51 protein-coding genes and 1 tRNA gene are annotated in these 49749 nt (G+C 69.5%); 32 read left to right on the forward strand and 20 right to left on the reverse strand.

What is annotated here, in order from left to right:
- Nucleotides 1–538 (reverse strand): N-acetylmuramoyl-L-alanine amidase (locus FPZ12_RS32805; protein ID WP_166462987.1); only part of this gene is annotated, 538 nt, incomplete at its 3' end.
- A gap of 266 nt (nt 539–804) precedes the next feature.
- On the opposite strand from FPZ12_RS32805, the gene FPZ12_RS32810 reads away from it, so the two are divergent.
- The 9 genes from FPZ12_RS32810 (at nt 805) to FPZ12_RS32850 (ending at nt 8991) form a co-directional block, all read left to right on the forward strand.
- On the forward strand, nt 805–1176 hold the full coding sequence (locus FPZ12_RS32810) for a YbaB/EbfC family nucleoid-associated protein (protein ID WP_144752641.1): 372 nt from the start codon (nt 805–807) through the stop codon (nt 1174–1176).
- An 11-nt stretch (nt 1177–1187) separates the two neighbouring features.
- Nucleotides 1188–1784 carry a recombination mediator RecR gene (gene recR, locus FPZ12_RS32815; RefSeq protein ID WP_144752639.1) on the forward strand — a complete coding sequence of 199 codons (597 nt, stop codon included), beginning with the start codon at nt 1188–1190 and terminating at the stop codon, nt 1782–1784.
- On the forward strand, nt 1774–2298 hold the full coding sequence (locus FPZ12_RS32820; RefSeq protein WP_243770158.1) for a uridine kinase family protein: 525 nt from the start codon (nt 1774–1776) through the stop codon (nt 2296–2298). The genes recR and FPZ12_RS32820 overlap by 11 nt, the downstream gene beginning before the upstream one ends.
- A gap of 193 nt (nt 2299–2491) precedes the next feature.
- Nucleotides 2492–4159, forward strand: coding sequence for an ABC transporter substrate-binding protein (locus FPZ12_RS32825; protein WP_166462985.1), 1668 nt, complete (start codon nt 2492–2494; stop codon nt 4157–4159).
- A gap of 90 nt (nt 4160–4249) precedes the next feature.
- Nucleotides 4250–5254 carry an ABC transporter permease gene (locus FPZ12_RS32830; protein WP_144752656.1) on the forward strand — a complete coding sequence of 335 codons (1005 nt, stop codon included), beginning with the start codon at nt 4250–4252 and terminating at the stop codon, nt 5252–5254.
- Entirely contained in the window at nt 5254–6183 is a 930-nt protein-coding gene (locus FPZ12_RS32835) for an ABC transporter permease (RefSeq protein WP_144752636.1), read from the forward strand. Before FPZ12_RS32830 ends, FPZ12_RS32835 begins: the two co-directional genes overlap by 1 nt.
- Before the next feature lie 2 nt (nt 6184–6185).
- A complete protein-coding gene (locus FPZ12_RS32840; protein WP_144752633.1) occupies nt 6186–7181 on the forward strand; it encodes an ABC transporter ATP-binding protein in 996 nt (331 codons plus the stop codon).
- On the forward strand, nt 7178–8278 hold the full coding sequence (locus tag FPZ12_RS32845; RefSeq protein WP_144752630.1) for an ABC transporter ATP-binding protein: 1101 nt from the start codon (nt 7178–7180) through the stop codon (nt 8276–8278). The genes FPZ12_RS32840 and FPZ12_RS32845 overlap by 4 nt, the downstream gene beginning before the upstream one ends.
- Nucleotides 8279–8325: 47 nt before the next feature.
- Nucleotides 8326–8991: a DedA family protein gene (locus tag FPZ12_RS32850; protein ID WP_144752627.1), complete on the forward strand. Its 666-nt coding sequence runs from the start codon at nt 8326–8328 to the stop codon at nt 8989–8991.
- Here FPZ12_RS32850 and FPZ12_RS32855 read toward each other — a convergent pair.
- On the reverse strand, nt 8928–9854 hold the full coding sequence (locus FPZ12_RS32855) for an EamA family transporter (protein ID WP_144752624.1): 927 nt from the start codon (nt 9852–9854) through the stop codon (nt 8928–8930). The two genes, FPZ12_RS32850 and FPZ12_RS32855, sit on opposite strands and share 64 nt — an antisense overlap.
- Nucleotides 9855–9931: 77 nt before the next feature.
- Here FPZ12_RS32855 and FPZ12_RS32860 point away from each other — a divergent pair, with 77 nt between their 5' ends.
- Entirely contained in the window at nt 9932–10831 is a 900-nt protein-coding gene (locus FPZ12_RS32860) for a LysR family transcriptional regulator (RefSeq protein ID WP_144752621.1), read from the forward strand.
- A gap of 34 nt (nt 10832–10865) precedes the next feature.
- Here the strand turns inward: FPZ12_RS32860 and leuA are convergent, their stop codons facing one another.
- Nucleotides 10866–12644: a 2-isopropylmalate synthase gene (gene leuA, locus FPZ12_RS32865; protein ID WP_144752618.1), complete on the reverse strand. Its 1779-nt coding sequence runs from the start codon at nt 12642–12644 to the stop codon at nt 10866–10868.
- 216 nt (nt 12645–12860) lie between these two features.
- Here leuA and FPZ12_RS32870 point away from each other — a divergent pair, with 216 nt between their 5' ends.
- A complete protein-coding gene (locus FPZ12_RS32870) occupies nt 12861–13247 on the forward strand; it encodes a hypothetical protein (RefSeq protein WP_144752614.1) in 387 nt (128 codons plus the stop codon).
- On the opposite strand, the gene FPZ12_RS32875 is transcribed toward FPZ12_RS32870, so the two are convergent.
- Genes FPZ12_RS32875 through FPZ12_RS32890 form a run of 4 tightly spaced genes read right to left on the reverse strand, consistent with a single transcriptional unit; the run spans nt 13244 to nt 16167 of the window.
- Nucleotides 13244–14137: an NADP-dependent oxidoreductase gene (locus FPZ12_RS32875; protein ID WP_144752653.1), complete on the reverse strand. Its 894-nt coding sequence runs from the start codon at nt 14135–14137 to the stop codon at nt 13244–13246. The two genes, FPZ12_RS32870 and FPZ12_RS32875, sit on opposite strands and share 4 nt — an antisense overlap.
- A gap of 13 nt (nt 14138–14150) precedes the next feature.
- Complete coding sequence (locus FPZ12_RS32880) at nt 14151–14741, reverse strand: nitroreductase family protein (RefSeq protein ID WP_144752611.1); 591 nt, start codon at nt 14739–14741, stop codon at nt 14151–14153.
- Nucleotides 14725–14967, reverse strand: a complete 243-nt coding sequence (locus FPZ12_RS32885) for a hypothetical protein (RefSeq protein WP_144752608.1) — start codon at nt 14965–14967, stop codon at nt 14725–14727. Before FPZ12_RS32885 ends, FPZ12_RS32880 begins: the two co-directional genes overlap by 17 nt.
- A gap of 30 nt (nt 14968–14997) precedes the next feature.
- Complete coding sequence (locus tag FPZ12_RS32890; RefSeq protein WP_144752605.1) at nt 14998–16167, reverse strand: glycosyltransferase family protein; 1170 nt, start codon at nt 16165–16167, stop codon at nt 14998–15000.
- 128 nt (nt 16168–16295) lie between these two features.
- Here FPZ12_RS32890 and FPZ12_RS32895 point away from each other — a divergent pair, with 128 nt between their 5' ends.
- The 5 genes from FPZ12_RS32895 (at nt 16296) to FPZ12_RS32915 (ending at nt 22393) form a co-directional block, all read left to right on the forward strand.
- On the forward strand, nt 16296–17558 hold the full coding sequence (locus tag FPZ12_RS32895; RefSeq protein WP_144752602.1) for an aspartate kinase: 1263 nt from the start codon (nt 16296–16298) through the stop codon (nt 17556–17558).
- The gene (locus FPZ12_RS32900) at nt 17558–18601 is read left to right on the forward strand and encodes an aspartate-semialdehyde dehydrogenase (protein WP_144752599.1); all 1044 of its coding nucleotides are present in this window, start codon (nt 17558–17560) and stop codon (nt 18599–18601) included. Before FPZ12_RS32895 ends, FPZ12_RS32900 begins: the two co-directional genes overlap by 1 nt.
- Before the next feature lie 124 nt (nt 18602–18725).
- Nucleotides 18726–21077: an SdrD B-like domain-containing protein gene (locus tag FPZ12_RS32905; protein WP_243770159.1), complete on the forward strand. Its 2352-nt coding sequence runs from the start codon at nt 18726–18728 to the stop codon at nt 21075–21077.
- 82 nt (nt 21078–21159) lie between these two features.
- Entirely contained in the window at nt 21160–22029 is an 870-nt protein-coding gene (locus tag FPZ12_RS32910) for an SAM-dependent methyltransferase (RefSeq protein WP_144752596.1), read from the forward strand.
- Nucleotides 22030–22039: 10 nt separating this feature from the next.
- A complete protein-coding gene (locus FPZ12_RS32915; RefSeq protein ID WP_144752592.1) occupies nt 22040–22393 on the forward strand; it encodes a hypothetical protein in 354 nt (117 codons plus the stop codon).
- Here the strand turns inward: FPZ12_RS32915 and FPZ12_RS32920 are convergent.
- Complete coding sequence (locus tag FPZ12_RS32920) at nt 22332–22913, reverse strand: P-loop nucleotide/nucleoside kinase family protein (protein WP_243770160.1); 582 nt, start codon at nt 22911–22913, stop codon at nt 22332–22334. The two genes, FPZ12_RS32915 and FPZ12_RS32920, sit on opposite strands and share 62 nt — an antisense overlap.
- 68 nt (nt 22914–22981) lie before the next feature.
- Entirely contained in the window at nt 22982–24160 is a 1179-nt protein-coding gene (locus tag FPZ12_RS32925; RefSeq protein ID WP_208026100.1) for an MFS transporter, read from the reverse strand.
- A gap of 102 nt (nt 24161–24262) precedes the next feature.
- Here FPZ12_RS32925 and FPZ12_RS32930 point away from each other — a divergent pair, with 102 nt between their 5' ends.
- Both FPZ12_RS32930 and FPZ12_RS32935 read left to right on the forward strand, forming a co-directional pair.
- The gene (locus tag FPZ12_RS32930; protein ID WP_144752586.1) at nt 24263–25753 is read left to right on the forward strand and encodes a DHA2 family efflux MFS transporter permease subunit; all 1491 of its coding nucleotides are present in this window, start codon (nt 24263–24265) and stop codon (nt 25751–25753) included.
- On the forward strand, nt 25734–26327 hold the full coding sequence (locus FPZ12_RS32935; protein WP_144752583.1) for an acyl-CoA-like ligand-binding transcription factor: 594 nt from the start codon (nt 25734–25736) through the stop codon (nt 26325–26327). The genes FPZ12_RS32930 and FPZ12_RS32935 overlap by 20 nt, the downstream gene beginning before the upstream one ends.
- On the opposite strand, the gene FPZ12_RS32940 is transcribed toward FPZ12_RS32935, so the two are convergent.
- A complete protein-coding gene (locus FPZ12_RS32940; protein ID WP_144752580.1) occupies nt 26328–26906 on the reverse strand; it encodes a TetR/AcrR family transcriptional regulator in 579 nt (192 codons plus the stop codon).
- Between the two features lie 82 nt (nt 26907–26988).
- On the opposite strand from FPZ12_RS32940, the gene FPZ12_RS32945 reads away from it, so the two are divergent.
- Both FPZ12_RS32945 and FPZ12_RS32950 read left to right on the forward strand, forming a co-directional pair.
- Entirely contained in the window at nt 26989–28032 is a 1044-nt protein-coding gene (locus FPZ12_RS32945) for an NAD(P)-dependent alcohol dehydrogenase (RefSeq protein WP_144752577.1), read from the forward strand.
- Between the two features lie 326 nt (nt 28033–28358).
- Nucleotides 28359–28868 (forward strand): hypothetical protein, encoded by a 510-nt coding sequence (locus FPZ12_RS32950; protein ID WP_144752574.1) that lies wholly within the window; start codon nt 28359–28361, stop codon nt 28866–28868.
- Between the two features lie 64 nt (nt 28869–28932).
- Here the strand turns inward: FPZ12_RS32950 and FPZ12_RS32955 are convergent, their stop codons facing one another.
- The gene (locus FPZ12_RS32955; RefSeq protein WP_144752571.1) at nt 28933–29991 is read right to left on the reverse strand and encodes an alpha/beta hydrolase; all 1059 of its coding nucleotides are present in this window, start codon (nt 29989–29991) and stop codon (nt 28933–28935) included.
- A 164-nt stretch (nt 29992–30155) separates the two neighbouring features.
- Here FPZ12_RS32955 and FPZ12_RS32960 point away from each other — a divergent pair, with 164 nt between their 5' ends.
- The 4 genes from FPZ12_RS32960 to gad all read left to right on the forward strand — a co-directional run bounded on the left by FPZ12_RS32960 (nt 30156) and on the right by gad (nt 33234).
- Nucleotides 30156–30704, forward strand: a complete 549-nt coding sequence (locus FPZ12_RS32960) for an NADPH-dependent FMN reductase (RefSeq protein ID WP_144752644.1) — start codon at nt 30156–30158, stop codon at nt 30702–30704.
- A 123-nt stretch (nt 30705–30827) separates the two neighbouring features.
- Nucleotides 30828–31256: an organic hydroperoxide resistance protein gene (locus tag FPZ12_RS32965; protein WP_144752568.1), complete on the forward strand. Its 429-nt coding sequence runs from the start codon at nt 30828–30830 to the stop codon at nt 31254–31256.
- A gap of 24 nt (nt 31257–31280) precedes the next feature.
- Entirely contained in the window at nt 31281–31757 is a 477-nt protein-coding gene (gene dps, locus FPZ12_RS32970; RefSeq protein WP_144752565.1) for a DNA starvation/stationary phase protection protein Dps, read from the forward strand.
- Between the two features lie 85 nt (nt 31758–31842).
- Nucleotides 31843–33234 carry a glutamate decarboxylase gene (gene gad / locus FPZ12_RS32975; RefSeq protein ID WP_144752563.1) on the forward strand — a complete coding sequence of 464 codons (1392 nt, stop codon included), beginning with the start codon at nt 31843–31845 and terminating at the stop codon, nt 33232–33234.
- 42 nt (nt 33235–33276) lie between these two features.
- Here the strand turns inward: gad and FPZ12_RS32980 are convergent, their stop codons facing one another.
- Nucleotides 33277–35103 (reverse strand): prolyl oligopeptidase family serine peptidase, encoded by a 1827-nt coding sequence (locus tag FPZ12_RS32980; protein ID WP_144752560.1) that lies wholly within the window; start codon nt 35101–35103, stop codon nt 33277–33279.
- Between the two features lie 38 nt (nt 35104–35141).
- On the opposite strand from FPZ12_RS32980, the gene FPZ12_RS32985 reads away from it, so the two are divergent.
- A complete protein-coding gene (locus tag FPZ12_RS32985) occupies nt 35142–35888 on the forward strand; it encodes a class I SAM-dependent methyltransferase (protein ID WP_144752557.1) in 747 nt (248 codons plus the stop codon).
- 401 nt (nt 35889–36289) lie between these two features.
- Here FPZ12_RS32985 and FPZ12_RS32990 read toward each other — a convergent pair.
- The 3 genes from FPZ12_RS32990 to FPZ12_RS33000 form a co-directional block, all read right to left on the reverse strand.
- Nucleotides 36290–36363 (reverse strand) — tRNA-Pro (locus FPZ12_RS32990).
- Between the two features lie 30 nt (nt 36364–36393).
- Entirely contained in the window at nt 36394–37341 is a 948-nt protein-coding gene (locus FPZ12_RS32995) for a metallophosphoesterase (protein WP_144759701.1), read from the reverse strand.
- Nucleotides 37342–37380: 39 nt separating this feature from the next.
- Nucleotides 37381–39540, reverse strand: coding sequence for a transglycosylase domain-containing protein (locus FPZ12_RS33000; RefSeq protein ID WP_144759691.1), 2160 nt, complete (start codon nt 39538–39540; stop codon nt 37381–37383).
- A gap of 223 nt (nt 39541–39763) precedes the next feature.
- Here FPZ12_RS33000 and FPZ12_RS33005 point away from each other — a divergent pair, with 223 nt between their 5' ends.
- Entirely contained in the window at nt 39764–40054 is a 291-nt protein-coding gene (locus FPZ12_RS33005) for a WhiB family transcriptional regulator (RefSeq protein ID WP_144759688.1), read from the forward strand.
- On the opposite strand, the gene bagB is transcribed toward FPZ12_RS33005, so the two are convergent.
- The 3 genes from bagB to FPZ12_RS33020 are packed head-to-tail and all read right to left on the reverse strand — an operon-like array spanning nt 40051 to nt 43068.
- Nucleotides 40051–41166 carry an ATPase BagB gene (gene bagB, locus FPZ12_RS33010; protein WP_166462986.1) on the reverse strand — a complete coding sequence of 372 codons (1116 nt, stop codon included), beginning with the start codon at nt 41164–41166 and terminating at the stop codon, nt 40051–40053. The two genes, FPZ12_RS33005 and bagB, sit on opposite strands and share 4 nt — an antisense overlap.
- Nucleotides 41166–42170 carry an ATPase BagA gene (gene bagA, locus FPZ12_RS33015; protein ID WP_144759681.1) on the reverse strand — a complete coding sequence of 335 codons (1005 nt, stop codon included), beginning with the start codon at nt 42168–42170 and terminating at the stop codon, nt 41166–41168. Before bagA ends, bagB begins: the two co-directional genes overlap by 1 nt.
- Nucleotides 42171–42207: 37 nt before the next feature.
- Complete coding sequence (locus tag FPZ12_RS33020; RefSeq protein WP_144759678.1) at nt 42208–43068, reverse strand: esterase/lipase family protein; 861 nt, start codon at nt 43066–43068, stop codon at nt 42208–42210.
- 125 nt (nt 43069–43193) lie between these two features.
- Here FPZ12_RS33020 and sp36 point away from each other — a divergent pair, with 125 nt between their 5' ends.
- The 6 genes from sp36 to FPZ12_RS33050 are packed head-to-tail and all read left to right on the forward strand — an operon-like array spanning nt 43194 to nt 47269.
- Nucleotides 43194–43349 carry a Sp36 family protein gene (gene sp36, locus FPZ12_RS33025; RefSeq protein ID WP_144759675.1) on the forward strand — a complete coding sequence of 52 codons (156 nt, stop codon included), beginning with the start codon at nt 43194–43196 and terminating at the stop codon, nt 43347–43349.
- A complete protein-coding gene (locus tag FPZ12_RS33030; protein WP_144759672.1) occupies nt 43346–43801 on the forward strand; it encodes a RidA family protein in 456 nt (151 codons plus the stop codon). The genes sp36 and FPZ12_RS33030 overlap by 4 nt, the downstream gene beginning before the upstream one ends.
- The gene (locus FPZ12_RS33035) at nt 43801–44421 is read left to right on the forward strand and encodes a hypothetical protein (RefSeq protein WP_144759669.1); all 621 of its coding nucleotides are present in this window, start codon (nt 43801–43803) and stop codon (nt 44419–44421) included. The genes FPZ12_RS33030 and FPZ12_RS33035 overlap by 1 nt, the downstream gene beginning before the upstream one ends.
- Nucleotides 44422–44459: 38 nt before the next feature.
- Entirely contained in the window at nt 44460–45677 is a 1218-nt protein-coding gene (locus tag FPZ12_RS33040) for a hypothetical protein (protein ID WP_144759698.1), read from the forward strand.
- A 54-nt stretch (nt 45678–45731) separates the two neighbouring features.
- A complete protein-coding gene (locus FPZ12_RS33045; RefSeq protein ID WP_144759694.1) occupies nt 45732–46502 on the forward strand; it encodes an NUDIX hydrolase in 771 nt (256 codons plus the stop codon).
- Nucleotides 46499–47269, forward strand: a complete 771-nt coding sequence (locus FPZ12_RS33050) for an MBL fold metallo-hydrolase (protein WP_144759666.1) — start codon at nt 46499–46501, stop codon at nt 47267–47269. Before FPZ12_RS33045 ends, FPZ12_RS33050 begins: the two co-directional genes overlap by 4 nt.
- Here the strand turns inward: FPZ12_RS33050 and FPZ12_RS33055 are convergent.
- Together FPZ12_RS33055 and FPZ12_RS33060 are read right to left on the reverse strand one after the other, a co-directional pair.
- Complete coding sequence (locus FPZ12_RS33055; protein ID WP_144759662.1) at nt 47253–48158, reverse strand: LysR family transcriptional regulator; 906 nt, start codon at nt 48156–48158, stop codon at nt 47253–47255. The two genes, FPZ12_RS33050 and FPZ12_RS33055, sit on opposite strands and share 17 nt — an antisense overlap.
- A gap of 54 nt (nt 48159–48212) precedes the next feature.
- Entirely contained in the window at nt 48213–49469 is a 1257-nt protein-coding gene (locus FPZ12_RS33060) for an MFS transporter (protein ID WP_144759658.1), read from the reverse strand.
- Nucleotides 49470–49749: the final 280 nt, after the last annotated feature.

Here is a 49749-nt window from a genome sequence, read left to right on the forward strand (position 1 = left end):
GCGCCGCCGGCCGGGTCGACAGGTTCAGCCCCGCCAGGTCGTCGCGCGGGTAGATGCCGTTGGTGCCCAAGTACGTGGACGTCGCGAAGCCCTCGCCGCGGAGGCTGTCGCGCAGGTCGTCCGCGAGCGAGATCGATGGCTGTCCTTGCGCGCCGTTCAACGGCGGGTTCGAGTACGAGACGTGGAAGCCGTGCGCGCTCGCGGCGGTCGAGCCGTCCGCGTGGATGGAGACTACCGCGGCGGCGTTCGCGTCGTTGCCGATCGCGGCGCGCTGGTCGACGCACGGGCCGACGCCGGTGTCGTCATGCCGCGTGTATACAACGTGTATTCCCTTGGCGGACAACGCATTCCCGACCCGCTGCGCGACGTCCCAGTTGAACTCGTGCTCGGTGTAACCGTCGTTGGACGACGTCCCCGTCGTGTTGCACGGCTTGGTCTCGCCGCGTCCCGCGGGCACCTGCTTGTTGATCACGGACGGCGACTTCACGTTGCCGCCGTTGTGCCCGGGGTCGAGCACCACGACCTTCCCCGCCGCCAACGGTTCGGAGGTCGCCACCGGCGGTGAAACCGCGGGAGCCGGGGCCCGCGAAGAAGAAGCCTCCGGCGACGCCTGGACACTGGACGGCGCACTCGAAGACGGACCGCCGCTCACCCCCGCGCCGCCCTCCGAACATCCCGTGAGCAGCATCGAGCACCCCAGCAACACCGGAAACACACGCCTTCGCACGGCGAACACGGTGCCACAGCCCAGCGAGCTAGGCTGGCAGACACGTACACCCAATTCGATGGATCGGAACCGGAACCATGGTCCAACCCGGCGGTGGAATGCCCGACATGCAGGCGATCCTCCAGCAGGCCCAGCAAATGCAGCAGCAGCTCGTCGAGGCACAGGAGGAGCTGCAGCGCACGGAGGTCACCGGCACCTCCGGAGGCGGCCTGGTCAAGGCCACCGTCACCGGTGGCATGGAGCTCAAGGCACTGAGCATCGACCCGAAGGTGGTCGACCCCGAGGACACCGAGACCCTGGCCGACCTCGTCGTCGCCGCGGTCCGGGACGCGACGAAGAACGCCCAGAAGCTCACCGAGGAGAAGCTCGGCCCGGTGGCCGGCGCGCTCGGCGGCGGCGGTGGCGGCATGCCCGACCTCGGTGGTCTCGGCCTGCCCGGGCTCGGCTGAAGGCGCCCGGCTTGTACGAAGGTGTAGTCCAGGACCTCATCGACGAGCTCGGCCATCTGCCGGGGATCGGCCCGAAGAGCGCGCAGCGCATCGCGTTCCACCTCCTCGCCGCCGATCCGGCCGACATCTCGCGGCTGCAGGACGTGCTCGGCAAGGTCCGCGAAGGCGTGCAGTTCTGCGAAATCTGCGGCAACGTCTCCGAGCAGCAGCAGTGCCGGATCTGCCGCGACGTCCGCCGCGACACGTCGCTGATCTGCGTGGTCGAGGAGCCCAAGGACGTGCTGGCGGTGGAGCGCACCCGCGAGTTCAAGGGCCGCTACCACGTACTGGGCGGAGCGCTCGACCCGTTGTCCGGCATCGGCCCGGACCAGCTGCGCATGCGCGAGCTGCTCGCCAGGATCGGCAGCGACGAGCTCAAAGAGGTGATCATCGCTACCGACCCCAACACCGAGGGCGAGGCCACCGCCACCTACCTGGTGCGGATGCTGCGCGATTTCCCCGGTCTCACGGTCACCCGCCTCGCTTCGGGCCTGCCGATGGGTGGCGACCTCGAATTCGCCGACGAGCTGACCCTCGGCCGCGCGCTCTCCGGCAGGCGTGCGCTGTAGCGACGCCGCGGACGCGATCCTCGCCGCCGCACCGCGTCTCGGCGCGGTGCGGCTGGCCGCGATCGACGGCCCTTCCGGGGCGGGCAAATCCACTTTCGCCACCGCGCTGCTCGACGAGCTGCGCCGCCGTGGCCGCGATACCTTCCTCATCCCCACCGACCACTTCGCCACGTGGGACAACCCGGTGGCGTGGTGGCCGCTGCTGCGCGACGGTGTGCTGGAACCGTTGGCGCGCGGGGAAACCGGCCACTACCGCAAGCTGGACTGGACCACCGGCGTGCCACGCCCGGGTGCGCTGATCACCGTGCCGCCGCCGGAAGTGCTCGTCCTCGAAGGGGTTTCCTCGGCGCGCGCTTCCGTTCGTCCCCGGCTTTCCTTCCGCCACGTCATGAACGGGCCCGATGCGGGCGCCCGGCTGGAGCGTGCCGTTCAGCGAGACGGGGAATCCGACAGGCAGAATCTCGTTCGGTGGCAGGCCTTCGAACGCGGTTGGTTCGCCGCTGACCGTACCTGACCGCACCTCACCCATACGGGTGAGATCCAACCGGACAAATGGGCTGTCGATAACACTCTTCGTGGCGTGATCATCCCAGCGTGTCATCGCAGCACGGTTTACGTAGCGCGATCGTAACCTCGAGTGCTTAAGCCGAAGCCCAGTTCCGGCTAGGGTCGTCGATCACTAACCGCATCTTCTACAAGGAGTTCACATGCTCCCTCAGCGGGTGGCTCGCCTGCGCCGCTTCGCCCTGATCGGGCTCGTCGGTGCTTTGGCTGTGGCCATGTCGGCCTGCGCTTCCGAACGTGGTTCGGGTGGTGGTGGCGCCAACGACACGTTCGTCTTCGGCGCCGCGGGCGCGCCGAAGAACTTCGATCCCATCTTCAACGACGACGGTGAGAGTTTCCGCCCCGCGCGGCAGATGTTCGACACGCTGGTCACCTACAAGCCGGGCACGACCGAGCTGGTCGGCGACCTCGCCACGGCATGGACTCCGAGCGCCGACGCGAAGACGTGGACCTTCACCCTGCGCCAGGGCGTGAAGTTCCACGACGGCACGCCTTTCAACGCCGCGGCGGTTTGCTTCAACTTCGACCGCTGGTACAACATGAAGGGCGCCGCCGCGCAGTCGCAGATGATCTACTACGGCGACGTCTTCGAAGGTTTCGCGCACAACGAGGGTGACGCCACCGGCGACCCGGTCTACAAGTCGTGCGAGGCCAAGGACGACCACACCGCGGTGCTGAACCTGAACAAGGCCAAGGGCGCCTTCCCCGACGCGTTCGGCCTGACCTCGCTGTCGATCTCCAGCCCCGACGCGCTGAAGAAGTACGACGCGGACAACGTGACCCAGAGCGGCGAGTCGTTCACCTACCCCTCGTACGCCGAAGAGCACCCGACGGGCACCGGGCCGTACAAGTTCGAGAGCTACGACAAGACGAACAAGACGATCACCCTCGTCCGCAACGACGACTACTGGGGTGAGAAGGCCAAGACCTCGAAGCTCATCTTCAAGATCATCGAGGACGAGAACGCGCGGAAGCAGGAGCTGGCCGCCGGCACCATCGACGGCTACGACTTCCCGAGCCCGGCGGACTACAAATCCTTGCAGGACGCCGGGAACCAGGTGCTGATCCGGCCCGCGTTCAACATCCTGTACCTGGGCATCAACCAGAAGAACAACCCGAAGCTGGGCGACGTCCGGGTGCGTCAGGCGCTCGAATACGCGATCAACAAGGACCAGCTCGCGAAGAACAAACTTCCGAGCGGGGCCTACGCGCAGACGCAGTTCCTGCCGAACAACGTGCCCGGTTACACCGACGCCGTCGAGAAACACAGCTACGACCCGAACAAGGCCAAGGATCTGCTCGCGCAGGCCGGCGCCACGGGGCTGACGCTGAACTTCTACGTGCCCACCGAGGTCACCCGGCCCTACATGCCGAACCCGGTCGAGATCGGCGCCGCGATCGCCGACGACCTCAAGGCCGTCGGGATCAACGTCAACATCGTCCAGGAGCCGTGGAACGGCGGCTACAAGGACGACGTGCAGAAGGCGGGCAAGCAGGACATCCACCTGCTGGGCTGGACCGGTGACTACGCCGATGCCGGCAACTTCGTCGGCACCTTCTTCGGCAGGCAGAAGGCGGAGTTCGGGTTCAACAACCCGCAGATCTTCAACGCCCTGGGCAACGCCGACTCGCAGACCACGCCCGAGGCGAAGAAGACCGCCTACGAGCAGGCCAGCGTGCTGATTTCGCAGTACGTGCCCGCGGTGCCGCTGACCTCGTCGCCGCCGGCGATCGTGGTGAAGGGCAACGTCCACAACCTGGTGCCGACGCCGCTCACCGACGAGCGCTTCTACACGGTGACCAAGGGCTGACGGGACTTCTTCGGCGGGGAAGTACCCCTCACGGTTTCGGCCGTGGGCGGGTACTTTCCCGTGAAGGTCCCGCGTGAGGGCACGAACCACATGTTGCGATTTCTTGTTCGTCGTCTGTTGCAGGCGATTCCGACGTTGCTGGTGCTGTCGATCCTGGTGTTCGCCTGGCTGCGGTTGCTGCCGGGCGGCCCGGCCGGCGCACTGCTGGGCGAGAAGGCCACCCCGGCCAAACTCGCCGACCTGAACCGGATCATGGGTCTGGACCAGCCGATTCCCGTGCAGTACTTCAAGTTCCTCGGCCGCGTGACGACCGGGGACTTCGGGAGTTCGCTGATCAGCGGGGATTCCGTGCTGGCCGAACTCGGCCGGGCGCTCCCGGCCACCATCGAGCTCGCCATCTGCGCGCTGCTGCTCGCGATCGTGTTCGGTATCCCGCTCGGCTACCTCGCCGCGCGGTACCACGGCCGCCTGCTCGACAGCGCGACCGTGCTCACGACGCTGGTCGGTGTCGCGGTGCCGGTGTTCTTCCTCGGTGTGCTGCTGAAGTACGTCTTCGCGCAGAAGCTGGGGATCCTGCCGCCATCGGGCAGACAGGACGTGACCATCGACGCCACGCATCCCACCGGGTTCTTCGTCCTCGACGGGATACTCACCGGCGAGTTCGACGCGGCGTGGGACGCGATCAAACACCTGATCCTGCCCGCTATCGCGCTGGCGAGCATTCCGTTCGCGGTGATCGTGCGGATCACCCGCGCCTCGGTGCTCGACGTGCAGCAGGAGGATTTCGTGCGCACGGCCGAATCGAAGGGCCTGACGGCGCCGGTGATCCGGCGTCGGCACGTCTTGCGCAACGCACTGCTGCCGGTCAGTACGACGATCGGTTTGCAGACCGGGTTGTTGCTGGCCGGCGCGGTACTGACGGAGAAGGTGTTCAACATCCCCGGGCTCGGTTATCTGCTGGCACAAGGCATCGAACGCCGTGACTACCCACGCCTGCAGGCGTTGCTGTTGCTGGCCGCGTTGGTCTACGTGCTGGTGAACCTGCTCGTGGACATCTCGTACGCGATCATCGATCCGAGGGTGCGGGTGCGCTGATGGCGACGAAGATGTTGCGGCGCAAGGCCGAACGGATCGACGAACTCGCCGCCTCCGGCGGTACCAGTCTCGCCGCGGACGCGGTGAGGCGGATGGCCCGCAGCCCGATCGCGATCACCGGTGCGGTGATCACCCTCCTGTTCGTGCTGCTGGCCATCTTCGCTCCGCTGCTCGCGCCGAAGGATCCCTCGATCCCGTACGACGAGCTGAAGGAGAACCTCACCCCGAGCTCGATTCCCGGTCCCATGCCGGGTTTCCTGCTCGGCTCCGACCAGAACGGCTACGACTTCTTCTCGCGGCTGCTCGTCGGCGCGCAGCAGACGTTGATCGTGGGCGTGGTCGCGACGCTCATCGGCGTGGTGTTCGGGATGATCATCGGCGGGCTGGCCGGCGCTTTCGGCGGCTGGGTGGACACGCTGCTGATGCGGTTCACCGACATCCTGCTGGCGATTCCCTCGCTGCTGCTGGCGATTTCGATCGCCGCGCTGTTCTCGCACGGTTCACAGTGGACAGTCATCATCGCGGTCGCGGTGGTGAGCGTGCCGATCTTCGCGCGGCTGCTGCGCGGCGCGATGCTCGCGCAACGCAGCAGCGACCACGTGCTCGCGGCCACCGCGCTGGGCGTGCGGCGGGGCACCATCGTGTTCCGGCACATGCTGCCGAACTCGGTGGGGCCGGTGATCGTGCAGGCGACGCTGACGCTCGCCACGTCGATCATCGACGCGGCCGCGCTGTCGTTCCTCGGCCTCGGCGACCCGGACCCCAGCCGCGCGGAATGGGGCCTGATGCTGGGCAACTCACAGGGCTATCTGGACGTGAAGCCCGAGCTGGCGTTCTACCCCGCCATCGCGATCATCGTGGTGGCGCTGGGGTTCACCCTGCTCGGCGAGTCGCTGCGCGAAGCGCTCGACCCGAAGAACAGGCGGTAACAGTGGCACTACTCGAGGTACGAGATCTTTCGGTCACGTTCCGCCGCAAGGGAACGCCGCCGTTCACCGCGGTGGACGGGGTCAGCTTCGACGTCGAGCCGGGGCAGACGGTCGGGCTCGTCGGCGAGTCGGGCAGCGGCAAGTCGGTGACCGCGCTGGCGATCATGGGCCTGCTGCCGAAACGCGGCGCGGAGGTCGGCGGTTCGGTGTCGTTCGAGGACACCGACCTGCTCACGTTGCCGGACAAGCAGATGCGCGACCGGCGCGGCCGGGACCTCGGCATGGTCTTCCAGGACCCGTTGTCCTCGCTGAACCCGGTCATCCCGATCGGGCTGCAGATCACCGAGGTGCTGGAGCGGCACCGCGGGATGTCGCGCAAGGAGGCTTCGGCCGAGGCCACCGACCTGCTCGGCCGGGTCGGCATCCCGGACCCGAAGCGGCGGCTGACGGAGTACCCGCACCAGCTCTCCGGCGGGATGCGGCAGCGCGCGCTGATCGCGATCGCGCTCGCGTGCCGGCCGCGGCTGCTGATCGCGGACGAGCCGACCACGGCGCTGGACGTGACGATCCAGGCGCAGATCCTGGCGCTGCTCTCGGAGCTGGTGCGGGACACCGGAACCGCGCTGATCATGATCACGCACGACCTCGGCGTGGTGGCGGGGCTGTGCGACGAGGTCAACGTGATGTACGGCGGCCGCGTGGTGGAGCGTGCTGAACGGCACGACCTGTTTTCCCAGGCACGGCACCCTTACACGCATGGGCTGCTCCAATCGATCCCGCGGCTCGACGCGCCGCGCGGGGAGAAACTGATGCCCATCAAGGGATCCGTGGCCGACAACATTCCGTGGGAGCACGCGTGCGCGTTCGCGCCGCGCTGCCCCAACGCGCTCGACCACTGCCGGGAGGTGGCCCCGGAGCTCGTGCCCGACAACGGCGGGATGCTGCGCTGCCACAACCCCGTCGGCCCGGTCAGCGCTACGCAGGGGGTGGGGGCATGACCGAACCGCTGGTGACGGTGGAGGGCATCCAGGTGCACTTCCCGATCAAGCGCGGGCTGGTGTTCGACCGGACGGTCGGGTACGTCTACGCGGTCGACGGGGTCGACCTGACGATCCAGCGCGGCGAGACCTACGGGCTCGTCGGCGAGTCGGGCTGCGGCAAGACCACGCTCGGACGCGGCATCCTGCGGCTCGTGGAGCCGACCGGCGGGCGGGTCGTGTTCGAAGGCACGGATGTGTCCACGCTCAAGGGCGAAGCGCTGCGGAAGATGCGGCGGCGGATGCAGATGGTGTTCCAGGACCCGCTGTCCAGTCTCGATCCGCGGCAGTCGGTGGAGTCGATCCTCGTCGAGGGCATGCGCGCGCACGGACTCGACAAAGGCAAGGAGGCCACCGGCAACCGCTTGCGGGAGCTGCTTTCCGCGGTCGGCCTGCCGGTCACGTCGCTGCGTAAGTACCCGCACGAGTTCTCCGGCGGCCAGCGCCAGCGGATCGGCATCGCCAGGGCGCTGGCCGTCGAGCCGGACCTGATCGTGGCCGACGAACCGGTGTCCGCGCTCGACGTCTCGGTGCAGGCGCAGGTGCTGAACCTGCTCGAGGAGCTGCAGGACACCCTCGGCCTGACGTACCTGGTGATCGCGCACGACCTCGCCGTGGTGCGGCACATTTCGGACCGGATCGGCGTGATGTACCTGGGTTCGCTGGTCGAGGAGACCGACTCGGAGACGCTCTACTCCGATCCGCTGCACCCGTACACGCGGGCGCTGCTGTCGGCGATCCCGGTGCCCGACCCGGTGGTGGAGGACCGGCGGGAGCAGATCCTGCTCGCCGGTGACCTGCCTTCGCCTGCCGCGCCGCCGACGGGCTGCCGCTTCCACACCCGCTGCCCGTGGCGGCAGGAGACGAGGTGCGACACCGAGCGGCCCGAGCTGCGGCAGATCGGCGCGGGGCACCGGGTCGCCTGCCACTACGCGGAGGACATCCGGTCCGGCGCGATCACCCCGCACGAGGTGACCGCGGAGCTGGTCGAAGTGGACTCCGGCGGCGGCCCGGCGGTCACCCACGCGGCTTCCGTCGCCGAGATGCTCGAGCCCTGAGACGGGTAGCCTGGCGTCGGCAATGTCCGTTGAAGGGGGCTGCATCCATGCACATCGACCAGTGGCTGGACACGATTCCGCCGCTTCTCGTCTATGTGGCCGTGGGTGCGGTCATCGGGTTCGAAAGCCTGGGCATCCCACTTCCCGGTGAAATCGTCCTGGTCAGCGCGGCCCTGCTCGCGTCGCAGCATTCGTCGCTGAACCCGTGGGTCGTGGGCATCGTCGCGAGCGCGGGCGCGATCATCGGCGACAGCATCGGTTACCTGATCGGGCGCAAGGGCGGGCAGCGGCTGTTCGACTGGGCCGGCCGGAAGTTCCCCAAGCACTTCGGGCCCGACCATGTCGCGAGCGCCGAACGGATGTTCCGCAAACGCGGGATGTGGGCGGTGTTCTTCGGCCGGTTCGTGGCGATCCTGCGGATCCTGTGCGGGCCGCTGGCCGGCTCGCTGCGCATGCACTATCCGCGGTTCCTCATCGCGAACGCCCTCGGCGGCATCGCGTGGGCAGGCGGCACCACGGCGCTGGTGTACTCGCTGGGCGTCGTCGCGGAGAAGTGGCTTTCCCGGTTCTCCTACGCCGCGCTCGGTGTGGCCGTGGTCGCGGGCATCGTCATCAGCCTGATCATCAAGAAGCGGATGGGCCGCCGCCATCACGACGAGACGGCCAGCTCCTCGCCGGACTCGTCCGAGGAGCGGGCCACCGTCGAGCGCTGACGGCGTTTCAGCGAACCCAGCAGCACCCCGCCGACGATCACCACGCCGGCCAGGATTTCCACCAGCGCGGGCCGTTCGTCCAGCAGCAGGAACGAAGCGGACATCCCGACGATGGGCACGAGCAGCGAGAACGGCGCGACGACGTTCGCCGGGTTGCGCCGCATGAGCGTGGACCAGATACCCGAGCCGACGATCGTGCCCAGCAGCACCACGTAGGCGAAGCCGCCGAGCCCGACCCAGCCGCTGGGCGTGGCGATGGTGGCCAGTGAGTGCAGCGCCTCGCCGGGGCCCTCGAACACGGCGGACAGCGCGAACATCGGGATCGGCGGCACCAAGGACATCCACAGCGTCAGGTGCAGTGGGTTGTCGGCTTTCGCCTGGCGCATCGAGATGTTGCCCGTGGCCCAGCTCAACGCCGCGAGCAGGGTGAGGATCACCGGCAGCAGCACGGCGTTTTCGGCCTGGTGCAAGGCGATCACGATCATGCCGCCGACGGCCGCGGCGATCCCGATCAGCTGGCGGGCGGACAGCTTTTCGCGGAGGAAGGCGCTGCCGAGCAACACCGTGAACGGGGCCGACGCCTGCAGCACGAGCGACGCCAGCCCGGTCGGCATCCCGTGGTCCATCGCGATGAACAGGAACGCGAACTGCCCGGTGCCGAAGCCGAGGCCGTAGCCGAGCAGCCAGCGCAGTTTGACCTTCGGGCGCGGGACGAACAGCAGCGTCGGGATGGCGATCACGAGGAAGCGCAGGCCACCCGCGAACAACGGCGGGAAATGGCCGAGCATGGCGTGGACGGCCAGGAAGTTCAGGCCCCACAAGAGGACGACGAACAGGGCGAGCAGGCGGTCGCGCGTGGGCACCTGTCCAGCTTGCGGGCCCTAACTTTGAAGAACAATCGAGATTATTTTCAAGGACTCTTCAGCTACGCTTCATTGTCGTGGATATCGGCAGGCTGCGGGTGCTGCGGGAGTTCGCGGACAGGGGCAGCGTGACGTCCGCCGCACGAGCCCTGCACTGCACGCCTTCGGCCGTCTCGCAGCAACTGCGGGCGCTGCAGGCCGAGGTCGGGCTGGCCCTCACCGAGCCGGCAGGCCGGGGCCTCCGGCTCACTGACGCGGGGCAGGCACTGGTGGCCAGCGCTGACGACGTACTGGCCGCGCTCGACCGCGCCGAGGCGGAGCTCGACACGTACCGGAGCTCCCCGCGCGGCCGGGTCCGGGTGGCGATTTTTCCTTCGGCAGGGCTGATGTTGCTGCCCGGTCTGCTCCACCGGTTCGCCGCCGTGGACGGGCTCGACGTGGAGGTGCGGGACGTCGACATGACCCCGCCCGAAGTGCCCGCGCTGGCCGCCGACTTCGACATCGTGGTGACCCATCGAGACGAGAGCGCCGAGCCGTTCACCGCCAGCAGACTGCACACGGTGCACCTGCTGCGGGAGCCGCTCGACGTCGCGCTGCCGCCCGGCCACCGGCTCGCGTCGCGGGAGCGGGTGGAGCTGGGCGAGCTGGCGGAGGAGCCCTGGATCGGGGTGGACGTCGGGTTCCCGGTGGACGACGTGCTGCGCTCGATCGCCGCCAGGACGGGGATCCGGCCGCGGGTGGTCTACCGGATCAACGATTTCCAGATCATCGGCGCGCTGGTCGCCGCCGGGCACGGGATCGCGCTGCTGCCGCGATACACCTTGTGGCGCAACGATTTGCTGCGCCGTCCCCTCTCCGGCATCCGCGCGGCGCGGCACATCGAAGCGGTGTTCCGGGCCGGCGCCGACTCCCGGCCCGCCGTCGCCACCGTGCTGGCGAACATGGTCGCCGAATCGAACGTGATCGCCACCGGTTGAGCGGGGCGCCACGCGGGCGCCCCGCCCCCGGGGCTCAGCGGTTGGCGCGGTTGACGGCCGAGACGACCGCGCGCAGCGAAGCGGTGACGATGGACGAGTCGATGCCCACGCCCCAGTAGACCTTGTCGTCGATGGCGCATTCGATGTACGAAGCCGCCTTCGAGTCGTCGCCAGGGGTCATCGTGTGCTCGCTGTAGTCCATGAGCCGGATGTCGTAGCCGATCGTGGCCAGCGCGTCGAAGAAGGCCGCGATCGGGCCGTTCCCGCGGCCGGTGATCTCCTGCTCCTCGCCGTCCACCCGCACCGTCGCGGTCAGGTCGTACTGCCCGTTCGCGGTGACGTGCTGGCTGATCAGCCGCAGCGGGGTCTCGCGCTCCAGGTACTCGGTCGCGAACGCGTGCCACATCGTGGCCGGGTCGACCTCGCCGCCCTCGCTGTCGGTGTGCCGCTGGACCACCTGCGAGAACTCGATCTGCAGCCGGCGCGGCAGGTCGAGCTGGTGCTCGGTCTTCATGATGTAGGCGACGCCGCCCTTGCCCGACTGCGAGTTCACCCGGATCACGGCCTCGTACGTGCGGCCGACGTCCTTCGGGTCGATCGGCAGGTACGGCACCTCCCACGGGTACTCGTCGACCGGCACGCCCTCCTTCTCGGCGGCCTTGTTCAGCGCGTCGAAGCCCTTGTTGATGGCGTCCTGGTGTGAGCCGGAGAACGCGGTGAACACCAGGTCGCCGCCCCACGGGCTGCGCTCGGGCACCGGCAGCTGGTTGCAGTACTCGACGGTGCGCTTGATCTCGTCGATGTCGGAGAAGTCGATCTGCGGGTCGATGCCCTGGCTGAACAGGTTCATCCCCAGCGCCACCAGGTCCACGTTGCCGGTGCGCTCGCCGTTGCCGAACAGGCAGCCTTCGATCCTGTCCGCGCCCGCCTGGTAGCCCAGCTCGGCGGCGGCGACGCCGGTGCCGCGGTCGTTGTGCGGGTGCAGCGACAGGATCACCGAGTCGCGGCGGTCCAGGTTGCGGCCCATCCACTCGATCGAGTCGGCGTAGACGTTCGGCGTGGCCATCTCCACCGTCGCGGGCAGGTTCAGGATCACCGGCCGGGACGGGGTGGGCTGCCAGATGTCGGTGACCGCGTTGCACACCTCGGCGGCGTACGACAGCTCGGTGCCGGTGTAGGACTCCGGCGAGTACTGGAAGCGGAAGTCGGTGTCGGAGTACTTCGTCGCGTACTCGGTGACCAGTTCGGCCGCCTGCAGCGCGATCTTCTTGATGCCCTCGCGCTCCTCGCGGAACACCACGCGGCGCTGCAGGATCGAGGTGGAGTTGTAGATGTGGACGATCGCGCGCGGCGCGCCCTCCAGCGACGCGAACGTGCGCTCGATCAGCTCGGGGCGGCACTGCGTCAGCACCTGGATGCGGACGTCCTCGGGGATCGCGTCCTCTTCGATGATCTCGCGGACGAAGTCGAAGTCGGTCTGGCTCGCCGCCGGGAAACCGACCTCGATCTCCTTGTAGCCCATGCGGACCAGCAGGTCGAAGAACTTGCGCTTGCGTGCCGGGGACATCGGGTCGATCAGCGCCTGGTTGCCGTCACGCAGGTCGACCGCGCACCACAGCGGCGCGTGTTCGATGCGCTTGGACGGCCAGGTGCGGTCCGGTACGACGATGTCCTCGACCAGCTGGTGCCACGGCTTGTAGCGGTGCACCGGCATCGACGTGTTGCGCTGCGTGTTCCAGGACGGCTGGCCCTCGGGCGCCGGACGCGACGGCTTCCGGATGCGGCTCGACTGGGAAGGTTCGGGCGTGGTCATGTGACTGGTTCTCCTGCCGGGTGTCGTGAAGGCGACCGGCGGCGTGACGAAGCCCCGCGACGGGGGGCCGGTCGGATCAGGCCCCGTCGCGGCAGCGAAGCAGGAGAGCACGTGCCACGTCCTTCACTGTAGCCGCGAGAAGTTGATGATGGAAATGAGGCCTGTTCATTACTGACTAGTAGTCAACGAGGCCGTGGGCGTGCCACACTTTCCGACATGGCCGAGCACGCCGAGGGCAGCGAGAACGAACTCGCCGAGACCAAGACCCACGCCAAGCAGGGTTCGGATGTGGACTGGCGCCGGATCAAGGACACCGGCGTGGGGCTGCTCGCCGGAATCGTCCGGTGGGTGGGCCTGATCTTCGCGGTGATCCTGGTGCTGCACGTGATCTTCACCGTGGGCGGGGCGAACCCGGAGAACGGCATCGTCTCGTGGGTCCGCGGCTGGGCCGACAGCCTCGCGATCGGCTTCAAGGACCTGTTCGAGCCGGACGACGCGAAGCTGCGCGTGCTCGTGAACTACGGCATCGCCGCGCTGTTCTGGCTGATCGTGTCCAGCATCGTCACGCGGATCATCCGCCGCGTCGGCGGCGCGACCAGCTAGGGAACAAGCACCAACTTCCCGCGCCCGTTTTCGCTCGCGCGGTGTGCCTCCGCGACCTCGGCGAGTGGGAAGGCCCGCACGGCTGGGACCGCAAACCGCCCGGACTCGATGAGCCCGCCGATTTCGCCCAGCACGTGGAGCGCGCGCCCGGAGTCTCCGCGGCTGAACCGCACCCCGTGCTCCCGCGCCCCGGCGAAGTCGGCGATGGTCACCACGTGCGCGGCGCCGCCCGCCAGCGCGATGAGCTCGGGCAGGACGCCGCTGCCCGCGACGTCGAGCGCTGTCCCGACGCCGTCCGGCGCGAGCGCACGAACCCGCTCGACCAGGCCCTCGCCGTACGCGACGGGCTCGGCGCCGAGCGAGCGGAGGTACTCGTGGTTCGCCGGGCCTGCCGTGCCGATCACCCGCGCTCCGCGCGCCGAGGCCAGCTGGACCGCGGCGCTGCCGACGCTCCCGGAAGCGCCGTTGATCAGCACGGAACCGCCGCTCCCGACGCCGAGCTGGTCGAGCGCGCGCGTGGCCGTCTCGACAGCGGCCGGAAGTGCCGCGGCACCGGCGAAATCGAGCGACGGCGGGATCGGCGCGTAGTAGGCGAGCACGGCCAGCTCGGCCTGGGCGCCCTCCTCCGCGGAGAAGCCGAAGACGCGATCGCCGAGCGCCACGTCCGTCACGCCCTCGCCGAGTTCGTCGACGACGCCCGCAGCCTCGTGGCCCAGCGTCTGCGGGAGCTCCTCGTCCATCAGGCCCTGGCGCTTCTTCCAGTCGCTCGGGTTGACGCCGGCCGCCCGCACCGCGATCCGGACCTCGCCGTGGCCGGGGTGCGGGTCGGGAACATCCACGATCTCGAGGACCTCCGGGCCGCCGAACCGCTCGAACCGCACTGCCTTCATCACTCGCCCCGATCTAGAACGCGGGTTTGCCCCAGCCGTCCGTGAAGGCCATTTCGTTCAGCGACAAGCGTTTGCGCTCCGCGCGCTCCCGGTCAACCGCGCGCTCTTCGCCGAGCACCTCGGCTTCGCCCTGCACGCCGACGGCGATCGCCACCCGGGGCACGGCCTCGTCGGGCACGTCGAAGGCGGCGCGCACGGCTTCGGCGTCGAAGCCCGCCATTTGGTGTGTGACGAGCCCTTCGTGGACCGCCTGCAGCGCGAGGTTCTGCCCCGCGAGCCCGAGCCCGTACTCGGCGTACGGCACTTCGCCTTTTTCGTTGCGCGTCACCATGATCGCGACCAGGAGCGCGCCGGCGCGGTGCGCCCACGCCTGGTTCCGCTCGGTCAGCGTGCCGAGGATCTTGCGAAACGTCTCGTCACCGCGCCTGCCCACCAGGAACCGCGCGGGCTGCGTGTTGCCGAACGACGGCGCCCATCGCGCGGCTTCGAGCAGCGCGCGTAGCTGCTCCCAGGTGACTTCACCGGTCTCGTCGAGCGCGCGCGGGCTCCACCGTTCTCCGATCAGGTCGGCCAGGGGCGCGCTGCTGTCAGCTGGTTTCCGCATCGGGGCGAATACTTCCACAGGCGCGGCGGCACCGATCGCACAGCGCGTCCGGCTGCCAGGCTTTCGCCTGATCGCGCAGTTCGCGCCGGATCCGCACCCTGCTCTTCGGGACCCCGCGCTCGTCGGCCCGTGGTGTGCCGAAAACGCGCATCTCCGTCCGGCGCTCGCCGCAACGCGCGCAGACGACTCGCCGGAACACCCGGCGGGACGCGGTTTCCGGATCCATACCGCCCCTTCCCCCCGGGGGCATTGTCGGTCAGATCGCGTAGGACCACACGTCGAGCGCGTATCCGCCGAACCAGGCGCTCAGTATCGCGGCGCCGCCCACTGTAAGCACGGCTGTGCCGCGCCGCCGGTTCGCCAGCCCGATCGCCACCGGCACCAGCACCGTGAACGCGGGCACCAGGAACCGGGCCTTGGCGTGCATGAGCCCGCTCGTGCCGAGGCACATCACGAGCACTATCGCCGCGTACGCCAGCAACGGCCATTCGACCTTGCGCCACAAGGAAATCCCGAACAGCACGAGTGTGCTGGCGATGACCGCGACGGTCAGCAGGCTCATCACCGTGTTCGTGCTCAGCGTGGCCCCGATGAACCGCAGCGTCGCCAGGCCGCCGTCGAACTTCGTCGACCAGCCCTGCCATTCCAGCTCCGACCAGGTGCGCAGCTGGTCGGCGAAACCCGCATCCGGCCGCACTCGCAGCCCGGTCCACCACAGATAACCCAGCAGCCCGGAAGGCGCCAGCACCAAGGCGAAGCCCGCGCGCCAGCGGTCGGTGCGCAGCGCGAGCAGCGCGGCGAGCACCACCGTCACCACGAGCGCCAGCGCCGTAGAGCGGACGAGCCCGGCCATCGCGCAGCACACCGCGGCCAGTTCCCAGCGGCGCTCCAGCACGCCGATCAGCGTCCACACCGCGAGCGCGCAGAACAGGGCTTCGGTGTAGGTCATCGAAAGCACGATGCCCATCGGCGCCGCCGCGAACAGCCCGACGAGCAGATAGCCGGCGCGCGGGGAGCCGCCGCGGACGATCCGGCCGAGCCGGGCCAGTCCGTAGGCGGCGAACAACCCGCCGCCGGCCGAGACGGTGAGCGCCGCCGCGACGAGGCCGAGGCCCGTCGCGCGCGAGAGGGCGTCGATGAGGAACGGGTAGCCGGGAAAGAAGGCGCGCGTGGTGAACGGGTTCGGGTGTCCCTGCGCGTCGACGATCGCGCCGAGGTCGTAACCGTTCGCCGCGATCCGGAGGTACCAGACCCCGTCCCACGCGGTCAGCCGGTCGGCCAGTCCGGCAGGGCCCATGACTGCGAGAACCGCCACACCCAGTGCCCGGATCCCGACAAAGATCACGGCCGGGACGAAGGGGCGCCATCTGTCCGCCGACCCGATTCCGGGCGAGGTGAACGCGGACTTTCCGACGGCTTCGAGCACGTTGGTGATTTTCTCACGAACTCGGTCACTGCCCGTGACGGGAGTGGTCGGCGCCACACAGTCGGGTGGCCTCGGAAGCTTCCCCCGGTAGGCTCTTTCGAAAAGCGCACCTAGGAGGTCCGATAAAAGTGGCGCTGGTGGTCCAGAAGTACGGCGGTTCGTCGCTGGAGAGTGCCGATCGGATCAAGCGGGTGGCCGAGCGCATCGTCGCCACCAAGAAGGCGGGCAACGACGTCGTGGTGGTCTGCTCCGCGATGGGCGACACGACGGACGAACTGCTCGATCTCGCCCAGCAGGTCAATCCGGTCCCGCCGGAGCGCGAGATGGACATGCTGCTCACCGCCGGTGAACGCATCTCCAACGCGCTGGTGGCGATGGCGATTTCCGCGCACGGCGCGGAAGCGTGGTCGTTCACCGGTTCGCAGGCCGGTGTGGTGACCACCGCGGTGCACGGCAACGCGCGGATCATCGACGTGACGCCGAGCCGCGTGACCGAGGCGCTCGAGCAGGGCTACATCGCGCTGGTGGCGGGATTCCAGGGTGTTTCCCAGGACACCAAGGACATCACCACGCTGGGCCGCGGCGGGTCCGACACCACCGCGGTCGCGCTCGCCGCCGCGCTGAGCGCGGACGCCTGCGAGATCTATTCCGATGTGGACGGTGTGTACACCGCCGACCCGCGGATCGTGCCGGACGCGAAGAAGCTCGACACCGTGCCGTACGAGGAAATGCTCGAACTCGCGGCCAGTGGCTCGAAGATCCTGCACCTGCGGTCCGTGGAGTACGCGCGCCGATATGGAGTACCCATTCGCGTCCGTTCTTCCTACAGTGACAAGCCGGGCACGACGGTGGCCGGCTCGATTGAGGAGATCCCCGTGGAACAAGCGTTGATCACCGGTGTGGCGCACGACCGGTCCGAGGCCAAGATCACGGTGACCGGAGTGCCGGACCACGCCGGCGCCGCGGCGCGGATCTTCCGGACCATCGCCGCCGCCGAGATCGACATCGACATGGTGCTGCAGAACGTGTCCAACACCGCGGGCCGCACCGACATCACCTTCACGCTGTCGAAGGCCAACGGCCCCAAGGCGGTCGGCGAGCTGGAGAAGCTCAAGCCGGAGCTCGGCTTCACCACGGTGCTCTACGACGACCAGGTCGGCAAGGTTTCGCTGGTGGGCGCGGGCATGCGCTCGCACCCCGGCGTCACGGCCACCTTCTGCGAGGCGCTCGCGAAGGTCGGCGTGAACATCGAGATCATCAACACCTCGGAGATCCGGATCTCGGTGCTGATCCGCGACGCGCAGCTGGACGAAGCGGTGCGCGCGATCCACGACGCATTCGAACTCGGCGGCGACGAGGAAGCCGTCGTCTACGCGGGGAGTGGTCGCTGATGGCAGGCAACGGTTTGCGGGTCGGCGTGGTCGGCGCGACCGGCCAGGTCGGCGGGGTGATGCGGAAGCTGCTGGCGGAGCGGGACTTCCCGGTCGCGCAGCTGCGCTACTTCGCCTCCTCGCGCTCCGCGGGGACGAAACTTCCTTGGCGTGACGGGGAAATCGAGGTGGAGGACGCCGCGACGGCGGATCCGTCCGGTTTGGACGTCGCGCTGTTTTCCGCCGGTGGCGCCACTTCCCGCGCGCAGGCGGAGCGGTTCGCCGCCGCGGGCGCGAAGGTGATCGACAACTCTTCGGCCTGGCGGCTGGATCCCGACGTGCCGCTCGTGGTGAGCGAGGTGAACCCGCAGGCGATCAAGGACGCCCGCAAGGGCATCATCGCCAACCCGAACTGCACCACGATGGCCGCGATGCCGGTGCTCAAGCCGCTGCACGACGAGGCGGGCTTGGTGCGGCTGATCGCCAGCACGTACCAGGCGGTGTCCGGCAGCGGGCTCGCCGGCGTGGAGGAGCTGGCCGCGCAGGCGAGCGCGACGGCTTCCCGTGCCGCGGAGCTGACGCACGACGGTTCTTCGCTGACCTTCCCGGAGCCGGCCAAGTACGTGGCGCCCATCGCGTTCAACGTGCTGCCGATGGCCGGGTCCATTGTGGACGACGGCTCGTTCGAGACGGACGAGGAGCAGAAGCTCCGCAACGAAAGCCGGAAGATCCTCGACATCCCGGCGCTGCACGTGTCCGGGACCTGTGTGCGGGTTCCGGTGTTCACCGGGCATTCGTTGTCGATCAACGCGGAGTTCGCCGCGCCGCTTTCGCCGGAGCGGGCGAAGGAACTGCTCGCTGGCGCGCCGGGCGTGCGGCTGGTCGAGGTGCCGACGCCGCTCGAGGCCGCGGGCAAGGACCCGAGCTACGTCGGCCGGATCCGCACCGACCCCGGTGTTCCGGACGGCCGCGGGCTCGCGTTGTTCATTTCCAATGACAACCTCCGCAAGGGCGCGGCTTTGAACGCGGTTCAGATCGCCGAGCTGATCGCGGAAAGCGCGTAACCACAGCGCGTAAGGCGAAACTGACCCACTTTCACTCTTTAGCACAGCGGCTCCTCCACTCGATCCGGGAAGCGCGCTCTTACTGTGAGCGCAGTCTTTCACCAGGCCGAGTCGGGGAGCCGCGTTGCTGAGGCAGGTCGTCGTCACCGTGGTGGCACTGCTGGCACTGGGCACGACGGTGCCCACGCTGGCCGCCACGGAGAACACGGACGGGCCACTCAAGGTGCACGTCGTGCGGGTGGACGGTGAGCACGCCGGTGTCGCCGGGATCCTCGTGGTGGCCACGGATCCGTCCGGTGCCAGTGCCAGTGCCACGACCGGTCCTGACGGCGCCGTGGTGCTGTCCACCGCGTCGTTGACCGGCGGCAAGTACCGGGTGGAGGCGCAGATCCCGGCGTCCATGCCCGACGTGAAACCCGCGCCCGCGGGCCCGGGATTCGCCGCGCTGACCCAGTTCGTGGACGTGTCCGGTGGCCGCCCCGCCGAGCTGACGATGGGCGTCGGCAACGGAACCGGGGACGTCCAGCTCGGCGACCGCGTGTGGTTCGACACCGATGGCGACGGCGTGCAGGACGGGGACGAGCCGAGCCTGCCCGGGGTGCGCGTGCAGTTGCTGGGCTGTGACGGCACGGGCGCGCCGCTGGCGGAGAAGACCACCGACGCTTCCGGCGGCTACACCTTCGGCCCGGCCGACAAACTCCAGCCGAACTCCTGCTACACGGTCAAGTTCGACTTCTCCGGCGTCGACACCACGGGGCTGCCCGGCTCGCCGCGCGTCGACGGTCTCAAGTGGACAACGCCGATGGCGAGTGTCACGGCGGCCGCGGATTCCAGTGTGGACCCCACGACCGGCACCGTGCGCGTGACGGTGGGCCCGCCGGGTTCGGTGGACGACACCGTGGACGGTGGAGTGGTCGGCGGCCTGAACAAGATCGGCGACCTGGTCTGGGCCGACGTGAACCGGAACGGGCTGCAGGACCCCGGTGAGCAGGGCATCGCGGGTGTGCCGGTGAGTCTGCAGACGCCTGACGGCAAGGTCGTCGTCACGACCACCACCGGCCCGTACGGGCAGTACGCGTTCTCGCATTTGCCCGATGGCAGTTACAAGGTCTGTTTCGACACCACGAAACTGCCCGCGCAGTACGGCGATTACCAGCTGGTCAAACCCCGCGCCGGGACGGCGGGCCAGGATTCCGCGCCGGACCCCGGCACCGGGTGCACCGCACTGACCGAGCTCCGGGCCGATCGCATCAGCGACACGAGCATGGACGCGGGACTGGCCCCGCCGGTGAACCGGATCGCCGCGCGGGTCTGGCACGACGTGAACGAGGACGGCGCGCAGACCCCGGAGGAGCCCGGAATCCCCGGTGTGCCGGTGAAACTGCGCACCGACGACGGCACGCAGGTCGCGCTGACCACCACGGGCGCCGACGGCGGTTACGCCTTCGACAGCATCCCCGACGGCTCCTACCAGGTGTGCTTCGATCTCGCGAACCTGCCGGCGGACGTGGCCGACTACACGCCGGCCAAATACGCCGGTGACTCGGCCGCGAACCCGGCGACCGGCTGTACCCGTCCGGTGACCATCGGGCTGGACAAGCGGATCGACACCTCGCTCAACACCGGATTGTCCGGGCCGGACAACGAAATCGGCGATCGCGTGTGGTTCGACAGCAACCGCAACGGACTGCAGGACCCGGTGGAGCCAGGGGTTTCCGGGCTGCCGGTGAAACTGCTCAAGAGCGACGGCGGGGACGCGGGCGCCACCACCACGGGCGCGGACGGCAGGTATTCGTTCCACGGGATTCCCGATGGCACGTACCAGGTTTGCTTCGACCCCAAGGCTTTTCCCGCCGGCTACGCCGGTGACCAGTGGGCCCGGCCGAACTCCGGTGACGACGCGCTCGACTCGGACGTGGACCTGGCGAGCTCCTGCCTCCCGGCGGTGGCCGTGGGCGTCGCGCATCGCGAAGTGTCCACTATGGACGCCGGTCTGGTCTCCCCGCGCAACCGCCTCGGCGATCTGCTCTGGTTCGACCGCAACGCCAACGGCGCGCCGGACCCGGACGAGCCCGGTGTTGCCGGGGTGACGATCAGCCTGAAGGACTCGGCCGGGAAGCTCGTCGCGTCGACGCGCACCGGGCCGGACGGGCGCTACCTGCTCGACGACCTGCCCGACGGCAGCTACCAGGTGTGCGCGGATCTGACGCAGCTGCCCACGGAGGCCGCGAACTACCAGGTGCCCGGCAAGCCGGACGGCTGCCTCGGGCCGGTCACGGTCGGCCCGAAACCGCGGGAGGACCTGTCGGTGCGGATCGGTCTCGTCGCGCCGAGCCCGGCGGTCGCGCCGGCCGCGGAGCGCACGGAAACCGGTGGTGGCGGCGGGTTCCCGTTCGGCTGGGTGGCGTTCACCGCGATCGTCGTCGTGGCCGGGCTGGCGTTCACCGTGCGCTGGTGGAAAACGGTTGACCACTAAGCCGCCCGTTTTGTGAACGTTGCCCGGCGCGTCCGCGCACTGGTACACCTGGGCTCGGAGGCAAGATCGGGAAGGAACGTCGATGGCGGACGAGGCACGTGACTGGGACATCGTTTCGAGCGTCGGGCTGACCGCGCTCGCGGTCACCGCGGCGCGTGCGGTGGAGACCAGCCGCGAAGACGGCCTGGTCGAGGACCCGTACGCGGCGGCCTTCGTGCGGGCCACCCGGCCGCCGATCCCGATGCCGACGTCCACGGCCGACCTGCCCAACGAGCTGTGGGACCGGATGGCCCTGTTCATGGGCCTGCGCTCGCGCTTTTTCGACGAGTACTTCGCCGAGGCGTGGACGGCAGGGGTGCGCCAGACGGTGCTGCTCGCGGCGGGCCTGGACTCCCGCGCCTACCGGCTCGAGTGGCCGGAGGACAGCACGGTCTTCGAGGTGGACCAGCCGCGGGTGCTGGAGTTCAAGGATGAGGCGCTCGCCGAACAGGGGGCGAAACCGGCCTGCGATCGCCGCGTGGTGGCGGTGGATCTGCGCGACGACTGGGAAAAGGCGTTGCTGGCCAAGGGTTTCGACCCGGAGCAGCCCACGGCCTGGCTTGCCGAGGGCCTGCTGCCGTACCTCCCGGACGACGCCGTCGAACGGCTGCTGGACACCGTGCATCGTCTGTCCACTCCGGACAGTACGGTCGCCGTGGAGTACATGCTCGCGGAAGCGGTGATCGAGAACGACCCGGAGATCGACCGGATGATGGAGGAGTTCGGCTTCGACGTCCGGCCGTTGCTGGCCGGTGGCTACGAGCGCGCGGGCGAGTTCCTGACTCATCTCGGCTGGGCCGTCGGCGAGGTGAGCGGCAACGACCTGGCGGAACGCTACGGCCGTGAGATGAACGACTCCCTTTCCCAGCGTTTCGGCACCAACAGCCGCTACCTCACCGGCCGGCTTGGGTAGTTTGGGCCGCATGAAACTCGCTTGGGGGTCCGGAATGGCCGTGCTGGCGCTGGTGCTGGCCGGCTGCGACCAGGTCGACGCGGCCACCAGCAAGACCAGCGCGTGCGCCGAGGCGCTCGGGCTGAGCAACATCGACGTGCACCTGGACCCGGAAGCGCTGGCCCAGCAGGCGCAGCAGAAGGCGGACCGACTGCGTCAGCTCGCGAGCGAGGTGTCCGACCAGGACCTGAAACAGCAGCTCGGCACCATGGCCGACTCCTACCTCGCGCTCGAACAGCGAAAGCTCGACAACCTGAGCAACCTCAACGATTGGCTGCAGCGAAACGCGGCGAACCTGTCCGCGCTGCGCGAGGCCTGTCTGTAGCGGGCTCGCCCACGCGGAGCTCCAGCCCGGGCACGGACCTGACCACCACTGTTGTCCGCCAGCCGTCCAAGCCGGTGCGCAACAGCGCCCACATCCCCGGCAGTCGGCGGACGTGCCGCCGGAACGAACGCCGGGTCAGCACGCGCCCGCGCGCTCGCTGACCGGCCGCCGCGGCGTCGGGCGCGCACTCCACCCACAGGAAATGCTTGGGGCGCCGGGAAATCCGGGCGAGCGTCGCCAGCCAGGTGCGAGTGGCCGAGCCGGTGGCCGGGTCGTGCGCGACCACCGGGCCCTGCGCGGTCAGCACCGCCAGCGTCACGCGGATCCGATGCGTGACGTGCACCAGCGGCCGGTAGCTCGAGTACGGCAGGCCCGGCAGCCGGGCGGCGGAGCGCGCGCGGGTGTCGTCCGAGTCCAGCACCGTGACCGGCTCGTTCGCCTTGGCGTCGCGCAGCAGTGTGCTCTTGCCCGAGCCGGGCAGCCCGGCGATCACGAGCAGAGTCCGGGGTTCGATCGTCATCCGCAGCATGCCGGGTCAACGAACGGTCCCGGCGGCCCTGTTCCGGATTTACCGCGCAATCCGGATATTCACGGCGCGGGCACAGGCTTCGCCAAGCCCATCCTCAGCCTCAGCGCGAGCCCGGCGGACGCGATGCCCAGCCCGCCGATGCCCGCCGCGGCGAAACCCCATGCCGCCGACGCGTGGTCGATCGCGAAGCCGACCACCGGGCTGCCCAGCGCCAACCCGAGCCGCGTCGAGGAATCGAGCAGGCCCATCGCCTCGCCGCGGACCCGCGCGGGCGCGAGCCTGCCGACTTCCTCCGTTATCGAGGCCAGCGTGGGCGCGCAGGCGACGTTGGTCGGGATCAAAGCGATCGCGAGCAGCCACCACGGCTGCGCGAACAGCCCGGCGGGGATAACCAGCAGTGTCAGCAAGATCAGCAGCGGTGTCAGGGAGAGCGAGCGCCGCACGGCGCCGTGCACGATCCCGCCGACAGCGGACGCGACGCACATCGCGACGATCACCGGGCCGGTCCACGAGACGTCGCCGGTGGCGCGCAGCGCGGCCAGCGTGGCCAACTCGGTGCCTGCCAAGCAAAACAGCGCCCCTGTGGCCGTGCACAGCGTCGCCGCCAGCGGCCGGGTGAGCCACTCGCGCATCGCCGGGCGTTCACCGGTGACGGCCTCGGTCCGGGTCCGGATCGGCGGATTGTGCCAGTACAGCAGGAAACTGCCGACCGCGAAGCCGGCGCCGATCGCGAGCAGCGCGGCCGTGCCGGAGAACTGCGTGCTGATCGCGATCCCGGCCGCCGGGCCGACCATGAACGAGGCCTCGGTCAGCACCGACTCGAGCGAGTAGGCCGACCGGCGCTGCTCCGGCGGCACCAGCGTGGTCAGCACCTGCCGCGAGATCGAGCCGACCGGCACGACGAGCATCCCGGCGGGCAACGCGATCGTGACGAGCACCGGGTACGGCAGCCAGGGCGCGCCGATCCAGAACGCGGTGGACGCGACCCCGCAGAGCGCCAGCACCGGGCGCAGCCCGTACCTGTCGATCAGCCTGCCGATCAGGGGCGCGCCGAGCGCGCTGCCCAGCATCGTCGCCGTGCCGACCAGCCCGGCCGCGCCGTAACCGCGCCCGAGATCGGTGACCACATGCAGGGTCAGCGTCACGCCCATCGCCGTCGGTGGCAGGCGGGCGAGCCACGTGAGCAGCAGGATCACCCGGACTCCTGGCAGGCGAAGGACGCGGCGGTACGACAGCACCGTCCTACTTTGGCACGCCCGTCCAACTCCTTTTTCGCGCTGGCCTTCCCGACAAAGTGATAGTAACTTTCAAAAGAAAGTAGCTCTCAGATTGGAGTCGGCATGGGGGTATCCGGACGGAGCAGGTGGTGGGCGCTCGGCGCGCTCGCGGTGGCATTACTGGCTTTCGGGCTCGACGTGACGGTGCTGTCCGTCGCGTTGCCCACGCTCGCGGTGGATCTGCACGCGTCCACCAGCGAGCTGCAGTGGTTCTCGAACTCCTACACCCTCGTGCTGGCCGCGGGCCTGCTCCCGGCAGGCCTGCTCGGCGACCGGTTCGGGCCGAAGGGGCTGCTGATCTTCGGGCTGCTGCTGTTCGGGCTCGCCTCGGTCGCGTGCGCGTACTCGGCCACGGCGGGCCAGTTGATCGCGGCGCGGGCGGCGCTCGGTGTCGGCGGCGCGTTCCTCGTGCCGATGTCCGTTTCCCTGATCTCCGAACTGTTTCCCGGCAAGGATCGCGCCCGCGCCATCGCGGTCTGGGCGGCGGCGATGTCGGCAGGGATCCCGCTCGGGCCCGTAGTCGGCGGCTGGCTGCTGGACAACTTCTGGTGGGGCTCGGCATTCCTGATCAACGTCCCGCCGATCGTGATCGGCACGGTGCTGCTGATCTGGCTGCTGCCCAATGTGCCCGGAAACCCTTCGCAGCGCATCGATTTCCCCGGGATCGCGTTGTCCAGCGCCGGTCTGGTGGCGGTGACCTACGGGCTCGTCGAAGCGGGCGACCGCGGCTGGGGCGCGGTGACGGCCCTCGCGCCGATGCTCGGTGGGCTCGTCGTGCTCGCCGGTTTCGGGCTGTGGCTGCGGCGGGCGAGCCATCCGCTGGTCGACGTAGAACTGTTCGCCTCCAAGGGTTTTCGCTGGGGCGGGATACTCGCCACGGTCGCCCAGTTTGCGATGATGGGCGCGATCTTCCTGCTGCCGCAGTACTTCCAGGCCGTGTACGCCACCGATGCGCTGGGCACCGGGCTGCGTCTGCTGCCGATCGTCGGCGGGCTGCTCGTGGGAGTGCAGCTGGCGGACCGCCTCCGGTCGAAGGCCGGCGCGAAAGTCGTTGTGGCGCTGGGGTTCGCGTTCATGGTCGGCGGTCTGGTCACCGGTGCCTTCACCAGTGTGGGCGCCGGCTACGGGTTCGTCGCGGTGTGGGTTTCGCTCGTCGGCCTCGGTCTCGGGTTCTCGCTCCCGCCGTCGATGGACATCGCGCTGGGTGCGCTGAGCCCGAAGCGGGCGGGCGTCGGTTCCGGTCTGCTGCAAGCACTTCGCCAGGTCGGCGGCACGCTCGGGGTCACGATCCTCGGCACCGTGCTCAACGCCGGGTACCGCGCCGGTCTGCCCGACTCGGCACCGTCCGCGGCCCGGGAAAGCGTTGCGGCCGGTGCGCGCGTGCCCGGCTTGTTCGACGCGGTCCAGCACGCCTTCGTCCGCGGCATGAACACCACGCTGTGGGTGTGTGCCGGATTCGCGCTGGCGGGTGTGCTCCTGACACTCGTGTTCCTGCCGCGTCAGGCCGAGGACGTGCAGGAGGCAGAATCGGCCCATGAGTTCGTCGCCGGTTAGGCCGGGGTTGCGGGAGCTGAAGAAGGCAAGGACGCGGGCCGCGATCCAGGATCACGCCCTCCGCCTCTTCGTCGAGCAGGGCTACGACGCGACCACGGTCGAGCAGATCGCGGCCGCCGCCGAGGTCTCGCAGAGCACGTTCTTCCGGTACTTCCCGACCAAGGAGGACACCGTCAGCTACGACCGGCTCGACCCGGTCATGCTCGAGTCCTTCATCGCACAACCCGCGCGGCTTTCGGTGATCGGCGCGATGCGGGCCGCGATCCGCGAAACGCTCGGCGCGCTGCCACGTGAGGCCTCCGACCTGGAAACCGCGCGGCAGCGGCTCATTTTCGAGGTGCCCGCGTTGCGTGCCCGGCTCGTCGACCAGATGCAGGACGGGATGGAGATGCTGCACGACGCGGTGGCCCGGCGTCTGGACCGTGAGCCGTCCGATCTCACGGTCCAGACCTGGTCCGGGGCGATTCTCGGGGTGGTGCTCTCGGCGTACTTCGCGTCGACAGCCGACCCCGCGCGGTTCATGGCGGAGATGGACGCGCGGCTGGCCTGTCTGGAGCGGGAACAGCTCGGCTGATCAAGGCGCGACGACGCGCGCCACGCAGTCGCGCAGCAGTGCCCGGCGCCTTTCGTGGTCGGCGGCGGACTCGTCGGCGCTGGCGGCGTGCACGACGCTCGCCGGTGACCAGGCGAAGGCCATCCCCATCACGAGTACGAACAGGTCGAACGGGTCGCCCTCGCGCACCTTGCCCGCGGCCTGCGCCCGTTCGATGGCCGCGAGTTTCCTGGTGTCGTCCGGATTGTCGGTCAGCCGGGCGACCGGACGGCGTTCCAGCCGGAGCCAGCTGGTCAGGCGGACCAACTCGGGGTTGCGCAGGGTCTCGTCGTACATCGCGACGGCCCAGCCGGGGAAGTCCTCCGCGTCGAACGACACGGCGTCGAGCAGCCGGCCGGCGCGGTCGGCGACCACCGCGTCGAACAACCCGTCCTTGCTGCCGAAATAGCCGTAGAGCTGGGCCTTGTTCGTATGCGCCGCCGCGATGATCCGGTCCACCCTGGCGCCGGCGATCCCGCGTTCCGCGAACTCCTCCGCGGCCGCGTCGAGGATGCGCCTGCTGGTGGCGGCGCCGCGGGCTGTGGTCGGCAGTTCGGGCATGGGCCCACTTTACAAACAGACCAGTTGGTCTGTTTTGCTGCTACGCTGGAAACAGACCGAATAGTCTGTCTAGGAGGACGGAATGCGCACCACCACCGGCTGGCAGAGCCACGACAACTCCACCGCCCTGCGGCGGCTCCCGATCGAGCGCCGTGACCTGCGCGAAGACGACATCGCCGTGCGGGTCGACTACTGCGGTGTCTGCCACAGCGATCTGCACGCGATCCACGGCGCCGTGGGCAAACCCACCGACGGCCTGGTCCCCGGCCACGAGTTCGTCGGCACCGTCACCGCCACCGGCCCGGCGGTGACCGGGTCCGTGACCGGTGACCGGGTCGCGGTCGGCACCATCGTCGACTCCTGCGGCGTCTGCGCGATGTGCCAAGCGGGGCAAGAGAACTACTGCTACGAGGGCGCCGTCACCACCTACGGCGGCACCGACCGCGTCGACGGCACGGTGACGAAGGGCGGCTACAGCCGCGAATACGTACTGCGCGACAAGTTCGCCTACCGCCTGCCCGAAGGCATCGACCCGGCCGCGGCCGCACCGCTCATGTGCGCCGGAATCACGATGTGGGAACCCATGCGGGCGGCGGGAATCGGCGCGGGCAGCCGGGTCGCCATCGCCGGTCTCGGCGGGCTCGGGCACCTCGGGGTCAAGATCGCCGTCGCGCTCGGCGCCGAGGTCACCGTGCTGAGCCGCACCCCGGACAAGGCTGGGGACGCGCGCAAGCTCGGTGCCGCCGAGCTGCTCGTCACCACCGACGAAAAGCAGCTGGCGCAGGGGTTCGGCCGGTTCGACCTGATCATGGACACCATCTCCGCCAAACACGACCTGTCGCCGCTGCTGCGCCTGCTCGGGCTGGACGGCACGCTCAGCGTGGTCGGCCTGCCGCTCGAAGTCCCGGTGCCGCTCATGAACCTGACCTACGGCCGCAAGAAGCTGACCTCGTCGGGCACCGGCGGCCGGAAGGGCACGGCCGAAATGCTGGCCTTCGCCGCCGAACACGGCATCACGGCGGACATCGAGCTGCTTCCGTCCGCGCGCGTCGAGGAGGCGCTCACCCGGCTGGAGCGGGGCGACGTCCGCTACCGGTTCGTGCTCGATCTGTCCGATTTGGACTGAGCGCGCGACACGCCCGGCGTCCCGGCTCACCCGGTCGCTTCCCCCGGCGCGCCCGGGTTTTTCGTTGAGTACCAACGAGGTGCAGTAAAACGAGTGAGGCTCGCGGTGTGAACGGGTGAACCGGGCACACAGCGCAATGCCCCGCTCCCGGCGTACCTGATTGCCGGGCGAATATCCGAGTGCCTTTGTTCACCAGTTCGCGGGTCCTTCTATCGATTCCGAATCCGCCTCGTGTCGGCGGTCCCGTGCGGCCGAGTGGTGACCCCCTGACCAGGAAGGTAGTCATTGAGCCAGTCAGGGCCAAAAAGCCAGGGAGGGAATCAGCAATGCAAGGGAAGTTCGCCCGAGCACTCGCGGTGCTGGTGGCAGGAAGTGTGCTCATGCTGTCCGGAGCCGGTATCGCTTCGGCAGGTGGTAAGGGCACGTCGAGCACGGAAGCCGCCGGCCAGCAGGTGCTGCAGCTGCGCGACGCGATCACCAAGGCCGCGTACGGATCCGACGTGGCGGGCACGGAACGTTCGCTCAACCAGCTCAGCCCGTTGCTCGGTGACCTCGCGGCAGGGCAGAAGTACCAGATCCAGTCCGACCAGCAGCAGCAGGCGGGCACGGCGAACGGTCAGTCCACCGAAGCGAGCCGCATCCTCGCCGACCCGTCCCAGGCTTCGACCGCCCGGCAGCTGCCGCCGGTGCCCTCGCTGCCGGACCTGCCGGCGCCGCTGAACATCGTCAGCAACCTGCTGAAGAACCTGCTCACGCTGGTGACCAGCCTGCTCGGCGGCCTGCTGGGCAGCGCACCGGCGCTGCCGGTGCCGACGCCGACGTTGCCGTCGGTCTGAGACGAACAAGTGAAATAAGAGGGGGAACACCCGGAGGCCGGCGTGGCGACACGCCGGCCTCCGGCTATTCGGCGGTGATCCCGGACAGTCCCAGGCGCAGCGCACCGGCCGCTTCCGCGGTCGCCTCGCGGAACCGGGTGCCGACACCGAGGAAGTTCACGAACCCGTGGATGAGGTCCGACTGCCTGCTCAGCGCGGTCGGCACCCCGGCGGCGCGCAGTTTCTCCGCGTACGCCTCGCCTTCGTCGCGCAGCGGGTCGAAGCCCGCCGTCGCCACGTACGCGGGCGGCAGTCCGGCGAAGTTTTCGCTCAACAGCGGGGAAAGCCGCGTATCCGTGCGGTCCACCCCGGCCGGCGCGTAGTGGTCGAGGAACCACGTCATGTCCTTGTCGGTGAGGAAGAAGCCGTCCCCGAACAACTCCCGCGAGCGGCGCACCTTCGACGCGTCGACGCCCGGGTACAGCAGCAGCTGGAAAGCCGGGGCCGGGCCGCCCCGCCGCGTGGTCACCTGCGAGACGACGGCCGCGAGGTTGCCGCCCGCGCTGTCGCCGCCGACCGCGATCCGGTCCGGGTTCACGCCGAGGTCGGTCGCCTTCGCGTGGGCGTAGTCGAACGCCGTCACCGCGTCGTCCGCCGCGGCGGGGAAGGGATGCTCCGGCGCGAGCCGGTACTCCACGGACAGCACGCGCACGCCGGCGTGCTTGGCGAAGAACCGCGCGGTGTTGTCGTGGCTGGCGCGGGTGCCGATCACCCAGCCGCCGCCGTGGAAGTACACCAGCAGCCCGGAGTCCTTGGGCAGCCCGGCCGGGGTGTAAAGGGTGGCCGGGATGCCGCCGTTCGAGTCGGGGATGGTCAGCTCACGCGTGCCCACCGGCTGGATCGGCGCGCCGCTGACCAGGTGCTGGGACTCGTTGAGCAGCTTCCTGGCCAGCGCCGGGGTTGGCTGCGACATGCTCGACCCCGCGAGCTGCTGCAGCCGCAGCAGCAGCTGCGCGTCGAGCGCCAGCTCCTGTCCGTCGCGCTGGATGGCGCTGCCGGCGATGAGCCGCCGCACCGGGCGCGGGAGGGCGTAGACCAGCTGGGCCGCGGCTGCTTCGACGCGGGACTTGAGTGGGTTCGCCATGCCCGAGACGTTACCGGCGAGTAGTCAAGAGGGCCAGACGCGCTCGCGCAACGGTTCGGGGCGCGGGAACGGTTCAGGTGTGACCGGGGCCTCCGTCCCAAATGCTGGTCCTCTACCTAACTGGAGGGGTTAGCCTCGACGGCGTGACTAGCTCGGTGATCAACGTGGTCGGTATCGGCGGTTCCCTGCGCGCGGGCTCTCAGTCCGAACGCGCGCTGAACATCGCGCTCGAAGGCGCGAAGGAAGCGGGCGCGAACACACTCGCGATCACCGGCAGCCAACTGGTCCTGCCGTTCTACGATTCGGGAATCCCCGAGCGCACCCCGGAGGCGGAACGGCTGATCGAGGCCGTGCGCAACGCCGACGGGCTGATCATCGTGTCCCCCGGCTACCACGGCGCCCTGTCCGGCCTGATCAAGAACGCCCTGGACTACGTCGAGGACCTGCGCCCCGATCCCCGCCCGTACCTCGACAGCCGCGGCGTCGGCCTCGTCGCGGTCGCGTACGGCTGGCAGGCCGCGGTCACCACGCTCGACCAGCTGCGCACGATCACGCACGCGCTGCGCGGCTGGCCCACCCCGCTCGGCGGCGCGGTCAACTCCGCCGAGACCAAGTTCGACGAGGCGGGCGGTGCCTCGGACGGTAAGACGGTCTCCACCCTGCGCACGATCGGCCGTCAGGTGACCGAGTTCGCGCAGGCCAACCGCGCCTGAGGATTCACATCCGGCCTCCCGGGTAACCCGTCGAGTGATGCCCGCCATGACGGGCACCTTTCGGCGACTGCGGATTGTTGTTCTTGCTGCCAGGCTTGTACCGGCCAAGAACACGGGAGGTAAGTGGTGGAAGCGTTGTACACGGCGGTGGCGACGTCACGAGGCGACGGCCGCAATGGTGAGGTCACCTCGTCCGACGGCGTGATCGACGAAAAGCTGGCCATCCCCAAGGAGATGGGCGGCCCTGGCGGTCTGCACACCAACCCGGAGCAGTTGTTCGCGGCCGGCTACTCGGCCTGCTTCCACAGCGCGCTGCAGGCGGTCGCCCGTCAGGCGAAGGTGCAGCTGCCCGACGGGGCCACGGTCACGGCCGAGGTCGGCATCGGCAAGGACGGCCCCGGTTTCGGACTCGCCGTGAAGCTCGAGGCCACACTGCCCGGGCTGGAGGCGGGCCAGGCCAACGAGCTGGTGGCACAGGCACACCAGGTCTGCCCCTATTCGCGCGCCACTCGCGGCAACATCGAGGTCGAGGTAACCGCCAAGACCGCTTGAGGGAAAGGGAGGAATCCGTACACCATGGCAAACTCTCCGATCAAGAGCCCGCTCCCCGAGAGCGACAAGGAGATCACCGGCAACGTCCTGCAGGCCACACTGGTGGACCTGGTGGACCTCTCGCTGATCGCCAAACAGGCGCACTGGAACGTGGTCGGCGCCAACTTCCGCAGCGTGCACCTGCAGCTGGACGAGCTGGTGTCCACGGCACGCACCTACGTGGACGAGGTGGCCGAGCGCGCCAACGCGATCGGTGTCTCGCCCAACGGCAAGGCGAAGACGGTCGTGGAGAGCTCGGGCCTGCCCGAGTACCCGGACAACTGGCAGAACGTCGAGGCCACCGTCGCCGCGATCGTCGACATCCTGGCGGACCTCATCGAGCGGCTGCGCAAGCGCATCGACGAGACCGACAAGAGCGACCTGGTCACCCAGGACCTGCTGATCGAGATCACGCAGGAGCTGGAGAAGGCGCACTGGATGTGGCAGGCCCAGCAAGCCTGACAACTCACCACGAAGCGGGCGCTGTCTTGGGCAGCGCCCGCTTTTCCTTGTGCCGGAACGGGTTCGGGTCGCTAGTGTCGGCCACATGGTCTTGCACTCGGGACAGTCGCGCCGTCCGGAATCGCGCGGCGGCAGCAACCCGTTCTTCGGCGGCACCGACCCGGCGCTCGCCGCGAGCGTCTCGCCGCCGCACAAACGGCTCGCCGATCAGCCCGTGCCGCCGGACACCGCCCTTCAGGTGGTCCGCGACGAGCTGATGCTCGACGGGAACGCCCGGCTCAACCTCGCCACGTTCGTCACCACGTGGATGGAGCCGCAGGCAGGCCAGCTGATGGCCGAATGCGTCGACAAGAACATGATCGACAAGGACGAGTACCCGCAGACCGCCGAGCTGGAACGGCGGTGCGTCAACATCCTCGCCGATCTCTGGCACGCGCCGGACCCGTCGGCGATCATGGGCTGCTCGACCACCGGCTCGTCCGAGGCGTGCATGCTGGCCGGGATGGCGCTCAAGCGGCGCTGGGCCAAACTCGGCCGCACCGGCAAACCGAACCTCGTGATGGGCGTGAACGTCCAGGTGTGCTGGGAGAAGTTCTGCGAGTACTGGGAGGTCGAGCCCCGGCTGGTGCCGATGGAGGGCGACCGCTTCCACCTCACCCCGGAGCAGGCCGTCGAGCACTGTGACGAGAACACGATCGGCGTGGTGGCGATCCTCGGCTCCACCTTCGACGGCAGCTACGAGCCGGTGGCGGAGATCGTCGCGGCGCTGGACGAGCTGCAGGAGCGCACGGGCTGGAACATCCCGGTGCACGTCGACGGCGCGTCCGGCGCGATGATCGCCCCGTTCCTCGACCCCGAGCTGGTGTGGGACTTCCGGCTGCCGCGCGTCGCGTCGATCAACACCTCCGGGCACAAGTACGGGCTCGTGTACCCCGGCGTCGGCTGGGTGATCTGGCGCGATCAGGAGGCGCTGCCGTCCGAGCTGGTGTTCAACGTGAACTACCTCGGCGGCGAGATGCCCACGTTCGCGCTCAACTTTTCCCGCCCCGGCGCGGAAGTCGCCGCGCAGTACTACACGTTCGTCCGGCTCGGGCGCGAAGGTTTCCGTGTGGTGCAACAGGCTTCGCGGGACGTGGCGATGGATCTCGCCCAGCGGATCGCGCAGTTGGGCCCGTTCGAGCTGCTCACCAAGGGCGACCAGCTGCCGGTGTTCGCCTTCACCACCAAACCGGACGTGCAGGCTTTCGACGTGTTCGACGTTTCCCGGCGGCTGCGGGAGCGCGGCTGGCTCGTGCCGGCGTACACGTTCCCGGCGAACCGGACGGACCTCGCCGTGCTGAGGGTGGTGTGCCGCAACGGTTTCACGCACGATCTGGCCGCGCTGCTCTGTGAGCACATCGAGCACTACCTGCCGGAGCTCGCCGCGCAGTCGGGGCCGCGACACAGCCCGGCCACCAGCACTTCGTTCCACCACTGAAACCACCGGCGCCGGGGCCACGCGGGCCCCGGCGTCCAGCGGCTACTTTTCGAGCGCGCGCAGCGCGAAGGACACCTCGGCCGCGGTCTGCTTGATCGTCTCCGCGATCACCAGCGAGCCGTGCCCGGCGTCGTACCGGTAGAACTCGTACGGAGCGTCGCGCTTGGCCAGCCTGTCGAGGTAGTTCTCGATCTGCCGGATCGGGCAGCGCGGGTCGTTGTCGCCCGCCAGCACGAGTACGGGCGCGCGCACCGCGTCGACGTAGGTGATGGGCGAACATTCCTTGTACACAGCGGGAACGGTCTCGGGCGTGCCACCGAAGAGCGCCTTGTCGAAGTTACGGAGCTGTTCCATCTCGTCCTCGTACGCGGCGACGTAGTCCGCCACCGGCACGCTCGCCACGCCGGCCGCCCACCGCTCCGGCTGCGTGCCGATCGCGAGCAGCGTCAGGTAACCGCCCCAGGACGCGCCGTTGACTACGCACTTCGTCTTGTCGGCAAGGCCGCTCTCGACGGCCCAGTCGTACACCGCCGCGACGTCCTCGAGTTCGGTGAGGCCGGGGCGGCCTTCGATCGCGTCGCGCCAGGCCGAGCCGTAACCGGTCGAACCGCGGTAGTTCACCTCGATCACCGCGAACCCGGCGTCGAGCCACACCGCGCGGTACGCCGAGAAGCGGTCCTCGTCCGCGGCGTGCGGGCCGCCGTGCAGCGTGAAAACCGTCGGCAGTGGACCTTCCGGCGCGTTCGCGGGCCGCGCGACGAGCGCGTGCACCCGACCGCCAGGGCCTTCGACGAAGGCGTCCACAACGTGCGACGAACCCGGCGCGGGCGCGCCGGGTGGGGTGAGCAGCACGGTGTCCGCGCCGTCCGCCGCGCGGGCGCGGATGACCGGGGGCTGCGCGGCGCTCGACCACGAGTACTCGACCGTGCCGTCCGGGCGCACGCTCGCACCGCCGATCCGGCCCTTCGGGGTGTCCAAAGAGGACAATTCTCCGGTGGCGAGTTCGTAGCGGTACAAGGAACTCCGGCCCTCGTGGAAGTGCACCACGAGCAGCGCGTCGGCCTCGGGGTACCAGCCCGCGCTGACCTCGCCGGGCAGGTCGAGCTCCAGCTCGGTCTCGGTGTCCTCGGCCACGTCCCAGATCAGCAGCTCCTCGCGGCCGCGCCGTTCGTGCAGCACGAGGAGGCGCTGGTCACCGGCGACGGGCGAGAACTCCAGCGGGTCGAGGCCCTTGCCCTCGCCGTCCCATTTCTCGGCGACCGCGGAGAAATCGCCCGTGCTGAGCACGCGGACCGCCGGGTGGCGGGAGTCACCGTGCTCGGAATGCGCGATGGCGAGGAGGCTTTCGTCACGCGACAACGACGCGACGCCCGCGTCGTCCTTGCTGGAGTAGAACTCGCTCGTCTTCCCGTCCGCGTGCGCGAAGAGCCGGCTGCCGTCGTCGGTGGAGACACCGACCGCCACGAGCTTGTGCCCGATCTCCAGGCCTGCCGGGTAGCCGTCGTGCACGTCGGGGATCGCGGGCTGCCGCTCGCCTCCGGCGAAGGGCTCGCGTACCCACGAGCCGAACTCGTCGCCGTCGGTGTCGTTGAACCACCAGATCCAGGCGCCGTCGGGCGACGTGGTGGCGTGCAGGGTCCCGTTGGGCCGGTCGGTGACGCGGCGGTGCTCGTCCGTTTCCCTGTCCCAGGAGTAGACCTCCCAGACGCCGCTGGCGTTCGAGACGTAGAGGTTCTTCGCCGGCGCGTCCAGCGCCCAGTCCGGCACCGACATGCGTGGGGCGTGGAAGCGCGCTCGCCATCGCGCCTCGGCCTCGGGGTCGGCGAAGAGGCTTTCGGGGATCACTGCGGGCGGGTGCTGGGTAGTCACCCCTCGATCCTGCCAGGTGTTGCCCGTACGGTGGGCGTGTGCTGGAGGGATATGCGCCAGGGTTCTCCGATGACGCGCTGTCGATGATGGGAGCGCGGACGGCGAGCGACCGGGCGGCGTTCGCGGTGCGTCTGCTCGAACCGGGCATGCGCGTACTCGACGTCGGCTGTGGCCCCGGCACCATCACCACCGGTTTCGTCCCGGTCGCCGGTGCCGGGCGGGTGCTCGGTGTCGACCAGTACCCTGGGCAGTTCCCGGAGGAGTCCACAGTGGACTTCGTCGCGGGAAGCGCCTACGCGCTGCCCGTGGTGTCGGAAAGTATCGATCTGGTTTTCGCGCACGCGCTGTTCGAACACCTGCGGGACCCCGCGACGGTGCTGCGGGAGTTCCGCCGCGTGCTCCGTCCCGGCGGCGCGATCGCTTTGTCCACTTCGGACTGGAGCCGCGCCGTGCTGCGGCCGAAGACGGTGAACGTGGTGGCAGCGCTGCGCGGGCACTACCTGCTGCGGCGTCGTGCGGGCGGGGATCCCTTCGCGGGCAAGCACATCGCGGCCCAGGTCGAACGGGCCGGGTTCCGGGATGTGAAGACCCACGCGAGGTTCCGGCCGGACATGGGGTACCGGGATCTGGCGCGCTATGTGGAAACCCGGTTGGACGCCGCACTGACCGAGTCGAGTCAGGACCGGGATCAGCTGGCCAGCGCGGCGAGGTCCGCCTGGGCCTGGTCCCATGCCGGAGATGGCGATTTCTCGCAATGCTGGATAGAGCTGACCGCCTCCCGTTGAGGGGTGGGAGGGGATTTCCCTCGTCCGGTAAGTGTTTTACGGTGCGGCGGGCGCGTCAAGGGCGCCTTCGGCGTCGCTTCGCGATGGGCAAGCCCACCCTTGACACACCCGCCGCACCGCAAAGACCGGCAAGGACGAGGGAAATCCCCCGGTCCGGAAATCCCCCCGGCTACCTACCGCTGCCGTCCCACCATGGTGAGTTGGCGGCGTAACTGGCTTTCGTTGCCCTCTCGCCCCAATCCCTACGCTCCGCTTCGGTGCCTACGCGCGCACCGATGGGGGGTCCAGGGGGGCGAAGCCCTCCCTGGCGGGGGTCTGGGGGTTCGACCCCCAGAAGACACAACGCGGAAGACCCCTGTCCGAAGCTTCAAGCTTCGGACAGGGGTCTTCCATCTGACGCGTCGGGGTGGCGGGATTTGAACCCACGACCTCCTCGACCCGAACGAGGCACGCTACCAAGCTGCGCCACACCCCGAATGTTCTCTCTAGCGGGTCGTTGAGAAGTCTAGCGGATGTCGCTGGGGGCTTGTCGGGGGGTTTGGTTTGCCCGGTTGCGCGTGCTGCTGCCCCTCGGGACGAGGGTGAGCAGGCTTGCCTCGGGTGGGCAGGCGAAACGGGCCGGTGCGTAGGGTGAAGTGCCGAGACCTGCCGACACGTGGAGCCACATGTCGGCTCCCCACCGGGAGGCGCCGCGGGCGCGGGAGCGATCAAGCTCACAGTTGGTGACCAGTGCCCCGATGCCGGGGATGCGGAGCTGGCCGCCGTGGGTGTGCCCGGCGAGGACGAGGTCGTAGCCGTCGTCGGCGAACGGGTCGAGGACCCTGGGCTCGGGTGAGTGGGTCATGCCGATGCGGACGGCGGCGTTTTCGTCGGGCCGTCCGGCGATCTCGCCGTAGCGGTCGCGGCGCAGGTGTGGATCGTCCACTCCGGCCGCGAACACCGTCTGCCCGGCGACTTGGACCGTGCGGCGGGCGTGGGTGAGGTCCTGCCAGCCGTGTTCGATGAAGGCCGCGCGCAGGTCGCGCCACGGGAGTTTCTTGCCGTGGATGCGCTTCTTCTTCCCGCGCGGCATGAGGTAGCGGGCGGGGTTCTTCGGCTTGGGCGCGTAGTAGTCGTTGCTGCCGAAGACGAACAGGCCCGGCCGGTCGAGCAGCGGCCCGAGCGCGCGCAGCACGTAGGGCACGGCCTGCGGGTGCGCCAGGTTGTCGCCGGTGTTGACGACGAGGTCCGGCTCCAGTTCGCCGAGCGCGGCGACCCAGTGCTGTTTGGACTTCTGGCCCGGCATCATGTGCAGGTCCGAGACGTGCAGCACCTTGACCGGCCGCGCGCCCGGCGCCAGCACCGGGAGCTCCGCGGTCCGCAGCGTCCAGTGCCGGCGCTCGATGCCCACCGCGTACCCGACGGCGGCCGCGCCCACGGCCACTGTCCCCGCGGCCAGCCGGGCCGCATTCATCTTGTCACCGACCGTACTCACCCTTTCGAGGATACGGGCTCAGTGCTCGTAGGCCGGATCAGATGGGGGCAGCGGGATGACCGGCTGCCCGTTCATGATCTGCGTCATCGCGCCGAACCAGGTCCGCGCCGGTGTCTTGCCACCGAACATGTTGCCGTCCGCGGTGCCTCGCGTGGCACTGACATTCCCGGGACCGCCGTCGATGAGTCCGCCGAACGGGTTGTCCGGCCGGAACACCATCGCGGCGCCCGCCAGCTGCGGCACGGCGGCGACGAACGCCGCCGAACCGGAGTTCTGCGTGGTCCCGGTCTTGCCGATCATCGGCCGGTTCCAGCCGACCGCCGCGGCGGCCGCCTTCGACGTGCCTTCGGTGTCGTCCTTGCTCATCCCGACCGCCATCGAATTGGCGAGCCCCTCGGGCACGGCCTGCTCACAAGCCGCCTCGTTGATCTTCTTCGGGCTGCCGTCGCGGTTGGTCACCGCGGCGATCGGGGTCGGCGGGCACCACACCCCGCCACTCATGATCGTCGCCGCGACGTTGGCCAGCTCCAGGCCGCTGGTCGGGCTCACGCCGAGGGTGAACGAGCCGAGCCCGGCCTGCGACGCCCCGCCTGGGGCGAAGTACTTCTGCTGGCTCATGTTGTAGATGGACTGGCTGTTGTTCGGGTCGACCGCGCCGCCGTTGGCCGGGTTCGACGCCATCGTGTTGCGCATCCCGAGCCGCCGCGCCATGTCCGTCACCGCGCCCATGCCCGCTTGTTCTTCCAGGATCACGAACCCGGTGTTGGGCGAGGTCGCCAGCGCCTGCTGCAACGACATCGAAGGCCCGTAACCGCTTTCCCCGTAGTTGCTCAGGCAGTACGCGTGGGTTCCCCGTGCCACCAAAGGACAGTTGTTCCCACCACCCACGAAGACGTTCGACGAATAACTCTGTGGCGTCTGGATCGTGGCGTAGATACCGGTCTTGTGTTGTTCCAGCGCGGCCGCGGTGGTGAAGATCTTGTAGCTCGATCCCGCACCGGTCACATTGGACACATCCGATGGCAGCGCGTACGTGGTCTGGCCCTTGTCCGCGTCCGGCCCGTAGTCCCGGTTCGCCGCGAGCGCGACCACCTCGTGTCTGTCCTTGCCGGGGCGCACGAGTGACAACGTGTTCGCCACGTTCTTCTGCGTCTTGTCCACCTGCTGTTCGGCCGAGATCTTGGCCTGGTGGTTGGCGTTCTGGTCCATCGTGGTGCGGATGGTGTAGCCGCCGGTGTACAGATCGTCCTTGGTCATCCCGTTGGTGAGCAGGTAGTCCTGCACGTACTGGCAGAAGAACCCGTTCTCCGGCCCGGCGCCGGTGCAGTTCGCGGCCGGTTTGGACGGACCGCCGGGCACCACGCCGAGCGGCTCGGCCTTGAACCGGTCCGCGTCGGCCTTGGCCAGTTTCTGGTTCTCCACCATGCGGTCCAGCACCAGGTTGCGGCGCTCGGTGGCGCGCTCCGGGTGGCTCCACGGGTCGTACACCGGCGGGTTGTTCACCATGCCGGCGAGCAACGCGGCCTGCGGCACGGTCAGCTTGTCCGCGGTGGTGTTGAAGTAGGTCTGCGCGGCGGCGCCGACGCCGTAGATCTTCCGCGAGAACTCCACCACGTTGAGATAGCTGGTGAGGATCTGGTCCTTGTTCATCTGCGTCTCGAGCTGGATCGCGACGCGGGCTTCCTTGAGCTTGCGGGCGACGGACTGTTCCTGCGCCTTCTGCTGGCCCACCTCGTCGTCCCGGTAGACGACGTTGATCAGATAGTTCTTGACGTACTGCTGGGTCAGCGTGGACGCGCCCTGCGTGTCGCCGCCCGTGCTGTTGCTCAGCGCGGCGCGGAAGGTGCCCTTCCAGTCCACCCCGTGGTGGTCGTAGAACCGGCGGTCCTCGACCGAGACCAGCGCCCACTTCATGGCGTCGTTGATCTGGTCCGACGCCGTCGGGATCCGGTACTGGTCGTACAGCGTGGCGATCGGGCTGCCGGCCGAGTCGGTGATCGTGGTGACCAGTGGCGGCGGCACGTTGGCCAGTTCGGCCGACATGCTGTCCACCGTCTCGCTCGCCTTGTTGGATGCCACCCCGGCCGCGCCCACGATGGGGAACAGCACGCCGGCGACGAGGATCCCCGCGAGCAAACACAGGCCGAGCAGCTTGAACAGACCATCCGTCTTCCGCACGAGAGCCAGGGTAGTGGGAACGGGCATATCGCCGCCGGGGGCATCAACGCCCCGGATACCACGTCCGGCGGTGTCGTGCGACGTGTTCCGGTAACAAAATTCGCCGGGATCTTGGCGAGGGGAACCGTCTGGCTCTACAGTCCGTCAACGTCTCACGAAGAACGGTGCCGGGGAGGCACCGCGCTTCAGCAAGGTGAGCCGAGGGTGAGGAGCTGGGGGCTTTATGGACTCGAACCAACAACAGAGCTGGCGCCTGGACGCCTTGTGCCGGGACACCGACCCGGACGAGCTGTTCGTGCGCGGAGCCGAGCAGAACCGGGCCAAGGTCGTGTGCATGGGCTGCCCGGTGCGCACGGAATGCCTGGCGGAGGCTCTCGACAACCGGATCAGCTTCGGTATCTGGGGCGGTATGACCGAACGCGAGCGGCGGGCACTGCTGCGCCGCCGCCCCGAGGTCAGCTCCTGGTGGGACCTGCTGGAATCCGCCAAGGCGGAGTACGTCAAGGTCTCCTAGGAGTTGTTCGCGAGCCGGTCTCCGATGTCGCGGAGACCGGCAACGTCGTGCACGTCGCTGGGGAGCGCGGGCACGCGGACGATCGGCACTTCGGGGTGTGCGCGGGTGAAGCGCGAGAGCAGCCTGTTTTCGCGCTCCGCCAGCGCCACCCTGTCCGCGTGCAGCCGCAGCACGGCGGTGGCCAGCGGGGCGCTCGCCTCCGACCTGTCCGCCGCCGAAAGAGCCGCGCCAGCCGAGAGATCCGCCAGCACGGGATGCGTGCGGTTGGCCACCAGTCCGGACAACGGCATGGACTCCTCGGAGAGCCGGTCCACGAAGTAACTCGCCTCGCGCAGCGCGTCCGGCTCCGGCGCGGCGATCACCAGGAACGCCGTTCCCTTGCTACGCAACAACTCCGAGGTCTTGCGCGCCCGTTCGCGGAAACCGCCGAACATACTGTCGAAGGCCTGCATGAACGCGGAGGCGTCGGCCAGCAGCTGCCCGCCGATGATCGTCGACACCGCCTTGGCGAACATCGAGAACCCCGCGGTGACCACCTTGCGCAGCCCCCAGCCGCCGGCCTTCGCCGGGCCGGTGAGCAGCCGGATCATCCGGCCGTCGAGCGCGGTGGACAGCCGGGTCGGCGCGTCCAGGAAGTCCAGCGCGGAGCGGCTCGGCGGGGTGTCCACGACGATCAGGTCCCAGTCGCCGGTGGCCGCGAGCTGGCCGAGCTTCTCCATCGCCATGTACTCCTGCGTGCCGGAGAAAGACGTGGAAATGGTCTGGTAGAAGGGATTCGCGAGCAGCTGCTCGGCGCGCTGCGGGCCGGCGTGCGCGCGCACCATGTCGTCGAAGGTGCGGCGCATGTCGAGCATCATCGCCCACAGCTCGCCCTTCGGGTCGAAACCCTCGACCTGAACCTGACGTGGATGGTTGCCCAGCTCCCGCAACCCGAGCGCCTGCGCGAGCCGCCGCGCCGGGTCGATGGTCAGTACCACCGTCTGCCTGCCGCGTTCCGCCGCGCGCAACGCGATCGCGGCCGCGGTGGTGGTCTTGCCGACCCCGCCCGAACCGCAGCAGACGATCACCCTGGTCTCCGCGTCGTCGATCAGCTCGTCCACGTCGAGCGCCATCACCGCACCCCCTGTTCGGTGAGCGTCTCGGCCAGGTCGTAGAGCGCCGCGACGTCCACGCCGTCGGTGAGATCGGGCAGTTCCAGCGTCGGCAGGTCCGCTTCGGACAGTTGCTCGCGGGCACGCTGCTCGGCGGCGATCCGGATCGCGTGCTCGACGGTCTCCTCCACCAGCGCGTCCACCGTGCTCTCCGCCAGATCCAGCCCGGCGGCCTCGAGCCCGGAACGCACCCGCGAAGCGTCGACCCTGCCGTCCGCGGCCGCGCTCAGCGAACGCGCCGGCAGCCGAGGCGGGCGGACCCGGTTCACCAGCACGGCGCCGGGGCGCAGGTCGGCGCCGTCCAGCTCCGCCACGGCGTCCAGCGTCTCCCGCACCGGCATCTCCTCCAGCAGGGTCACCAGGTGCACCACGGTTTCCCCGGAATGCAGCAGCCGCACCACGCCTTCGGCCTGCGCGCGGATCGGGCCCGTGCGGGCGAGATCGGTAAGCGCTTTCGTCACGTCGAGGAACTTCACGACACGCCCGGTCGGCGGCGCGTCCACCACGACGGCGTCGTAGGTGTGCCTGCCGTCGGACTCGGTCCGGCCGACACACTCCTTGATCTTCCCGGTCAGCAGCACGTCACGAAGGCCGGGCGCGAGCGTGGTGGCGAACTCGATGGCGCCCATCCGCCGCAGCGTCCGCCCGGCGAAGCCCAGGTTGTAGAACATCTCGAAGTACTCGAGCAGCGCCGCTTCGACGTCGATGTGCAGCGCGCGCAGCTCGCCGCCGCCCGGAGCGGAGGCGACACGCTGTTCGGCGTAGGGCAGCGGCTCGGTGTCGAAGAGCTGGGCGAAGCCCTGCCTGCCCTCGACCTCGATCAACAGCACCCGCTTGCCGTCGCGCGCCAGGGCGAGGCCGAGTGAGGCGGCCAGCGTCGTCTTCCCGGTACCGCCCTTGCCGGTCACGAAATGCAGCCGCGCTCGGGCGAGTTCGTCGGTCCAGCCGGCCAGGGGGTTGCTCACTACCGCAGCGTAAATCACTCCAGGCCGCGTTGTGCCCTCAGCGGTGGGGCGGCATCGGTGACATCGGCACGCACGCCACCGGCCGCGCGTCGGCCGGGTCGAGGGCGTTGACCACGTAGCCCAGCGCGTTCGGGTCGAAGGGCATCCCGGAGTGGTTGACGTGGTCCGCCTCGCAGGCGTCCTGCAGTACGACGTTCGTCACGTTCGGTCCATGGCCGAGCCCGCTGGTCCACGGCACCACGAGCCCGTCCTCCTTGCTGACGATGTTCGTGTACGTGATGCCCGGCAGGAAGACACCGCCCGCCTGCAGCTTCGTCAGCAGGTCCGAGCCCTTGAGCAGTTCGGGGCACACCGCGCAGCTGGCGGCCTGCGCGATCGAGCCGAGGCCGAGCCCCTTCAGCAGGTCGTACAACTCGGCCAGTCCGTACGGGTCGGTGCCCTGCCAGCCTGGGGCAAGGCTGACGTACCGGCCGATTTTGTCTTTGCCGTCAAGGAGTTTCGCGTAGTAGGTGCCGAGCCAGGTGCCCTGGGAGTACCCGACGAGGTCCACTTTGGCCGCTCCGCTCGCGGACGTGACCTTGTCCACAAAGGACCGCAGCTCGGCCGCGCTGGAGTCCATGGAGGTGAGCCCGCCGACGGGATCGGCGCTGGCGGGAGCGTCCGCAGGCACGCCGTAGGTCAGCGAGTACGTGCAGAAACCCTTCTGTACCAGCAAAGGGCCGAGCAGGCGCCACGTGTAGTCCTTGTTGTCCCCGGTGCCGTGCACCAGCACGACCGGATCGGGGTGCGCGGCGGAGGGATGGCAGGACCAGTCGTTCACCGCCGGCGCGGCGCCGGCCGGTGGTCCGATGAGGAGGGTGGTGAGCAACACGGCGAGCACGGCGGCGAGTCGGCGCATACCTACGAATTTCCTGGACCGGGGCCGATCGCGCCTAGTACACAGCAGGGTGGAGATCGGTGACGGACAGTGAGACTGCTCGGGTGCCCGGCCCCCGGGTTGATCGGGTCGTTACGCTCGGGCGCATGACGAAGTGGGAGTACGCCACCGTTCCGCTGTTGATCCACGCCACCAAGCAGATCCTGGACCAATGGGGCGAGGACGGCTGGGAACTGGTGACCGTGCTGCCCAATCCGAGTGGCGAGCAGCACGTCGCCTACCTCAAGAGGCCGAAGGCATGACCTGGTCCGAGCAGCTGGCCGGGCTCGGCATCGAGCTGCCGGCCGTGGCCGCGCCGGTCGCCGCCTACGTGCCGGCCGTGCGCAGCGGTTCGCACGTGTACACCTCGGGGCAACTGCCGTTCGTCGACGGCAGGCTCGCGGCCACCGGCAAGGTCGGTGCCGAGGTCAGCCCCGAGGAGGCCAAGCGGCACGCGCGCACCTGCGTGCTCAACGCCTTGGCCGCGGTGCACGCGCTGACCGGGATCGACGCCGTGACGAAGGTGGTCAAGGTCGTCGGCTTCGTGGCTTCCGCGGAGGGCTTCACCGGCCAGCCCGCGGTGGTCAACGGGGCGTCCGAGCTGCTGGGCGAGATCTTCGGAGAAGCGGGCGCGCATGCGCGTTCGGCGGTGGGGGTGGCCGAGCTTCCGTTGGGAGCGCCGGTCGAGGTCGAACTGATCGTGGAGGTTCAGTAGTGGATCCGGACATCGAAGCGGCGTGTCACGAACTCCTGCTGCACCTGGCCGGCCGGATGCCGGACCAGTTGCTGTGGCGCTACCGCGACTGGCTGGGTGAGGGCGCGATGACGACGCTCGCGCGCACCCTGCCGCGCACGCTGCTCAAGCACAACATCGACCTCGACCAGCCGGAATACCGGTTGCTGGTCGCGGGGCTGGTCCCGCACGGCGCGGACTGGCACCAGGTGAGTTCGACGCTCGGGGTAGACGACGTCCCCGAGAACCGGTACACATTCACGGGGAGTGCACCCGATTGGGTGAACTCCGTAGACTCAGTGTCCGCGTTGGTGCACGCAACGTTGCGAGGCCGGCCGGACGTGGGCGAGGTGCGGGAGAGCTGGCGGCACGGCGACGGTTCCAAGCCGAAGCGCGTTCTGCTGATCACCGCGCTGGCCGGCCTGCCGAGGCTGGCCGGGGAACTGCAGCGGGTCCTGCGCGTGCTGGGCGACGAACAGCCCAGTGTCGAGGTCATGCCGCCCAAGTTCGAACTGCCCGCGTACCACCGTGCCGCGCTCGCGAGCTCCGAACTCGTGTGCACGGGCGCTGTGGACACGGGGCACCGGCTCGCCGCTGCGTAACGGCTCGTCTCCGCCGAGAGCGGGCCGCTGGAGGGAGAATCGTGGAGGTCCACAGTGACGCCGCTGGGCTGGGAACCGACGGGTTCGCGGTACCGCTGCGGCTGCACAACCTGCTGCTGGCGCTGGCCGGGCGGCTGGACGACAGCGCGCTGTCCGAAGCACGTGAGCTGACGGCGAGGGCTCGCCTGGACGAGGCCGCCGAACTCACCACGGGCGCGCTGATCGCCGGCAAGCTCCCGGTGCGCGAGACGGAACAGCACGAGCTCGGGCTGGTGCTCGAGCTCAGCCGCTCCGACGCGACGCTCGCCGACCACCTCACCGTCAACGACGCTGAGGCCGACAACGGCGTGCTGCACCACTTCACCGGCGACAACCAGCCGGAGCAGGGCGTTGCCGACGCACTCGACCGCACCCTGCAGGTCCTGCCGGATCTGCGCTCGGTGCACGCGGTGTGGCGCAACACCCCGGCCGGAAGCGTGCCGGGGCCGCTGCCGCAGCGCGTGGTCCTGGTCGAGGTCGGGCCGGAGGGCAACCCGCCCGCCGCGGCCTACCGCGTCGACGCGGCACTGCGCCGGGTCGGCATCCGGGCGGTGGTCGAGGTTTCGGGCCCCGGCGCGGAACGCAATCGCTACCACGAGCAAGCGCTGAACTCGGCCACCGCGGTCTGGCTCGCCGGATCGGCGCCGTCGCCGGGAAAATCCGAGCGGCCGGCCAAGCCGGCCCCGGCCACAACGGAGGAGAAGTCCGGCAGGCACGTCGCGCGCGACGGTAAGACGGAGGAGCCGCCGGCGCCGACACCGGTGCCCGAGCCCGAGCCGGTCGCCGTCGAGGAGACGCCGGAGCCCGTCGAGGAGCCGGAGCCGGTCGAGCCGAAGCAGCCGGAGCCGGTGGCGGAGTCGGCCCCGTCCGACGGTCCCGGGCACATGTTCGGGCCGCGGGAGGAGCCGCCGGAGATCCGCGCGGAGAACACGATGGACCTGTCCTCTGCCGAGGTCGCCCAGTTGCGGGCGGCGCTGGCCGAGGACCCCGAGAAGGGCCGCGCGATCGCCTCCGCCACGATCGGGCCGGGCGAGGTCATCGAGATCCCCGAGCTGGACCTCAACGACCCGCAGCTGTCCGAACGCGACCGGCAGCTCCTTCGCGAACTGCACGCCGAGCTCGCCGAGCGTGAGCGCGCCGAGGCCGCCAAGGTCCGGCTCAACGGCGCACGTGGCGAAGACAACCCCCGCTGGGTCGACGGCTTCTCCGGATCGTGACTGGCGCGTAAGTTCCTTAGCGTGCCTGAACTTAGTTTCTCCGTGCCGGGCGGCATGGAGTTCTCCGTCGAACCGCCGGAGAGCCCTGCCGTCCCGCGCGACGCCGCGACCGTGATCCTGCTCCGCGACACCGAGCGCGGGCTCGAGGTGTTCCTGCAACGCCGGGTCGCGGCGATGGCGTTCGCCGCCGGGATGACGGTGTTCCCCGGCGGCGGGGTCGACAAGCGGGACGCGGACGCGTCGGTGGCCTGGGCCGGGCCGCCCGCCGTCGACTGGGCGGACTGGTTCAACAGCACCGAATCCGTGGCCCGCGCCCTCGTCTGCGCCGCGGTGCGGGAGACGTTCGAGGAGTCCGGAGTCCTGCTGGCAGGCACTTCGGACGCGGTCGTGGCGGACGCCGCGAAGTTCTCCGGCGCTCGCGAACAGCTGGTCTCCCGTGAGCTTTCCTTGGCCGATTTCCTGGCCCACAACGACTTGACCCTGCGCGCCGACCTGCTGCGCCCGTGGGCCCACTGGATCACACCCACGCAGGAGAAGCGTCGCTACGACACCCGCTTCTTCGCGGCCGCCCTGCCCGAGGGACAGCACGCCGACGGCGCGACCACCGAAGCGGAGTCCTCCGGCTGGCAGTTGCCCAGCGAAGCGCTCGCCGACGCCGAGGCCGGCCGCAGCACGCTGATGCCGCCGACGTGGCACACACTCACCGAACTGGCCGGGTTCGAGACCACGGCCGAGGCATTGGCCAGTGAGCGCAAGGTGGAGGCGATCATCCCCACGCTGCGCCGCGAAGGGGACAAGGTCCGCGTGATCGTGGGGGACGAATGACACACCCGGCCTACGGCGAACTGCGCCGCGTTTCCGGCACCGCTTCCGTCGTGCTGGAGAACAACCCGTCGTCGATGACGCTCGAAGGCACCAACAGCTGGGTGCTCCGCGCGCCGGGCGAAAACGCTTGCGTGGTCGTCGATCCCGGGTACGAGGACCTCGATCACCTGCCCAAACTGGCCGAAGCCGCGCCGGTGGAGCTGATCATCCTCACGCACCACCACCCCGACCACGCCGAGGGCGCGCCGTGGTTCGCCGACCGGGTCGGCGCGCCGGTGCGCGCGTTCGACCCGGCGCTGTGCCGAGGTGCCGAGTCCTTTGTGGACGGTGAAACGATCTCCGCCGCAGGGCTGGAGCTCGAAGTTATCCACACGCCAGGGCACACCGAGGACTCCGTGTGCCTGCGCGTCGGCGAGCACGTGCTGACCGGGGACACCATCCTCGGCCGCGGCACGACGGTGCTGAGCGACCTCGGCTCGTATCTCGGGTCGCTGCGCCGCCTGCTGGAGCTGCCCGCCGGGCTGAGCGGGTTGCCCGGCCACGGCCCGGAGATCGCCGACCTCCGCGCGGTGGCGCAGGAGTACCTCGACCACCGCGAGCAGCGGCTGGACCAGGTCCGCTCGGCGCTCACCGTGCTCGGCGAGGATGCGACTCCGCGGCAGATCGTGGAGCACGTGTACGCCGATGTCGACAAGGCTCTGTGGGCCCCGGCGGAGCACAGCGTCCGGGCGCAGTTGGAGTACTTGAGGGCTAGCCGGACTCAGTGAGATCGGTTGTGGCGGCCAGCTCGGTGACCACTTCGAGCAGCCGCCGCAACGCCGGTTTCCTGGCTTCCGGCAGCCAAACCACCTCTGTGTGCGTCCGCTCGTCCAGTAGCGGCACGAACTCCACGCCGCTCCGCCGGAGGCTGCGCGAGGACTCGGGCAGCCTGGTCACGCCGGCCCCGGCGGCCACCAGGCCGAGCAGGTCCTGCACGCTCGACGCCCGCCGCGCCACCCGCGGCTCGAACCCGGCCTCGCGGAAGTCGTGATCGTCCTTCTCGTGCCACGGCGGCCACGAGCCGCGCTCGGTGAGCACCCAAGGTTCGTCGGCGAGATCGCTCAGCTTGAGGTTTTCCCTTGCCGCCAAAGGATGCCCGGCGGGCAGCACGGCACACAACCGCTCGACGATCAGCGTTCGCGAAGCCAGCCCGTCGACCAGCGGCGGCCTGGTGAACCCGGCGTCGTACCGGCCGGACCGCAGCCCGGTCACCAGGTCGGCGATGCTCACGTCCTCGGCCCGCAGCTCGATGTCGGGGTAGCGCTGCCGGAACCTGCGCACGACGGGCGGCAGCAGGTGATTCGCCGTCGAGGCAAGGAAAGCCACGCGCAGCGTCCCGACCTCGCCGCGCGCGGCGCGCTGCACCGTACTGATCGCCTCCGCGGTGCGCTCGACCACCGCCCGTGCCTCCGGCAGGAACAGCAGCCCGACCTCGGTCAGCCGCGTGCCGCGGGTGTCGCGGTCGAACAGCCGCACACCCAGCACCCGCTCGAGCACGTTGATCTGCTGGGACAGCGACTGCTGCGCTATCCCGAGCCTGCCCGCCGCGTCGGTGAAGTTCAGCTCCTCGGCCACTGCGATGAAGTACCGCAGTTGCCGCAGCTCCGGACTTCTCACAGGAATCGACTGTAGCGGCTGGAGAAAGCCGATGTTGGACGCCGGATTCGGCCTTCAGGCGGACCTGGACACCTGGGAGGAGCTGAGCACCGGCACCGCGCTCGGCTGCGCTTCGCTGCGCCGCACGGTTCCGCGCAGCAGCCACACCAGCGCGGCGACCACGAGCGCCGCCCCGCTGGCCGCGAGGAAGGACGCCGAAGGCCCCTGGTGCTCGACTAGGTAACCGCTCACCGACTGGCCGAACGCCAGCCCGAGCGTCACCGCGGTGAGCACCCAGCCGAACGCCTCCGCCGCGGTCCCCTTCGGCGCGACGATCTCGATCGCCGCCGAATGCGTCGCCGACTGGGGCGTGATCATCGCCCCGGCGGCGAGCATCGCCAACGCCAGCCCCCACAACGTGGACGGCCACGCGAGCAACGCGACGAGCAGCGCGAACGCCGCCAGCAGCGCGGGCAGCCGCAGCGCCATCGACCGCGGCCACGGACGCAGGCTGAACGCCACCCCGAACGCCACCGAGCTCACCGACCAGACCGACAGCAGCACGCCACCCAACGCCGGCCTGCCCGCCTCGGTCGCCGCGGCGGGCACCGCCACCTCGACGAACCCGATCACCATGCCGAACCCCAGCGCGGCGAGCGCCAGCGTGCGCATCCCGGGGCTGGCCAGCGCGCCCATCAGCGAACCGTGCCGCTGCTCGGCCGGGCCCCAGGCGCGGACCGCCGGGCTCAGCGCGAACATCAGCGAGCCCACCACCATGCACGCGCCGCCGACGACCATGCCGGTGCCCGGCCACGGCGCCGTGACCAGCACCCCGGCCAGCCCCGGGCCGAGGATGAAGAACACCTCCATGCTGATCGCCTCGTAGGAGAACGCGGCGTTGCGAGGGGCCTCATCCTCGACCAGCCGGCCCCAGAGCGCGCGCGAGGCGGAGCCGACCATCGGCTCGGTGATCCCGATGCCCCCGCCCAAGATCACCAGAACGGGTGTCGGCGCGTGTGCCTCGATCGCGAGCGCGAGCACGGTCATCGCGACCGCGAACAAAGTGGCCACGACGATGAGCGGGCGGGTCGGCCCGAACCTGTCGATGATCCGCCCCTGCACCACCGAGCCGACGGAAACGCCGACCAGCGAGCCCGCCGAGACGAGCCCCGCCGCGGCGAACGAACCCGTCTCACGCTGGACGTACAGCAGCGCCGACAGCCCGATCATCGCGATGGGCAACCGGGCGAGCAGCGAGGCGACGAGCGGGCGGCCGGAGCCGGGCGTGGTCAGCGCGGCACGGTAGTCGGCAAGGGAGGTGGACTGAGACACGCGTACCAGTATGCGGCAGTCTGGTACGTTGGTACCACTTATTTACCGGCGATCTGGGTCACCGAATCGGGTCAGCATGTCTCGGTTCGATAACGAGCGAAGATTTTTCCGCGAAACCGCGCAACGAACCGACCCCGACAGCGTCCTTTGGGATGAACGGCCTTGAAGTTCGGGGTAGGGGCCGTGGCATGGTTGACATAACAGAAGAACTCCCTCCGGAACTTGGGTCGGGGCCTAACCGGAGGGCGGGGAGCGCGGTCCGTCGGGGGATGGCCCGCGC

The organism is Amycolatopsis acidicola, from assembly GCF_007713735.2.
GTDB lineage: Bacteria > Actinomycetota > Actinomycetes > Mycobacteriales > Pseudonocardiaceae > Amycolatopsis_E > Amycolatopsis_E acidicola.

Excerpts from the sequence above, each read along its gene's own strand:
- FPZ12_RS32810 (WP_144752641.1), top strand. The coding sequence starts at position 805 with ATGGTCCAACCCGGCGGTGGAATGCCCGACATGCAGGCGATCCTCCAG.
- FPZ12_RS32825 (WP_166462985.1), top strand. The coding sequence starts at position 2,492 with ATGCTCCCTCAGCGGGTGGCTCGCCTGCGCCGCTTCGCCCTGATCGGG.
- FPZ12_RS32830 (WP_144752656.1), top strand. The coding sequence starts at position 4,250 with ATGTTGCGATTTCTTGTTCGTCGTCTGTTGCAGGCGATTCCGACGTTG.
- FPZ12_RS32835 (WP_144752636.1), top strand. The coding sequence starts at position 5,254 with ATGGCGACGAAGATGTTGCGGCGCAAGGCCGAACGGATCGACGAACTC.
- FPZ12_RS32845 (WP_144752630.1), top strand. The coding sequence starts at position 7,178 with ATGACCGAACCGCTGGTGACGGTGGAGGGCATCCAGGTGCACTTCCCG.
- FPZ12_RS32850 (WP_144752627.1), top strand. The coding sequence starts at position 8,326 with ATGCACATCGACCAGTGGCTGGACACGATTCCGCCGCTTCTCGTCTAT.
- leuA (WP_144752618.1), bottom strand. The coding sequence starts at position 12,644 with ATGACCACGCCCGAACCTTCCCAGTCGAGCCGCATCCGGAAGCCGTCG.
- FPZ12_RS32870 (WP_144752614.1), top strand. The coding sequence starts at position 12,861 with ATGGCCGAGCACGCCGAGGGCAGCGAGAACGAACTCGCCGAGACCAAG.
- FPZ12_RS32875 (WP_144752653.1), bottom strand. The coding sequence starts at position 14,137 with ATGAAGGCAGTGCGGTTCGAGCGGTTCGGCGGCCCGGAGGTCCTCGAG.
- FPZ12_RS32880 (WP_144752611.1), bottom strand. The coding sequence starts at position 14,741 with ATGCGGAAACCAGCTGACAGCAGCGCGCCCCTGGCCGACCTGATCGGA.
- FPZ12_RS32885 (WP_144752608.1), bottom strand. The coding sequence starts at position 14,967 with ATGGATCCGGAAACCGCGTCCCGCCGGGTGTTCCGGCGAGTCGTCTGC.
- FPZ12_RS32900 (WP_144752599.1), top strand. The coding sequence starts at position 17,558 with ATGGCAGGCAACGGTTTGCGGGTCGGCGTGGTCGGCGCGACCGGCCAG.
- FPZ12_RS32910 (WP_144752596.1), top strand. The coding sequence starts at position 21,160 with ATGGCGGACGAGGCACGTGACTGGGACATCGTTTCGAGCGTCGGGCTG.
- FPZ12_RS32915 (WP_144752592.1), top strand. The coding sequence starts at position 22,040 with ATGAAACTCGCTTGGGGGTCCGGAATGGCCGTGCTGGCGCTGGTGCTG.
- FPZ12_RS32920 (WP_243770160.1), bottom strand. The coding sequence starts at position 22,913 with ATGACGATCGAACCCCGGACTCTGCTCGTGATCGCCGGGCTGCCCGGC.
- FPZ12_RS32930 (WP_144752586.1), top strand. The coding sequence starts at position 24,263 with ATGGGGGTATCCGGACGGAGCAGGTGGTGGGCGCTCGGCGCGCTCGCG.
- FPZ12_RS32935 (WP_144752583.1), top strand. The coding sequence starts at position 25,734 with ATGAGTTCGTCGCCGGTTAGGCCGGGGTTGCGGGAGCTGAAGAAGGCA.
- FPZ12_RS32940 (WP_144752580.1), bottom strand. The coding sequence starts at position 26,906 with ATGCCCGAACTGCCGACCACAGCCCGCGGCGCCGCCACCAGCAGGCGC.
- FPZ12_RS32945 (WP_144752577.1), top strand. The coding sequence starts at position 26,989 with ATGCGCACCACCACCGGCTGGCAGAGCCACGACAACTCCACCGCCCTG.
- FPZ12_RS32950 (WP_144752574.1), top strand. The coding sequence starts at position 28,359 with ATGCAAGGGAAGTTCGCCCGAGCACTCGCGGTGCTGGTGGCAGGAAGT.
- FPZ12_RS32955 (WP_144752571.1), bottom strand. The coding sequence starts at position 29,991 with ATGGCGAACCCACTCAAGTCCCGCGTCGAAGCAGCCGCGGCCCAGCTG.
- dps (WP_144752565.1), top strand. The coding sequence starts at position 31,281 with ATGGCAAACTCTCCGATCAAGAGCCCGCTCCCCGAGAGCGACAAGGAG.
- gad (WP_144752563.1), top strand. The coding sequence starts at position 31,843 with ATGGTCTTGCACTCGGGACAGTCGCGCCGTCCGGAATCGCGCGGCGGC.
- FPZ12_RS32995 (WP_144759701.1), bottom strand. The coding sequence starts at position 37,341 with ATGAATGCGGCCCGGCTGGCCGCGGGGACAGTGGCCGTGGGCGCGGCC.
- FPZ12_RS33005 (WP_144759688.1), top strand. The coding sequence starts at position 39,764 with ATGGACTCGAACCAACAACAGAGCTGGCGCCTGGACGCCTTGTGCCGG.
- bagB (WP_166462986.1), bottom strand. The coding sequence starts at position 41,166 with ATGGCGCTCGACGTGGACGAGCTGATCGACGACGCGGAGACCAGGGTG.
- FPZ12_RS33020 (WP_144759678.1), bottom strand. The coding sequence starts at position 43,068 with ATGCGCCGACTCGCCGCCGTGCTCGCCGTGTTGCTCACCACCCTCCTC.
- sp36 (WP_144759675.1), top strand. The coding sequence starts at position 43,194 with ATGACGAAGTGGGAGTACGCCACCGTTCCGCTGTTGATCCACGCCACC.
- FPZ12_RS33030 (WP_144759672.1), top strand. The coding sequence starts at position 43,346 with ATGACCTGGTCCGAGCAGCTGGCCGGGCTCGGCATCGAGCTGCCGGCC.
- FPZ12_RS33045 (WP_144759694.1), top strand. The coding sequence starts at position 45,732 with ATGGAGTTCTCCGTCGAACCGCCGGAGAGCCCTGCCGTCCCGCGCGAC.
- FPZ12_RS33050 (WP_144759666.1), top strand. The coding sequence starts at position 46,499 with ATGACACACCCGGCCTACGGCGAACTGCGCCGCGTTTCCGGCACCGCT.